This is a genomic window from Amycolatopsis roodepoortensis (assembly GCF_024628825.1).
Lineage (GTDB): Bacteria > Actinomycetota > Actinomycetes > Mycobacteriales > Pseudonocardiaceae > Amycolatopsis > Amycolatopsis roodepoortensis.
Genome location: NZ_CP102415.1, coordinates 1,590,412 through 1,648,082, shown reverse-complemented (window position 1 = coordinate 1,648,082; position 57,671 = coordinate 1,590,412). Strand labels below are relative to the sequence as shown.

15 protein-coding genes and 1 pseudogene (1 of these 16 running past the window's edge) are annotated in these 57,671 nt (G+C 72.5%); 13 read left to right on the top strand and 3 right to left on the bottom strand.

Features of this window, described 5'->3' with window-relative positions; all coding sequences use genetic code 11:
- The 12 genes and pseudogenes from NQK81_RS07610 to gntA all read left to right on the top strand — a co-directional run.
- Window positions 1–614: pseudogene (locus NQK81_RS07610) on the top strand (type I polyketide synthase) (its annotated part extends 3,721 nt beyond the left edge of the window); the annotation flags it as partial.
- 39 nt (window positions 615–653) lie between these two features.
- Window positions 654–22,370, top strand: coding sequence for a type I polyketide synthase (locus NQK81_RS07605; RefSeq protein ID WP_257487651.1), 21,717 nt, complete (start codon window positions 654–656; stop codon window positions 22,368–22,370).
- Between the two features lie 33 nt (window positions 22,371–22,403).
- A complete protein-coding gene (locus NQK81_RS07600) occupies window positions 22,404–33,392 on the top strand; it encodes a type I polyketide synthase (RefSeq protein WP_257487650.1) in 10,989 nt (3,662 codons plus the stop codon).
- A gap of 25 nt (window positions 33,393–33,417) precedes the next feature.
- Window positions 33,418–42,150, top strand: a complete 8,733-nt coding sequence (locus tag NQK81_RS07595; RefSeq protein WP_257487649.1) for a type I polyketide synthase — start codon at window positions 33,418–33,420, stop codon at window positions 42,148–42,150.
- An 8-nt stretch (window positions 42,151–42,158) separates the two neighbouring features.
- The gene (locus tag NQK81_RS07590) at window positions 42,159–45,089 is read left to right on the top strand and encodes a type I polyketide synthase (protein WP_257487648.1); all 2,931 of its coding nucleotides are present in this window, start codon (window positions 42,159–42,161) and stop codon (window positions 45,087–45,089) included.
- Complete coding sequence (locus tag NQK81_RS07585; protein WP_257487647.1) at window positions 45,086–45,931, top strand: 3-hydroxyacyl-CoA dehydrogenase family protein; 846 nt, start codon at window positions 45,086–45,088, stop codon at window positions 45,929–45,931. Before NQK81_RS07590 ends, NQK81_RS07585 begins: the two co-directional genes overlap by 4 nt.
- Window positions 45,932–46,156: 225 nt before the next feature.
- Window positions 46,157–46,408, top strand: a complete 252-nt coding sequence (locus NQK81_RS07580; RefSeq protein WP_007029786.1) for an acyl carrier protein — start codon at window positions 46,157–46,159, stop codon at window positions 46,406–46,408.
- A gap of 12 nt (window positions 46,409–46,420) precedes the next feature.
- Window positions 46,421–47,560, top strand: a complete 1,140-nt coding sequence (locus NQK81_RS07575; RefSeq protein WP_257487646.1) for an acyl-CoA dehydrogenase family protein — start codon at window positions 46,421–46,423, stop codon at window positions 47,558–47,560.
- On the top strand, window positions 47,557–48,606 hold the full coding sequence (locus NQK81_RS07570) for an HAD-IIIC family phosphatase (protein WP_126735803.1): 1,050 nt from the start codon (window positions 47,557–47,559) through the stop codon (window positions 48,604–48,606). The genes NQK81_RS07575 and NQK81_RS07570 overlap by 4 nt, the downstream gene beginning before the upstream one ends.
- The gene (locus tag NQK81_RS07565; protein WP_257487645.1) at window positions 48,603–49,349 is read left to right on the top strand and encodes a thioesterase II family protein; all 747 of its coding nucleotides are present in this window, start codon (window positions 48,603–48,605) and stop codon (window positions 49,347–49,349) included. Before NQK81_RS07570 ends, NQK81_RS07565 begins: the two co-directional genes overlap by 4 nt.
- A complete protein-coding gene (locus NQK81_RS07560; RefSeq protein WP_257487644.1) occupies window positions 49,346–50,104 on the top strand; it encodes a 4'-phosphopantetheinyl transferase family protein in 759 nt (252 codons plus the stop codon). Before NQK81_RS07565 ends, NQK81_RS07560 begins: the two co-directional genes overlap by 4 nt.
- Window positions 50,101–50,805 carry a guanitoxin biosynthesis heme-dependent pre-guanitoxin N-hydroxylase GntA gene (gene gntA, locus NQK81_RS07555; RefSeq protein ID WP_126735805.1) on the top strand — a complete coding sequence of 235 codons (705 nt, stop codon included), beginning with the start codon at window positions 50,101–50,103 and terminating at the stop codon, window positions 50,803–50,805. Before NQK81_RS07560 ends, gntA begins: the two co-directional genes overlap by 4 nt.
- Before the next feature lie 240 nt (window positions 50,806–51,045).
- Here gntA and NQK81_RS07550 read toward each other — a convergent pair whose 3' ends face one another.
- A complete protein-coding gene (locus NQK81_RS07550; protein WP_257487643.1) occupies window positions 51,046–53,415 on the bottom strand; it encodes an ATP-binding protein in 2,370 nt (789 codons plus the stop codon).
- Window positions 53,416–53,619: 204 nt separating this feature from the next.
- The gene (locus NQK81_RS07545; protein WP_257487642.1) at window positions 53,620–56,403 is read right to left on the bottom strand and encodes an ATP-binding protein; all 2,784 of its coding nucleotides are present in this window, start codon (window positions 56,401–56,403) and stop codon (window positions 53,620–53,622) included.
- Between the two features lie 173 nt (window positions 56,404–56,576).
- Here NQK81_RS07545 and NQK81_RS07540 point away from each other — a divergent pair, with 173 nt between their 5' ends.
- Window positions 56,577–57,194, top strand: a complete 618-nt coding sequence (locus tag NQK81_RS07540) for a TetR/AcrR family transcriptional regulator (protein WP_126735808.1) — start codon at window positions 56,577–56,579, stop codon at window positions 57,192–57,194.
- A 3-nt stretch (window positions 57,195–57,197) separates the two neighbouring features.
- Here NQK81_RS07540 and NQK81_RS07535 read toward each other — a convergent pair whose 3' ends face one another.
- Window positions 57,198–57,590, bottom strand: a complete 393-nt coding sequence (locus NQK81_RS07535; protein ID WP_257487641.1) for a DUF7715 family protein — start codon at window positions 57,588–57,590, stop codon at window positions 57,198–57,200.
- Window positions 57,591–57,671 lie beyond the last annotated feature (81 nt).

The window sequence follows — 57,671 nt, the reverse complement described above, 5'->3', positions numbered from 1 at the left end:
TCGTCCGGGCGATCGCCTCCGGCGACACCTGCGTCACCGTCGCCGACTTCGACTGGCCGTCGTTCTTCGAGGACTTCCGCGCCGCACCGATGCTCGCCGACCTGCCACGACCGGAAACCGCGGCAGCCGAAGCACCGGTGGCGGATCTGCGGTCCCGGCTGAGCGGCCTGATCGAACCCGAACAACGACGGCTGCTGCTGAAGGTCGCCCGCGAGACCGTGGCCAAGGTGCTCGGCCATCCGGACACCTCGGCGATCGGCCCGGACCGCGCGTTCACCGAACTCGGGTTCGACTCGCTCACCGCGGTCGAACTGCGCAACCGGCTCGACGCCGCGACCGGCCTCGCCGTGCCCGCGACGCTCGTCTTCGACCATCCGACCCCGCAGGCGCTGGCCGCCTACCTCTGGCAGGAACTCGCCGGGACGGACGACGACGTGGAGGGCCTGCTCGACGGCCTGGAAGCCGCGTTGAGCCGTCTCGACCCGGGCGGGGACGAGCACGCGAAAGCGGGCGCCCGGCTGCGGAAACTCGCCGAGAGCCTCGACGGGCCCGGCTTCACGCCGTCTTCGGACGACGAACTCTTCGCCTTCATTGACCAGCAACTCGGCGCTTGAGCCGGGTGCACGCGACCTCGACCGATGAGTGGGGACACCGTGGGTGAGAACGACAAGCTTCGCGACTACCTGACGCGAGTCACCGGCGAACTGCAGCGCACGCGCGGCAGGCTGGCCGCGCTGGAGGACCGCGCCGCCGAACCGATCGCGATCGTCGGCATGGGCTGCCGGTTCCCCGGCGGCGTCCGCACGCCGGAGCGGTTCTGGGAACTGCTGACCGCCGGGGAGCACGGGATCACCGGGTTCCCCGAAGACCGTGGCTGGGACGTCGGCGCGCTGATCGACCCGGACCCGGACCACCTGGGCACCAGCTACGTCGACCGAGGCGGATTCGTGGAGGGCGCCGGGGAATTCGACCCGGAGTTCTTCGGTATCTCGCCGCGCGAGGCCGTCTCGATGGATCCGCAGCAGCGGCTCCTGTTGGAGACGTCGTGGGAGGCGCTGGAACGCGCCGGGATCGACCCCACCTCGCTGTCCGGTGGCCGCGCGGGGGTCTTCGTCGGCACCAACGGCCAGGACTACGGCCGTGACCTGCCCAAGGGCGTCGAAGGCGTCGAGGGTTACCTCGGCACCGGCATCTCCGGCAGTGTCCTTTCCGGACGGATCTCCTACGTGCTCGGGCTCGAAGGCCCGTCGGTCACCGTCGACACGGCGTGCTCGGCGTCGCTGGTCACGCTGCACCTCGCGGTCCGGGCGTTGCGCGCGGGGGAGTGCGACCTCGCGTTGTCCGGCGGCGCCACCGTGATGGCGAGCCCGGACGCGTTCATCGAGTTCTCGCGTCAGCGCGGCCTGGCGCGCGACGGCCTGGTCAAGGCGTTCGCCGCCGGGGCCGACGGCACCGCGTGGGGCGAGGGCGCCGGCATGATCGTGCTGGAGCGGCTTTCCGACGCCCGGCGCAACGGGCATCCGGTGCTGGCCGTGGTGCGCGGCTCGGCGGTCAACCAGGACGGAGCGTCCAACGGTCTCACCGCGCCGAACGGGCCGTCGCAGCAGCGTGTCATCCGCCAGGCGCTGGCCGACGCTCGACTGTCCACAAAGGATGTGGATGTGGTCGAGGCGCACGGCACCGGCACGACGCTGGGCGATCCGATCGAGGTCCAGGCCCTCCAAGCCACCTACGGCCGCGACCGTGGGGAACGTGGTCCGCTGCTGCTCGGTTCGGTGAAGACGAACATCGGGCACACTCAGGCCGCGGCGGGGGTCGCCGGGATCATCAAGATGGTCCTGGCCCTGCGCAACGGAATCCTGCCCGCGAGCCTCCACATCGACGCCCCGAGCCCGCAGGTCGACTGGTCGCCGGGAACGATCGAGCTGCTGGCCTCCGCCCGACCCTGGCCGTCGGGGGAGATCCGCCGGGCGGGTGTCTCCTCGTTCGGCATCAGCGGCACCAACTCCCATGTACTGCTGGAGCAGGCGCCCGAAGCCGAAGAGTCCACAGTGGACGTCGTCGCTCCGCCGGTGGTGCCGTGGGTGCTCTCCGGCCGGACTCCGGCGGCGCTGCGCGCCCAGGCCCGCGCGCTGCTGGCCGTCGAGGGCGACCCGGCGGGCATCGGCTGGTCGCTGGCCGCGACGCGGTCCGTCTTCGAGTACCGGGCCGTCGTCACCGGCCGGGACGAGGAGACTCTGCGTGCCGGTCTGACGGAGATCGCCGAAGGAGAGCCAGCCCTTGGTGAAGCGACCGACGGCGGTCTCGCGGTCTGTTTCACCGGACAGGGTTCCCAGCGGCTCGGCATGGGCCGCGAGCTGTACGAGGCGTACCCGGTGTTCGCCGCCGCGTTCGACCAGATCTGCGAGCTGCTGCCGGGGGTGCGCGAGATCGTCTTCGGTGAGGACGCCGACGCCTTGAACGACACGGCGAACGCCCAGCCCGCGCTGTTCGCGCTGGAGGTCGCGCTCTACCGCCTGGTCGAATCCTGGGGTGTGGTCCCGGACTTCCTGATCGGGCATTCCGTCGGCGACTTCGCCGCCGCGCACGTCGCGGGCGTCTGGTCGCTGGAAGACGCGGCCGCCCTGATCGCCGCGCGTGGCTGCCTGATGAGCGCCTTGCCGCGCGGCGGCGCGATGTGCGCGATCGAAGCGACCGAGGACGAGGTCCGCGCCGCACTGGTCGGGGGAGCGGATGCCGCGGCCGTCAACGGTCCGCGCGCGATCGTCGTCTCCGGCACCGAGGACTCCGTGCGGACCGTCGCCGAGGTGTTCGCCGGGCAGGGGCGCCGGACCAAGCACCTCGCGGTGTCCCACGCGTTCCACTCGGCGCTGATGGACGGCATGCTCGACGACTTCGCCGCCGTCGCCCGCCGGGTCACCTACAGGACACCGAAGATCGCGCTGATCGCGGGCGTCACCGGCCGTATCGCCGACACCGCCGAAATCCTCGACCCGGCCTACTGGGTGCGGCACGTGCGCGAAGCCGTGCGGTTCGCGGACGGGATCGGCGCGCTGGCCGACGCGGGCGTCACCCGATTCCTCGAACTCGGCCCGGACGGCATCCTGTCGGCCGCGGGTCAGGAAAGCGCCGAGGGCCTGTTCGTGCCCGCGCTGCGCCGCGACCGGCCAGAACCCGAGAGTTTCGTCGCCGCGCTGGCCGCCGTGCACGTCCACGGCGGGAAGGTCCGCTGGGCCGCCGCCTTCGACGGCGCGCGCCCGGTCGAACTCCCCACCTACCCGTTCCAGCGCGAGTTCTACTGGCTTCCCGCGACGCAGGCCGCCGGCGACGCGGCCGGTCTCGGCCTCGGCTCGCTCGGCCACCCGCTGCTCGGTGCGGCCGTTTCGGTCGCCGACGCGGGCGGATTCCTGTTCACCGGCAGCCTTTCGCTCCGGACGCATCCGTGGCTGGCCGACCACCTGGTGCACGGCCAGGTCGTCGTGCCGGGCACCGCGCTGGTCGAACTCGCCGTACGCGCCGCCGACGAAACCGGCTTGGCGGTACTGGAAGAACTGACGCTGCAAACCCCGTTGGTGCTCCCGGAAAGCGGCGCGGTCCAGGTGCAGCTGTGGGCCGGCGCGCCGGAGGACTCCGGCCACCGGTCGCTCACCGTGCACTCGCGCCCGCACGGCACGGGGGAGTGGACACTGCACGCGACGGGTGCGCTCGCCCCGGCCGCTCCCACCCCGGATTGGGAGCTGACCGAGTGGCCGCCGCCCGGCGCCGAAGCCGTGTCCCTCGACGGCCGCTACGCCGAACTGGCCGCGGCGGGTCTCGAGTACGGCGAGAACTTCCAAGGCCTGCGTTCCCTGTGGCGCGACGGCGAACACACCTACGCCGAGGTGTCACTGCCCGAGGCCGCCCGCGACCAGGCGGGCCGGTTCGGCCTGCACCCGGCGCTGCTGGACGCGGCGCTGCACGCCCTCGCCGAAGGCGACGGCCCCGCTCGCCTGCCGTTCGCCTGGAGTGACGTCGTCCTGCACGCCTCCGGCGCGGCCGAGCTGCGTGTCCGGCTCACCCCATCCGGTGCCGACGCGGTCAGCCTGCGTGTGGCCGACGGGACCGGTGCGCCGGTCGCCACCGTCGGTTCCCTGGTCGTGCGCCCGGTTTCGGCCGGTCAGCTGCGGCCCGCCGCCACCCGTGACGGCTTGTACGAGCTGGCCTGGCGGCCGATCGCCGCGCCGGAAACCGAAGCGCCGAGCTGGGCGCACTTCGCCGACGTCACCGGTGAGGTCCCCGAGATCGTCGTGTACCGCGCCGATGGTGACGACGTGCACGCCGTCACCGGCGCCACGCTGGACGTCCTCCGGACCTTCCTCGCCGAAGACCGCTTCGCCGCGTCGAGACTGCTTGTCCACACTGGACCGTCCGATGTGGACCCGGTGGCCGCCGCGGTGTGGGGGCTGGTGCGCAGCGCGCAGTCCGAGCATCCGGACCGGTTCCTGCTCGCCGACGCCGACGAGCTGACCGACGCCGTACTGGCCTCCGGTGAGCCGCAGGTCGCCGTCCGCGACGGCGAACTCCGCGTGCCGCGTCTCGTCACGCCCGAATCCACGGGACGGCTGCTCCCGCCGCCCGGGAACTGGCGGCTCGGCCTGTCCGGCAAGGGCACCTTCGACCACCTCACCCTGGAGCCGCTGCCCGACGAGCCGCTGGGCCCGCAGGGGGTCCGGGTCTCCGTCCGCGCCGCCGGGCTCAACTTCCGCGACGTGCTCAACGCGCTCGGCATGTACCCCGGCGAGGCCGGGCTGCTCGGCAGCGAGTTCGCCGGGACCGTCCTCGAGGTCGGCGACGGCGTCACCGACCTGCGCCCCGGCGACGAGGTGATGGGTCTCGTCTCCGGCGGCGCCGGCCCGGTCGCGGTCGCCGAACGGCCGATGATCACCCGCAAACCCGCGGACTGGACCTACGAGCAGGCCGCTTCGACACCGCTGGTGTTCCTCACCGCCTACTACGCGCTGGTCGACCTGGCCGGGCTCAAGGCCGGCGAGTCGATCCTCATCCACGCCGCCGCCGGCGGGGTCGGAATGGCCGCCACCCAGCTCGCGCGCCATCTGGGCGCCGAGGTCTACGGCACGGCCAGCGAGAGCAAGCAGTACGTGCTGCGCGACGCCGGTCTCGACGACGCGCATATCGCCTCCAGCCGCACACTCGACTTCGAGCAGCGGTTCAGCGGTATCGACGTCGTCCTGAACGCGCTCGCCGGGGACTTCGTCGACGCCTCGATCCGCACGATGGCGCCGGGCGGCCGGTTCCTGGAGATGGGCAAGACCGACATCCGCGAGCCCGAAGGCGTCCACTACCGCGCCTTCGACCTGATCGACGCGGGACCGGAGCGGACCGCGCAGATGTGGGACGCGCTGACCGCGTTGTTCGACTCTGGCGCGCTCGCCCCGCTGCCGACCCGGACATGGGACGTCCGGGAGGCACGGGAAGCGTTCCGGTTCCTCAGCCAGGCCAAGCACATCGGCAAGGTCGCGCTCACCATGCCGCGGGCGCTCGACCCGGACCGGACGGTGCTGATCACCGGCGGCACGGGTGGTCTCGGCGCCCTGATCGCCCGCCATCTCGTGACCGCGCACGGCGTCCGGAAGCTCCTGCTCACCAGCCGCCGCGGCCTGGACGCGCCGGGTGCGCGGGAGTTGGTGGCCGATCTCCGCGAAACCGGTGCCGAAGTGAAGGTCGTCGCCTGCGACGTCTCCGATCGCGACGCCGTGGCGGCGCTGCTCGACGGCGTCGACCTGACCGGTGTCGTGCACGCCGCCGGGGTCCTGGACGACGGCACCATCGACGCGCTCACCCAGGAGCGGCTGGACTTCGTGCTCGGGCCGAAGGCCGACGCGGCCCGGTATCTGCACGAACTCTCCGGCGATCCGGAACTGTTCGTCACCTTCTCTTCGGCGGCCGGTGTGCTCGGCGCGCCGGGACAAGGCAACTACGCGGCGGCCAACGGCTACCTCGACGGTCTCGCCGCCCACCGCCGTTCGCTCGGTCTCGCCGGGCAGTCGCTGGCCTGGGGACCGTGGGCCGCGGGCATGGCGGAGACCCTCGGCGAGGCCCACCTCGCGCGCCTTCGCGCCGGGGGCACTCCCGCACTCGCCGTCGAGGACGGTCTCGCGCTGTTCGACGCCGCCATCGCGGCCGGGGCGCCGCTGGCCATCCCGGTCCAGCTTGATCTGCCGGTGCTCGCCGCGTCCGGACCGTTCCCGCCGCTGCTCGGCGCGCTGGTCAAACCCGGCCGCCGGACCGCGAAATCGGGCGGTGGGCAGGACTCCTCGCTGGCGCGGCGGCTCGCCGGGCTGACCGAGGCCGACCAGGACCGCGAGTTGCTCGATCTCGTCCGCACCCAGGTCGCCCTCGTGCTCGGGCACGTCAACGCGGCCACCGTCGAGCCCGGCCGCGGGTTCATGGACCTCGGTTTCGACTCGCTGACCGCGGTCGAACTGCGCAATCGGCTCGGCTCTGTGACCGGGCTACGGCTGCCGTCGACGGTGATCTTCGACCATCCGACCCCGGTCGCGCTCGCCGGCTACGTGCGTTCCGAGCTGCTCGGCGACCTGACCGCCGGGCCGCGTACCCGTGCCCGCGTCACCGACGACAGCGAGCCGATCGCGATCGTCGCGACCAGCTGCCGGTTCCCCGGTGGTGTGAACACGCCGGAAGACCTGTGGCGCCTCGTCTCCGAGGGCCGCGAAGGGCTCACGGAGTTCCCCACCGACCGTGGCTGGGACCTGGCGGCGCTGTTCGACCCGACGCCGGGCAAACAGGGCGTCTCGCACACCCGGACGGGCGGATTCCTGCCCGACGCGGGCGACTTCGACCCGGAGTTCTTCGGCATCTCGCCCCGCGAAGCGCTCGCCATGGACCCGCAGCAGCGGCTGCTGCTGGAGATCGCGTGGGAGGCGTTCGAACGCGCGGGGATCCCGCCGGGCACCTTGCGCGGTAGTGACACCGGTGTCTTCACCGGCGCGATCTACCACGAATACGCCTCCCGGCTGACGAAGATCCCGGAGGAGGTCGAAGGATTCCTCGGCACCGGCACGTCCGGCGCGATGATGTCCGGCCGCGTCTCCTACACCTTCGGGTTCGAGGGGCCCGCCGTCTCGGTGGACACGGCGTGCTCGTCGTCGCTGGTCGCGATGCATCTGGCGAGCCAGGCTCTGCGGTCGGGGGAGTGCTCGCTCGCGCTGGCGGGCGGCGTCACGGTGATGGCCAACCCCGACCCGTTCGTCGACTTCAGCAAGCAGAACGCGATGGCGGCCGACGGCCGCTGCAAGGCGTTCGCCAACGGGGCCGACGGCGTCAGCTGGGGTGAGGGCGCCGGGTTCGTCCTGCTGGAGAAGCTGTCCGACGCGCGCCGCAACGGGCACCCGGTCCTCGCGCTGCTCAAGGGTTCCGCGGTCAACCAGGACGGCGCGTCCAGTGGTCTCACCGCGCCGAACGGGCCTTCGCAGCAACGCGTGATCCGGCAGGCACTCGCCAACGCCGGACTGTCCACTTCGGACGTCGACGTCGTCGAAGCGCACGGCACCGGAACCAGGCTGGGCGACCCGATCGAGGCGCAGGCCCTGCTCGCCACCTACGGCCAGGACCGCGAAGAGCCGCTGCTGCTCGGCTCGGTGAAGTCGAACTTCGGGCACACGCAGGCCGCGGCGGGCGTGGCCGGGGTGATCAAGATGGTCGAGGCGATGCGGCACGGCGTCGTCCCCGCGACGCTGCACGTCGACGCGCCCTCCGCCCAGGTCGATTGGGAAACCGGCGCGATCCGCGTGGCCACCGAGTCCGCGGGCTGGCCGGAGACCGGCCGTCCGCGCCGGGCGGGGGTGTCCTCGTTCGGGTTCAGCGGGACCAACGCGCACGTCGTGCTCGAACACGTCCCCGCGTCGGAGACCGAGAAGCCGGCCAAACGGCCCGCGATGCTGCCCTGGGTCCTTTCCGGGCGTTCCGAGGAAGCGCTGCGGGCGCAGGCCGCGCGGCTCGCGGACCTGACGGCCGACCCGCTCGACGTCGCTTTCACGCTCGCCACCGCCCGGACCGCGCACGAACGCCGTGCGGTCGTCGTCGGGGCCGACCCGTCGGTGCTGCGCGCCGGGCTGGCCGCGTTCGCCGACACCGGCCGGGCCGCCAACGTCGTCTCGGGGCGGGCGGTCACCGGCAGGCTCGCGGTCCTGTTCACCGGCCAGGGTGCCCAGCGCATCGGTATGGGCCAAGGGCTTTACGAGACCTTCCCCGCATTCGCGGCGGCGTATGACGAGGTCGCCGCGTTGCTTCCGCTCGATGGCGACATCGACCGCACGGGTACGGCGCAGCCCGCGATCTTCGCGCTCGAAGTGGCGTTGTTCCGGCTCTTCGAGTCCTGGGGCGTCACCCCGGACCTGTTGGCCGGACACTCGATCGGCGAGATCGCGGCGGCGCACGTGGCCGGGGTGTTGTCGCTGGAGGACGCGGCGAAGCTGGTCGAGGCGCGTGGCCGGCTGATGGAGGCGTTGCCCGAGGGTGGCGCGATGGTCGCGGTGCAGGCGTCCGAGGACGAGGTGCGTGAGTACCTGTCCGAAGAGGTCTGTCTCGCCGCGGTGAACGGCCCGCAGGCGATCGTTCTGTCCGGTGTGGACGGTCCGGTCCGCGCGGTCGCCGCCCGGTTCGCCAAGGAAGGGCGTCGCACCAAGCAGCTCGTGGTGTCGCACGCGTTCCATTCGGCGCTGATGGAGCCGATGCTGGCGGAGTTCGCCGAAGTGGCGGAGTCTCTGGAGTACCACCAGCCGCGGATCCCGATCGTGTCCACAGTGACCGAAGGGCCGGATCTGACCGACCCGGCGTATTGGGTGCGCCACGTCCGCGAAACCGTGCGGTTCGCCGATGGTCTCGCGGCGCTGACCGCCGAGGGTGCCACGACGTTCCTCGAACTCGGGCCGGACGCCGTGCTCAGCGCGCTCGTCGACGGCGGGGTGCCCGCCCTGCGCAAGGACCAGGACGAGGCCCGGACCGTGATGTCCGCGCTGGGCGGCGTGCACGCCGCGGGCGCCCCCGTCGACTGGGACCGCTTCTTCGACGGCACCGGCGCGCGGCCGGTGACCCTGCCCACGTATCCGTTCCAGCGCCGTCGTTTCTGGCTGCTGGCCCCGCCTGGGTCCGGTGACGCCACCGCGCTCGGCCTCGGCGCGCTCGACCATCCGCTGCTCGGCGCCGCCGTCGCGCTGCCCGAACGCGGCGGGCTCGTGCTCACCGGCAGGCTGTCGCTCGACGAACAGCCGTGGCTGGCCGGGCACCGCGTCCGTGACGTCGTCCTGCTGCCCGGCACCGCGTTCGCCGAACTGGCCGTGCGGGCGGGTGACGAGGTCGGTTGCGGAACCGTCGAAGAACTGACGCTGCAAGCACCGCTTGTGCTCACCTCGGCCCCGGTGCAACTGCGAGTGTCCCTTTCGGACAGTGGTGCCCTGGCGGTGCACTCCCGTCCCGAGGACGGCGACTGGACACTGCACGCCACCGGCTCGGTGACCACGGCCACCGAGGAACCCGCCGCGCTCACCGAATGGCCGCCGTCCGGCGCGGAACCTGTTGACCTGGATGGCTTCTACTCCACGCTCGCCGACGCCGGACTCGGCTACGGCGACCCGTTCCGCGGGCTGCGCGCCGCTTGGCGCCAGGGTGACGAGGTCTTCGCCGAGGTCGCGCTGCCCGAGGGCACCGACGTGCGCGGATTCGGGCTGCACCCGGCCCTGCTCGACGCCGTGCTGCACGCCGTCGGCCTGACCGGCGGCCCGGCACGGCTGCCGTTCTCCTGGACCGGGCTGGCGTTGCACGCCACCGGCGCGAGCACCCTGCGGGCGAGGCTCACCCCGGCCGGTCAGGACGCGGTCTCCTTGCGGGTCACCGACGGCACGGGTGCTCCGGTGCTGTCGGTCGCGTCGCTGAGCCTGCGCCCGGTCGGTGACGGGCCGCTGCCCAGCGCCGCCTCCGACGCGCTGTTCGGCATCGACTGGATTCCCGTCGCGCTGCCTTCGGAAGCCGAAGACGTCGCCGTCTACGAAGCCACGTCGCCCGAAGCGACTCTGGAGGTGTTGCAGACCGCCGAAGACCGGCTCGTCGTGCACCTCACCGGTGACAGCCCGGCGCACGCCGCCGTCGCCGGACTGGTGCGCAGCGCACAGGCCGAGTACCCGGACAAGTTCATTCTGGTCCACGGCCCCGGTGACGCCCGGATCGCGGCCGCCGCAGGTGAGCCCGAGGTCGCGTTCACCGACGACGGCCCGCGCGTTCCGCGGCTGACGCGGTCCCGCGCGACCGCCGACCCCGACTGGACCCTCGACGGCACCGTGCTGGTCACCGGCGGTACCGGTGGACTCGGCGCGCACGTCGCCCGTCGGCTCGTCGAGCGGCACGGCGTCCGCCATCTGCTGCTGGCCGGACGCCGGGGTGCCGACGCCCCCGGTGCCGAAGAACTGCGGGACGAGCTCACCGCTCTCGGCGCGGAAGTGACGATCGCCGCCTGCGACGTCGCCGACCGCTCCCAGCTGGAGTCCGTGCTCGCGCTCGCCGAGCCGCCGCTCAGCGGGGTGGTGCACGCGGCGGGCGTCCTCGACGACGGTGTCCTCTCCGCGATGACGCCCGAGCGGCTCGCCGCCGTGGCCGGACCGAAGGCCGAGGCCGCGCGGCATCTGCACGAATTGACCACTGACCTGAAGCTGTTCGTCACGTTCTCCTCGATCGCCGGCGCCCTCGGCGCTCCCGGTCAGGCGAACTACGCGGCCGCCAACGGCTACCTCGACGGTCTCGCCGGCCTCCGGCGCGCGCAGGGCCTTCCCGGCACGTCGATCGCCTACGGCCTCTGGGAAACCGGAATGGGCGAGGGCCGCGGTGGCGCGGCGCTGCCCGTCGAGGCCGGGCTGGAGCTGTTCGATCTGCTGGCTCTCGGGGACGACCCGCGGCCCGTCGCGGCCAAGCTCGATCTGGCCGCGCTGCGGGCCGAGGCCGACGTACCGCATGTGCTGCGGAGCCTGGTCCGGCCACGACGTCGCCGTGCGGCGGAGGAAGCGGAAGCCGCGGGCCTGCGGCAACGTCTGGCGGGCGTACCCGCCGGGGAGCGCACGCGGCTGCTGACCGAACTGGTCCGCACCGAAGCCGCGCACGTCCTCAGCCACACCAGCCCCGACGCCGTCGAAGCCGACCGCGCCTTCGGTGACCTGGGTTTCGACTCGCTCACCGCGGTCGAATTCCGCAACCGGCTCGGCACGGTCACCGGACTTCGGCTCCCGGCAACACTCACTTTCGACCACCCGACCCCGGTGGCACTGGCCGAGTTCCTGCTCGCCGAACTGCTCGACGAACCCGCCGACGCGACCCCGGTCTTCACCGCCGCGCGCGCCGACGGCGACCCGATCGTCATCGTCGGCATGGCCTGCCGCTATCCGGGCGGCGTGACGTCTCCGGAAGAACTGTGGGACGTCGTGGCCGGCGGCCGCGACGGCGTGACCCGGTTCCCCGAGGACCGCGGCTGGGACGTCGACGGCATCTACGACCCCGACCCCGACCAGCCTGGCAAGACCTACACCCGCGAGGGCGGTTTCCTGCACGACGCGGGCGACTTCGATCCGGAATTCTTCGGGATCTCGCCCCGGGAAGCGCTCGCGATGGACCCGCAGCAACGTCTGCTGCTCGAAGTCGCGTGGGAGGCGCTCGAACGCTCCGGTACCGATCCGACGTCGCTCAAGGGCAGCCCGACCGGGGTGTTCGCCGGCGTCATGTACCACGACTACGGCACCCGGCTCGGCAACGACGTTCCCGACGACGTCGAGGGTTTCCTCGGCACCGGCACCTCGGGTTCGGTGCTGTCCGGCCGGGTCGCCTACACCCTCGGACTGGAAGGCCCGGCGGTTTCGGTCGACACCGCGTGCTCCTCGTCGCTGGTCGCCCTGCACTGGGCGACGCAGGCGCTCAAGGCGGGGGAGTGCTCGCTGGCGCTGGCCGGTGGTGTCACCGTGATGGCGACGCCCGAGACCTTCATCGGGTTCTCGCGTCAGCGCGGCCTCGCCGCCGACGGCCGCTGCAAGTCCTTCTCGGCCGACGCCGACGGCACCGGCTGGGCCGAAGGCGCCGGGATGCTCGTGCTGGAACGGCTTTCCGACGCGCGCCGCAACGGGCACCGCGTCCTAGCGGTCGTCAAGGGCTCGGCGGTCAACTCCGACGGCGCGTCCAACGGTCTCACCGCCCCGAACGGTCCTTCGCAGCAGCGCGTGATCCGGCAGGCGCTGGCCGCCGCCGGGGTCCCTTCGTCCACTGTGGACGCCGTCGAGGCGCACGGCACCGGTACGACGCTGGGCGACCCGATCGAGGCACAGGCACTTCTGGCCACGTACGGCCGCGAGCGTGACGGCGAACCGCTGTACCTCGGCTCGGTGAAGTCGAACTTCGGCCACACGCAGGCCGCGGCGGGCGTCGCCGGGATCATCAAGATGGTCCAGGCGATGCGCCACGGTGTCCTGCCGCCGACGCTGCACCTGGGCGAGGCGACCCCGCACGTCGACTGGGAAGCCGGCGACGTCGAGCTGCTCGCCGAAGGCCGGGAGTGGCCGCAGACCGGGCGGCCGCGGCGGTCCGCCGTGTCCTCCTTCGGGATCAGCGGCACCAACGCGCATGTCATCCTCGAACAGCCTCCGGCCGAAACACCCGCTTCGCGCGAGGTCGTGGCTCCCGCGCTGGTGCCGTGGGTGCTGTCCGGCCGCGCCGAGAACACCTTGCGCGAGCAGGCCGGGCGCCTGCTCGGCCGCGACGGTGAACCGGTCGATGTCGGTTTGGCGCTCGCCACGACCCGGACCGCGCACGAGCGGCGTGCCGTCGTACTCGGCGCCACCGGCGCGGATCTCCGCACCGGTCTCGAAGCGCTGGCCGAAGGCGCGACCACACCGTCGGTCGTCGCCGGACGGGTACTGCCCGGCCGGACGGCGTTCCTGTTCACCGGTCAGGGATCGCAGCGTCCCGGTATGGGCGAAGGGCTTTACGCCGCCTTCCCGGCGTTCGCCGCGGCGTACGACGAGGTCACCGCGCTGCTCCCGGCAGGCGGCGACCTGAGCCGCACCGGTGCCGCGCAGCCCGCGATCTTCGCGCTGGAGGTCGCGCTGTACCGGCTCGCCGAGTCGTGGGGTGTCGTGCCCGACTTCGTGGCCGGGCATTCGATCGGCGAGATCGCGGCCGCGCATGTGGCGGGCGTGCTTTCGCTGGAGGACGCGGCCAAGCTCGTCGAGGCGCGCGGTCGGCTGATGGAGGCGCTGCCCGAAGGCGGCGCGATGGTCGCGGTCCAGGCGAGTGAGGACGAGGTGCGTGAGCACCTGACGCCGAAGGTGTCGCTGGCCGCCGTCAACGGCCCCGACGCGGTCGTCCTTTCGGGAGCCGCGTCGCCGACGCTCAAGCTGGTCAAGAAGTTCGAGAAACTCGGCCGCCGCACGAAGCGGCTGGACGTCTCGCACGCGTTCCACTCGGCCCTGATGGAGCCGATGCTCGACGAGTTCGCCGCTGTGGTGCGGGAACTCGGCTTCTCGGCGCCGAAGATCCCGTTCGTGTCCACAGTGGACGGCGAACCGGTGGCACGGGTCGCCGAACCGGAGTACTGGGTCGAGCACGTCCGCGCCACCGTCCGGTTCTCGGCCGGGCTCGCGTGGCTGCGTGAGGCCGGGGTGACCAAGTTCCTGGAACTCGGCCCGGCCGCCGTGCTGACCGCGCTCGCGGACGACGGCCCGGACACCTTCGCGGCGTCGTTCCTGCGCGCCGACCGCGGCGAAGCGGAGACCGCGCTCACCACGCTGGCCGCCGCGTACACCCGCGGTGTTCCCGTCGACTGGGCCGCGGTGTTCCGCCCGACCGGCGCCCGCGTCGTCGACCTGCCGACGTCGGTGTTCGACCGCCGCCGCTTCTGGCTCGCCGCTGGGTCCGGCGCGGGCGACGTCACCACGGCCGGGGTCCAGGCCGCCGGACACCCGCTGCTGGGCGCCGCCGTGCCGTTCGCCGACGGCGACGGCTGGGTCCTCACCGGACGGCTTTCGATCGCCACGCACCCGTGGCTGGCCGGGCACGCCGCGTTCGGCGAAGTACTCGTCCCCGGCACCGGCCTGCTCGAACTCGCGGTCCGCGCCGGTGACGAAGCCGGCTGTGGAGGCGTGGAGGAACTGACCCTGGCCGCGCCGCTGGTTCTGCCGCCGCACGGCGCGCTGGACGTCCAGGTACTCGTCGGCACGGCGGGCACAGGCGGACGCCGCCCGGTTTCGGTGCACTCCCGTGCCCCGCAAGGGGAGTGGACCGAACACGCCACCGGCACCCTCGCTCCCGAGGCGGCCGCCGTGCCGTCCGGCCTCACCGAGTGGCCGCCCGCCGCCGAGCCGATCCCCCTCGACGGGCTGTACGCGGACATGGCGGCCGCGGGGCTCGACTACGGCCCGCCGTTCCGCGGGCTGACCGCCGCCTGGCGCGACGGGGACACGGTGTTCGCCGAGGTCGAGCTGCCCGAGGGCACCGAAGTCGACGGCTTCGGCCTGCATCCGGCACTGCTCGACGCCGCACTGCACACTCTGGGGCTCACGCCGGGGGAGGGCACCCGGCTGCCGTTCCTGTTCGGCGACGTCACCCTGCACGCCACCGGCGCCACCGCGCTGCGCGTCCGGGTCACGCCCGCCGGATCCGGATTCTCCTTGCTGGCCACCGACGCCACCGGTGCGCCGGTCGCCACGATCGGCACGGTCGCGGTCCGGACCGCGGAGGCACCGAGGCAGCGCGGCACCGACTCGCTGTACGAGCTGACCTGGGTCGAGGTGCCCGCCGACGGCGACATCGGCGAAGACGTCCAGGTCTTCACCGCGCCGGACGGCGAGCCGCGTGCCGCGCTCGCCGCGACCCTCGCCGCCGTCCAGGAATTCCTCGCCGACGGCGGGCCGCGCATGGTCGTGTGCACGGGCGACGACCCGGCGGGAGCCGCTGTCCGTGGTCTCGTCCGCACCGCCGCGTCGGAGCACCCGGACCGGTTCGTCGTCCTCGAAGGGGATGACGTGGCGAAGGCGCTGGCCACCGGTGAACCACAGGTCCGGATCCGCGACGGCGTCGCGGAAGTACCGCGGCTCGCCCGGGTCACGGCGGGAGAACCCGCGATCTGGGGCGAGGGCACGGTTCTCGTCACCGGCGGCACCGGCGGGGTCGGGGCGGCCATCGCCCGGCATCTGGCGCCGCGGGTCACCCGGCTGGTGCTCACCAGCCGCCGCGGCCTCGACGCGCCCGGCGCCGCGGCACTGGCGGAAGAGCTCGGCGCCGAGGTCGTCGCCTGCGACGTCACCGACCGCGACGCGCTCGCCGCGCTGCTCGACGGGATCGAAGACCTCACCGGCATCGTGCACGCGGCCGGGGTGCTCGACGACGGTGTCGTCACCGAGCTGACCCCGGAGCGCTTCGACACCGTGCTGCGGCCCAAGGCCGAAGCGGCGCTCGCGCTCCACGAACTCACCCTCGGCAGGCCGTTGACCCAGTTCGTGCTGGTGTCCTCGGTGTCCGGGATCCTCGGCGGTCCGGGGCAGGCCAGCTACGCCGCGGCCAACGCCCTGCTCGACGACCTCGCGCGCCGCCGTCACGCGGAGGGGCTGCCCGCTCGTTCGCTGGCGTACGGGCTGTGGGCCAACGGTATGGGCGGACAGTCCGATGTGGACCGTCTGGCCCGCGCCGGCTTCGGCGCGCTGACCGACGAAGAAGGCCTGGCACTGTTCGACGCCGCACTGGCCGCTCCGACTCCGGTCCCGGTTCCGGTCAAGCTCGACCTGGCGACGTTGCGCACGCTGGCCCGCACGAGCGAGCCCGCCCCCGCGCTGCGCGGCCTGGTCCGGGTGCCGAAGCGGCGGGGTGCGGCCAACGCCGCGGCCGCCGCCGGGCTGACCGCGACGCTCGCCCGGCTTTCGCCCGACGACCAGCTCTCGCATCTGGCCGGCCTCGTCCGCGGCCACGTGGCCGACGTGCTCGGACACGGCACCGCGACGTCGATCGAAGCCGGTCGCGCGTTCACCGAACTCGGCTTCGATTCGCTCACCGCCGTCGAACTGCGCAACCGGCTCGGCGAGGCGACCGGTCTGCGGCTACCCGCCACGCTGGTGTTCGACCACCCGAACCCGGCGGCGCTGGCGGCCCACATCCGCGGCGAACTGGCCGGTGACGAGGCAGGTGTGGACGCCGCGCCGGTCAGGGTGGCCGAGCCGGACGAGCCCATCGCCATCGTCGCGATGAGCTGCCGGTTCCCGGGCGGGGTGAGCTCGCCGGAGGACCTGTGGCGCCTGGTCGCCGAGGGGACCGACGCGATCACGCCGTTCCCCTCCGACCGCGGGTGGGATCTCGACCGGCTGTACCACCCGGACCCCGACCATCCCGGCACCAGCTACGCCCGCGAAGGCGGCTTCCTGCACGACGCCGCCGACTTCGACGCCGAGTTCTTCGGCATCTCGCCGAGGGAGGCGGTCACCGTCGACCCGCAGCAGCGCTTGCTGCTGGAGACCGCGCAGGAGGCGTTCGAGCGCGCCGGGATCGACCCGGTCTCGCTGCGCGGAAGCGCCACTGGTGTGTTCGCGGGCGTCATGTACGACGACTACGCGTCGCGGCTGGCCGCCACCCCGGACGGGATGGAAGGCCTGCTCGGGACCGGCAGCGCCAGCAGCGTGCTGACCGGCCGGGTCGCCTACACCTTCGGGCTCGAAGGCCCGGCGGTCTCGGTCGACACGGCGTGCTCGTCCTCGCTGGTCGCCCTGCACTGGGCGGCGCAGGCGCTGCGCTCGGGTGAATGCGGGCTGGCGCTGGTCGGCGGTGCGACCGTGATGGCCAGCCCGAACCCGTTCATCGAATTCTCGCGTCAGCGCGGCCTGGCCGCCGACGGCCGCTGCAAGCCGTTCGCGGCCGCGGCCGACGGCACCGCCTGGGCCGAGGGCGCCGGATTCCTGCTCCTGGAGCGGCTTTCCGACGCACGCCGCAACGGACGCCACGTGCTGGCGGTCGTGAAGGGCAGCGCGGTCAATCAGGACGGCGCGTCCAACGGCATGACCGCGCCCAACGGACCCTCGCAGCAGCGGGTGATCCGTCGCGCACTGGCCGCCGCGGGCGTCGAGTCGTCCACTGTGGACGCCGTCGAGGCGCACGGCACCGGGACCGCGCTTGGCGATCCGATCGAGGCACAGGCGCTGCTGGCCACCTACGGCCAGGACCGCGACGAGCCGCTGTGGCTGGGCTCGGTGAAGTCCAACATCGGCCACACGCAGGCCGCCGCCGGGCTCGCCGGGATCATCAAGATGGTCGAGGCGATGCGGCACGGTGTCCTGCCCGCGACCCTGCACGTCGACGAGCCGTCCCCGCACGTCGACTGGGAAGCGGGCGAGGTCCGGCTGCTCACCGAGGCACGGCCGTGGCCGGAGGCGGGCCGTCCCCGGCGGGCGGCGGTATCGGCGTTCGGGATCAGCGGCACCAACGCGCACGTGATCCTGGAGCAGGTCCCCGAACCTTCGGTGCCCGCGCGGACTCCGGCGCCGCCGTCGCTGCTGCCGTGGGTGCTCAGCGCCCGGACCGAGGAGGCGCTGCGAGCCCAGGCCGGACGGCTGCTCGGCACCGTCGGATTCGCCGACCCGGTCGACATCGGCTACGCGCTGGCGACCACCCGGACCGCGTTCGAGCGGCGGGCGGTGCTCACCGGTGACGCCGACGCGTTGCGCACCGGGCTGGCCGCGCTCGCCGGCGGCCGGAGCACCCCGGAGGTCGTCACCGGCCGTGCCACGGAAGGAAAACTGGCGCTGCTGTTCACCGGACAGGGTTCCCAGCGGCTCGGCATGGGCCGAGGGCTCTACGAGGCGTTCCCGGTGTTCGCGGCGGCTTACGACGAGGTAGCCGCGCTGCTCCCGCTCGATGGCGACATCGATCGCACCGGCACCGCGCAGCCCGCGATCTTCGCGCTGGAAGTCGCGCTCTTCCGGCTCGTGGAGTCGTGGGGGATCCGCCCCGATTTCCTGGCCGGGCATTCGATCGGGGAGATCGCCGCCGCCCACGTGGCCGGGGTGTTCTCCCTGGAGGACGCGGCGAAGCTCGTCGAAGCACGCGGCCGGTTGATGGAGGCGCTACCCGAGGGCGGCGCTATGGTCGCGGTCCAGGCGTCCGAGGACGAGGTGCGCGAGTACCTGTCCGAAGAGGTCTGTCTGGCCGCGGTGAACGGTCCGCAGGCGATCGTTCTGTCCGGTGTGGACGGTCCGGTCCGCGAGGTCGCCGACAGGTTCACGAAGGAAGGCCGCCGGACCAAGGCGTTGGTCGTCTCGCACGCGTTCCATTCCTCGCTGATGGAGCCGATGCTGGCGGAGTTCGCCGAAGTGGCGGAAAGCTTGAGCTACCACGAGCCGCGGATCCCGATCGTGTCCACAGTGGCCGAAGCGGCGGATCTGACCGACCCGGGCTACTGGGTGCGCCACGTGCGGGAGACCGTGCGCTTCGCCGACGGTGTCCGCGCGCTCGCCGAAGCGGGCGTCACCCGGTTCGCCGAATTGGGCCCGGACGGCGTGCTCTCCGCGATGGGTCTCGACAGTGCCCCCGACGCGATGTTCGTCCCGGTGCTGCGCAAGGACCGCGACGAACGGCAAACCGCCGCCCTCGCATTCAGCCGACTAATTGCGGCCGGGGCCGAGGCCGACTGGACGAAGTTCTTCGACGGCACCGGCGCCCGTGCCGTCCCGCTGCCCACGTACGCGTTCCAGCGCGAGCGGTTCTGGCTCGACCCGCCCGCCGTCGCAGGGGACGCCGCAGGGCTGGGCCTGGCCGCGGCCGGGCACCCGCTGCTCGGCGCGACCGTGCCGACGGCGGGTGAGGACGGCCTGGTCGGCTACGGCAGGCTCTCCCGCGCGGCACAGCCGTGGCTGGCCGATCACGCGGTGCTCGGCACCGTGCTGGTCCCCGGCGCGGCGCTGGTCGAACTCGCCGTCCGGGCTGGCGACGAACTCGGCTGCGCCCGCGTGGCCGAACTGACCATCGCGGCGCCGATGGTGCTGCCCGAGACCGGCGGTCTCGCCGTGCAGGTCGTGGTCGGGGCCGCGGACGACGACGGACGGCGTCCGGTGTCGATCCACTCCCGGCTCGACGAGGCTGCCTGGACCGAACACGCGACCGGTCTGCTCGCCCCCGGCGACGCGTATCCGGCGGCCAAGGACACCGCGTGGCCGCCCGCCGGAGCCGAGGCTCTCGACGTCACTGGGCTCTACCCGGGGCTCGCCGACGCGGGCCTGGAGTACGGGCCGGTGTTCCAGGGCCTCACCGCCGCCTGGCTCGTGGACGGCGAGGTCTGTGCCGACCTCGAACTGCCCGCGGTGGCGCATGCCGACGCCGGGAAGTTCGGCCTGCACCCGGCCCTGCTCGACGCCGCGCTGCACGCCATCGTCCTGCTGCCGGGCAACGCCGAGACCACCCGGTTGCCGTTCCTCTGGCGTGACGTCGTGCTGCACGCGGCCGGCGCCACCGCCGCCCGGGTCCGGGTCGCCGCCTCCGGGACCGACTCGGTGCGGCTGGAGCTCACCGACGGCGCCGGAGCGCCGGTGCTCACGGTGGGATCGTTGCTGCTGCGCGAGGTCACCGACCTCGGCCCGGCGTCTCCGTCCACTTCGGACTCGCTGTTCCGGCTCGGCTGGTCCGCGATCACGACCGGCTCCCCGGTTTCGGCGACGGAACTGCTCTCGGCGGTACCGGGAGCAGGCGAGACCCCGGCGGCCACCCACGCGCTTCTGCGGAGCACGCTGGCGAAGCTCCAGGAATGGCTGACCGAGGAGAAGGACGCCATCCTCGTGGTGCGCACCGAGAACGCGGTCGCCGTGTCCACTTCGGACACTGTCGACCCGGCTTCGGCCGCGGTGTGGGGCCTGGTCCGCAGCGCCCAGTCCGAGAATCCCGGCAGGCTGGTGCTGCTCGACGCGGCAGAGGCCGACGTCGACACCGCCTTGGCCGTGCTGGGCGACGAAACCCAGCTGGCCGTGCGGGACGGCGTCGTCCACGCCGCGCGGCTGCTGACCGCCGCGTCGTCGCCGGATCTCGCGCCGCCGTGGCACGAACCGGCCTGGCGCCTCGACAGCGTCGTCAAGGGCACCCTCGACCGGCTCTCCTTCGAGCCGTACCCCGATGTGCTCGAACCGTTGCTGCCGCGCGAGGTCCGGATCGCCACCCGCGCGGCCGGGACGAACTTCCGCGACGTGCTCAACGTGCTCGGCATGTACCCGGGTGACGCCGGCCGGATCGGCTACGAGGCCGCCGGTGTCGTCACCGACGTCGGCTCCGAGGTGACCGACCTCGTGCCGGGTGACCGGGTGATGGGCCTGGTGCACGGCGGGTTCGGCCCGCTCACCTTCGCCGACCGGGATCTGCTGGCCAAGATGCCCGAGGGCTGGACGTTCGAAGAGGCCGCGTCCGTACCGCTGGTGTTCCTCACCGCTTACTACGCGCTGACCGATCTCGGCGGGCTGAAGAAGGGCGAGTCGGTGCTCATCCACGCGGCCGCCGGTGGTGTCGGGATGGCCGCCACGCAGCTCGCGCGGCATCTCGGCGCCGAGGTGTTCGGCACCGCCAGCGAGGGCAAATGGGATGTCCTGCGCGCCGCCGGGCTGGCCGACGACCACATCGCGTCGTCGCGGACGCTCGACTTCGAGGAGCGGTTCCGCGAGACCACCGGCGGCAAGGGCGTGGACGTCGTCCTCAACGCGCTGACGGGCGACTTCATCGACGCGTCGATGCGCCTGTTACCGCGCGGTGGACGGTTCGTGGAAATGGGGAAGACCGACGTCCGTCCGGACGGCGGCGGCGCGGGGCACCATCCCGGTGTGACTTACCAGGCGTTCGACGTGATCGACGCGGGCAACCACCGGATCGCGCGGATATGGGAGGAGTTGATCGCCTTGTTCGACCAGGGCGCGCTCACCCCGTTGCCGATCCGCACCTGGGATCTGCGCCGGGCTCCGGAGGCGCTGCGCTTCCTGTCCCAGGCCAAGCACGTCGGCAAGGTCGTGCTGACCGTGCCGCGCCGCCCGATCGGCGGCACCGTGCTCGTCACCGGCGGCACCGGCGGGCTCGGCGCGGTCCTGGCCAGGCATCTGGTCACCCGGCACGACGTCAAGGACCTGGTGCTCACCAGCCGCCGCGGCCCGGACGCGCCCGGCGCGGCCGAACTGGCGGCGGAACTGACCGGGCTGGGCGCGACCGTGCGGATCGAGGCGTGCGACGCCGCCGACCGCGCCGCGCTCGCCGCGGTCCTGGACCGCACCCCGGAACTGACCGGTGTGGTGCACGCGGCCGGTGTCCTCGACGACGGCCTGCTCACCGCGCTCACCCCCGAACGGCTGGAGAAGGTGCTGCGGCCCAAGGTGGACGCGGCGTGGAACCTGCACGAGCTGACCCGCGGCCACGACCTGACGATGTTCGTCCTGTTCTCCTCGGCCGCCGGGGTGCTCGGCGCGCCGGGGCAGGCGAACTACGCCGCGGCGAACACCTTCCTCGACGGGCTCGCGCACCACCGGCGCGGTCTCGGCCTGCCCGCGACCTCGCTCGCCTTCGGTCTCTGGGCCGACGGCATGGGCGATTCCGCCGACGCGGACCGCATGGGCCGCGACGGGGTGGGCAGTTTCGACCCCGCCGAGGGACTGGAGCTGTTCGACCTGGCCACCGGCCTGGCCGAGCCGGTCTCGGTGCCGGTGAAGCTGGACGTCGCCGGGCTCCGGGCGATGACCGGACCGGTGCCGCCGCTGCTGCGCGGTCTCGTCCGCGGTTCGGTGCGGCGTGCCGCACCGGTGGACGCCGCGGCGCAGGCCGACGGGCTCAAACGACGGCTCGCCGGGCTGTCGCAGGCGGACGCCGAACTGGTGCTGCTCGGGGTGGTGCGCGGCCAGGCCGCGGCCGCGCTCGGGCACGACGGCGCGGACTCGATCGAGCCGGGCCGGGCGTTCACCGAACTGGGCTTCGACTCGCTGACCGCGGTCGAGCTGCGCAACGGGCTCGACGCGGCCACCGGGCTGCGCCTTCCCGCGACGCTGATCTTCGACTACCCGACCCCCGACGACCTCGCCAAGTTCCTGCAGTCCGAGATGGACGCCGCGGGACCGGCCGCGGACACCGGCTTGGCCTCCGGGATCGACAAGCTCGCCGCCGAGCTGTCCACAGTGGACCTGGGGAGCGCGGACGGTGCCGAGGTCGAGGCGAAGCTGCGGAACCTGGTGTCCCTGTGGCAGGACCGGACGCGCCCGTCGTCCGGCGGCGACGCGGATCTGGAAGTGGACACCATCGACGACATGTTCGCCCTGCTGGACAACGAACTCTGACCCCGGCCCGCCGCCGCGAGGAGGACCACCGTCATGACCACCGACGAGCGGACGCTCGACTACCTCAAGCGACTGACCGCCGAACTGCGCGAGACGCGGCGCCGGCTGCGCGAGGCCGAGGAGAGCGGCTCGGAACCACTGGCCGTGATCGGTATGGCCTGCCGGTTCCCGGGCGGGGTCACCTCGCCGGAAGGACTGTGGGACCTCGTCGACGGCGGCGGGGACGGGATGACGGGATTCCCGGCGAACCGGGGCTGGGACACCGACGGGCTCTACCACCCGGACCCGGAACACCGGGGCACCAGCTACAGCGACCAGGGCGGATTCCTGCATGACGCCGGGGAGTTCGACGCCGGCTTCTTCGGGATCTCGCCGCGGGAAGCGCTCGCGATGGACCCGCAGCAGCGGTTGCTGCTGGAGGTCACGTGGGAGACCTTCGAACGGGCCGGGCTGGACACCGCGGCGCTGAAGGGCAGCGCCACCGGGGTGTTCGCCGGTGCCATGCGCACCGAGTACGTCTCCGGGTTCGACGGCGGATCCGAAGAGGTCGAAGGGTTTCTCGGCACCGGCTCGTCCAACAGCGTGCTGTCGGGGCGGCTCTCCTACACCCTCGGGCTGGAAGGCCCGGCGGTCACGATCGACACGGCGTGCTCGTCGTCGCTGGTGGCGGTCCACCTCGCGGCGCACGCGCTGCGGTCGGGGGAGTGCTCGCTCGCGCTGGCGGGCGGCGTCACGGTGATGGCCACGCCGGAGACGTTCGTCGAGTTCTCGCGTCAGCGCGGGATGGCGCCGGACGGGCGCTGCAAGGCGTTCGCCGCCGGCGCGGACGGCACCGGCTGGGGTGAGGGCGCGGGCATGCTCCTGCTGGAGCGGCTGTCCGACGCGCGCCGCAACGGGCGCCGGATCCTGGCCGTGCTCAGGGGAACGGCGGTCAACCAGGACGGCGCGTCCAACGGCCTGACCGCGCCCAACGGCCCGGCCCAGCAACGCGTGATCCGTGCCGCGCTGAAGAACGCGAAACTGACCGCCGCCGACGTCGACGCCGTGGAGGCGCACGGCACCGGCACGACCCTCGGCGACCCGATCGAGGCGCAGGCGCTGCTGGCCACCTACGGCCGCGAGCGGGAGAACCCGCTGTGGCTCGGTTCGGTCAAGTCGAACATCGGGCACACCCAGGCCGCCGCCGGGGTCGCCGGGATCATCAAGATGGTCGAGGCGATGCGGCACGGCGTGCTGCCCCGCACCCTGCACGTCGACGAGCCCTCGCCGCACGTCGACTGGACGGCCGGAGCCGTCGAACTGCTCACCGAACCCCGGCCGTGGGAGACCGGCGACCGCCCGCGCCGCGCGGGGGTGTCGTCCTTCGGCATGAGCGGCACCAACGCGCACGTCATCCTGGAGCAGGCCCCCGCGGACGAGGGCGAACCGGAACGGACTCCGCCCGCCGTCCAGACGTGGTCTCTTTCGGCTCGTGGCCCGGCCGCGCTGAAGGCGGCCGCCGCGCAACTTCTGTCCATAGTGGACACTGTCGACCCGCTCGATCTCGGCTGGTCGCTGGCCACCACCCGGACCGCGCTGGAGTCGCGTGCCGCGATCGTCGGGAGCACCCGGGAAGACCTCACCGCCGGGCTGACCGCGCTCGCCGGGGGAGAGCCCGCTCCGGGGGTCGTCACCGGCGAACCGCTGCTCGGGCGCACCGCGTTCCTGTTCTCCGGTATGGGTTCCCAGCGCTGCGGCATGGGCCGGGAGCTGTACGACACCTTCCCCGCCTACCGCGCCGCCTTCGACGAGGCGTGCGCCGCGCTCGACCCGCACCTCGACCGTCCGCTGGCAGGCGTCGTCTTCGGCGACGACCAGAAGCTGCTCGACCGGATGACCTTCGCGCAGCCCGCGATGTTCGCCGTGCAGGTCGCGCTCTTCCGGCTGCTGGAGTCGTGGGGCGTCCACCCGGACTACGTCGTCGGACACTCCGCCGGTGAAGTGGCCGCCGCCCATGTCGCCGGAGTCTGGGATCTGACCGGTGCCGCGCGGATGATCACCGCGCGCGGACGTCTGATGGAGGCCCAGCCGCCGGGCGGCGCGATGATCGGCATCCAGGCCACCGAGGAGGAGGTCGCCGCCGAACTGACCGACGGCCTGGAGATCGGCGCGCTCAACGCCCCCGACTCGGTCGTCGTCTCCGGCGAGGAAGCCGCCGCCGAGGCCCTCGCGGCGAAATTCGCCGAACGTGGCCGGAAGATCAAGCGGCTCAACATCTCCCACGCGTCTCATTCCGCGCGGATGGACGGCATGCTCGCCGAATTCGGTGCCATCGCCGAGGAGATCCCGCACGGGACGCCGTCGATCCCGGTGGTGTCCAACGTGACCGGCCGCCTCGCCGGTCCCGACGAGGTCACCGTGCCCGGTTACTGGCCTCGGCACGTCCGGCAGCCGGTGCGGTTCGCCGACGGCGTCGGGTTCCTGCGCGGAGAAGGGGTTTCCCGGTTCGTCGAGATCGGCCCGGACGCGGTGCTGGCCGGGATGGCCGCGCGGACGTTGCCGCCCGAAGGCACCCTCGTCGTCCCGGTGCTGCGCAAGGACCGCCCCGAAGCCCGGACGGCGATGACCGCGCTCGCCGAACTGCACGTCCGCGGAGCCCGCGTCGACTGGATCGCGTTCTACGACGGCACCGGGGCCCGCACGGTCGATCTGCCCACGTATCCGTTCCAGCGCGAGAACTACTGGCTCCGTGGCGGCCGCGGCGCGGGCGACCCGGGCGGGCTCGGCCTGGCCGACGCCGCCCACCCGCTGCTGGGCGCGGCGGTTCCGCTCGCCGACGGCGCCGGGGTCGTGCTGACCGGCCGGATCTCGCCGTCCACCCATCCCTGGCTTTCCGACCACGCGGTCGCGGGGACCGTCATCGTGCCCGGTACGGCCCTGGTCGAGCTCGCGCTGCGGGCCGGTGACGAAGCCGGCTGCGCGCACCTGGAAGAGCTCACCCTGCGCGAGCCGATGGTGCTGGCGGGTCCGCTGGACGTCCAGGTGGTCCTGGCCGGGCCGGACGAGAGCGGCCGTCGTGCCGTCGCCGTGTACTCCCGCTCGGGTGAGGGTTCCTGGACGCTGCACGGTTCGGGAACCCTGGCGCCACAGGCTCCGCCCGCCGCTTTCGACCTCGCCGAGTGGCCGCCCCGCGACGCCGTCTCGATCGACGTCGCCGACGTCTACCCGGTGTTCGCCGCCGCCGGACTGGAATACGGCCCGGTCTTCCGAGGACTCAAGGCCGCCTGGCGGCTGGGCGAGGAGATCTTCGCCGAGACCGCGCTGCCGGAAGACACCGCGAAGGCCGACGTCGAGCGCTTCGGCCTCCATCCCGCGCTCCTGGACGCCGGTCTGCACGCCATCGGCCTGCTGGCCGGGGAAGCGAGCGGCGCCAAGCTGCCGTTCCATTGGCAGGACGTCACGCTGCACGCCACCGGCGCGTCCGCGCTGCGGCTGAAGCTCACGCCGGGACCGTCCGGCGCCGTCACCCTGCGCGCCGCCGACGGCACGGGCGCACCGGTCGTCACCATCGGCTCCCTGACCCTGCGCGAACTCGCCCCCGTCACCGCCACGGCCCCCGGTCTCGACTCGCTGTTCCGCCTCGACTGGACGCCGGTGCCCACCCCGGCCGAGCCGTCACCGGTCGAGTGGGCCTATCACGGGCGGGTCGGCGGTGGAGCCGTGCCGCCGGTGGTCGTGCTCCCGGTGTTCACCGACCCGGCGGGCGCCCGCATCGCCACCCGTGAGGTCCTCGCCGTCCTGCAGCAGTTCTCCACCGAAGACCGGTTCGCCGCCGCGAAACTCGTCCTCGTCACCTGCGCCGCCATCGGCCCGGGCCGCGTCGACCCGGCCGCCGCCGCGGTCTGGGGCCTCGGCCGCTCGGCGCAGAGCGAACTCCCCGGCCGGGTCGTCCTCGTCGACACCGAGACCGGCGACCTGACCGAAACGGAACTCGCCGCCGCGCTGGCGACCGGTGAACCCCAGCTGACCTTGCGCGACGGCGGGTTCGCCGCGCTCCGGCTCGGCCCCGTGCCCGGTGCCGACGAGCTCAGCCCGCCCGCCGAACCCGCGTGGCGCCTCGGCATGGCCGCCCGCGGAACGCTGGAGGAACTGCGGCTCGAACCCTGCCCCCAAGCCCTGGAACCGTTGGCGCCCGGGCACATCCGGGTCGCCGTCGCCGCCGCGGGCCTCAACTTCCGCGACGCGCTCAACGTCCTCGGCATGTTCGAGGGCGAACCCGGACCGCTGGGCAACGAGATCGCCGGTGTGGTCCTGGAAACCGGGTCCGAAGTGGACGATCTCGCCCCCGGCGACCGCGTGATGGGCGTCGCGATCGGCGGCATCGGCTCCATCACCACCGCGCAGCGCTCGATGTGCGCCCGCATCCCCGAGAACTGGACCGACGAGGAAGCCGCGTCCGTGCCGCTGGTGTTCCTCACCGCCTACTTCGGCCTCAAGGAACTCGCCGGGTTGCAGGCGGGGGAGTCCGTCCTGATCCACGCGGGCGCCGGCGGCGTCGGCATGGCGGCGATCCAGATCGCCCGGCATCTCGGCGCCGAGGTCTACAGCACCGCCAGCCCCGCCAAACAGCACGTGCTGCGCGAAGCCGGGCTGGACGACGGCCACGTCGCCAACTCCCGCACCCTCGACTTCGAACAGCACTTCCTCACCACCAGCGAAGGCCGCGGCGTCGACGTCGTCCTCGACGCGCTCACCGGTGACTTCGTCGACGCCTCCCTGCGGCTGCTGCCGCGCGGCGGCCGGTTCCTGGAGATGGGCAAGGCCGGACTGCGCGACCCCGGCGAGGTCGCCGCGCGGCACCCCGGTGTGCTCTACCGGCCCTACGACCTCATCGAAGCCGGTCCCGGGCAGTTCTTCCGTATGTGGGCCGAAGTGCTCGAGCTGTTCGCGAGCGGTGTGCTGAAGCCGTTGCCGCGTCACGTCTGGGACGTCCGCCGGGCGCCGGAGGCGTTCCGGCTGCTCAGCCAGGCCAAGCACATCGGCAAGGTCGTGCTCACCATCCCGCGCGGGCCGGAGCTCGGCGGCACCGTCCTGATCACCGGCGGCACCGGTGGCCTCGGCGCGATGCTCGCCAAGCACCTCATCGCCGGGTACGGCGTCCGGCATCTGCTCCTGACCAGCCGCCGCGGCCCGGACGCTCCCGGCGCGACCGAGCTGTCCGAAGAGCTGACCGCGCTGGGCGCGACCGTCACCATCGCCGCGTGCGACAGCGCGGACCGCGAAGCCGTCGCCGCGCTGCTCGCTTCGATCCCGGCCGAGCATCCGCTCACCGCCGTGGTCCACGCGGCCGGCGTCCTCGACGACGCCCCGATCGACGCGCTGAACCCCGAACGTCTCGACCGCGTCCTCGCCCCGAAGGCCGACGCCGCCTGGCATCTGCACGAGCTGACCGCGGATCTCCCACTGCGCTGGTTCGTCCAGTTCTCCTCCGCCGCCGGCGTGCTCGGCAACCCCGGTCAGGGCAACTACGCCGCCGCCAACGCCTTCCTCGACGGCCTCGCCACCCGGCGTCGCGCCGAAGGACTGGCCGCGCAGTCGGTCGCGTGGGGCCTGTGGTCCGGCGGAATGAAGGGCGAGCTCGGCGACGCGGGCGAAGAACGTATGCGCCGTAGCGGTTTCCCGCCGATCGACCCCGAAGAGGGCCTGGCGATGTTCGACCGCGCGGTCGGCCTCGACCACGCCGTCCTGCTCGGCCTCAAGTTCGACCGTGCGACCGTGCGCGGCAGCGACGCCCCGATCTCCCCGCTGATCCGTGCGCTCGTCGGCGGTTCCGGCCGGGCCAAGGCCAAGACCGCCACCGCCGAGCAGGCGGGCGAACTGCGGCGCGAACTCGCCGGGCTGCCCGCGCCGGACCGGGACGAGCTGCTGCTGGACCTGGTGCGCCGCGAGGTCGCGCTGGTCCTCGGGCACGCCGACGCCGCCGGGATCGCCGCGACCCGCGCGTTCAACGAAATCGGCTTCGACTCGCTCACCGCGGTCGAACTGCGCAACCGTCTCGGCGCCGCGACCGGTCTCCGGCTGCCCGCGACGCTCGTCTTCGACCACCCGACGCCCGACGCGCTGAAGGTATTCCTGCGCGGCGAACTCGTCGGGGACGAGACGCCGGCCCCGGTCGCGGTCACCCCCACCACGACCGGGGCCGGTACCCACGACGACCCGGTCGTCATCGTCGGCATGGGCTGCCGGTATCCGGGCGAGGTCACCTCACCGGCGGAGCTGTGGCAGCTGGTCGCCGAAGGCCGCGACGGCGTCGGGGACTTCCCGGCCGACCGCGACTGGCCGCTGGACTCGCTGTTCCATCCGGACCCCGATCACCGCGGCACCACCTACGCGTCCGAAGGCGCCTTCCTCTACGACGCGGGCGACTTCGATGCCGAGTTCTTCGGGATCTCGCCGCGCGAGGCGCTGGCCATCGACCCGCAGCAGCGCCAGGTGCTCGAGACCGCGTGGGAGGCGCTGGAGCGGGCGGGGATCGATCCGGCGTCCCTGCGCGGCACCAGCACCGGGGTCTTCGCGGGCGCCCTGTCCAACGACTACATCTCGCGGCTGAGCGCGATTCCCGAGCAGGTGGAGGGTTTCCTCGGCACCGCGTCCTTCAGCAGCGTCGTCTCCGGCCGCGTCGCCTACTCGCTGGGACTGGAAGGCCCGGCCGTCTCCGTCGACACCGCTTGCTCGTCTTCGCTGGTCGCCGTGCACCTGGCCGCGCAGTCGCTGCGGTCGGGGGAGTGCACGCTGGCGCTGGCGGGCGGCGTCAACGTGATGGCCTCGCCCGACATGTTCGTCGAGTTCTCGCGGCAGCGCGGGCTGGCCCCCGACGGCCGCTGCAAACCGTTCGCCGGGGCCGCCGACGGCACCAACTGGGCCGAAGGCGTCGGGATCCTGGTGCTGGAACGACTTTCCGACGCCCGCCGCAACGGGCACCGTGTCCTCGCGGTCGTCAAGGGCTCCGCGGTCAACCAGGACGGCGCGTCCAACGGGCTCACCGCCCCGAACGGACCTTCGCAGCAGCGCGTGATCCGCTCGGCGCTGGCGAACGCCGGGGTCGAAGCGTCCACTGTGGACGTCGTCGAGGCGCACGGCACCGGCACGCCGCTCGGCGACCCGATCGAGGCACAGGCCCTGCTCGCGACCTACGGCCAGGGCCGTGAGCGGCCGCTGCTGCTCGGTTCGGTCAAGTCGAACATCGGCCACACGCAGGCCGCCGCCGGGGTCGCTGGGATCATCAAGATGGTCGAAGCGATGAACCACGGGATCGTCCCGGCGAGCCTGCACGTGGACGAGCCGACGCCCCACGTCGACTGGACGGCGGGTGACATCTCGCTGCTCACCGAGCGGACGCCGTGGCCCGAGACCGGCGGCCCGCGCCGCGCCGGGGTGTCGTCGTTCGGTATCAGCGGCACCAACGCCCACGTCGTCCTCGAACAGGCCCCGGCCGAACCCGAGCCAGAGCCTTCGGGAACGCTGCCCGTGGTACCGCTGGTGGTCTCCGGACGCACGCCGGAGGCACTGGCCGCGCAGACTTCCCGAGTGTCCACAGTGGACTTGACCGTCGACGCCGGTTACTCGCTCGCCACCACTCGCACCCACCACCAGCACCGCGCGGTCGTCGTCGGCGAGCCCGGCGCGGGCCTGCGGACCCTGGCTTCGGGCGAACCCGCGTCCGGCCGCCTCGCCTTCCTGTTCACCGGACAGGGTTCTCAACGCGAAGGCATGGGTCAGGGGCTCTACGAAGCCTTCCCCGCCTTCGCCGAGGCCTACGACGAGATCGCCGCGCTGCTCCGGCTCGACGGTGACCTGAGCCGGACCGGGACCGCCCAGCCCGCGATCTTCGCCCTGGAGGTCGCGCTCCACCGGCTCTTCGAGTCGTGGGGCGTGCGCCCGGCCTTCCTCGCCGGGCATTCGATCGGCGAGATCGCCGCCGCGCACGTCGCGGGCGTGTTCTCGCTGGAAGACGCGGCGAAGCTGATCGAAGCGCGAGGCAGGCTGATGGAGGCGCTGCCCGAAGGCGGCGCGATGGTCGCCGTGCAGGCCACCGAGGCCGAGGTCGCCGAATTCGGCGTGGCCGTCGCGGCGGTCAACGGCCCGGACGCCGTCGTGCTCTCGGGCGCGGAGGAACCGGTGCGCGCGGCCGCGTCGGCGCTGGAAGCCCGTGGCCGAAAGGTGAAGCGGCTCGACGTCTCCCACGCGTTCCACTCGCCGCTCATGGACCCGATGCTCGACGACTTCGCGGAAGTCGCGCGGAGCCTGACCTACGCCGACCCGTCGATCCCGGTCGTCTCGGCCGTCACCGGCGCCGTCGCCACCGAGCTGACCGACCCCGCGTACTGGGTGCGGCACGTGCGGGAACCGGTCCGGTTCGCCGACACGCTGGCCGCGCTCTCGGCCGAAAACGTGACCACGTACCTCGAAATCGGCCCGGCGGCGGTGCTTTCGGCGCTGGCCGCGGGATCCGGCGAGGCGATCCCCGCCCTGCGCGACGACAAGGACGAGCCGGCGACAGCGGTCACCGCGCTGGCCCGCCTGCACGTCCGAGGGATCGACATCGACTGGGCCGCGTTCTTCGCCCCCGCGAAACCGCGTGTCGTCGACCTGCCGACCTACGCCTTCCAGCACGAGCGGTACTGGCTGCGCGAACCCGCCGTGGCGCGGGTCGCCGGCGGCCTGCGCCATCCGGTACTGGCCAACGCCGTTACGTCGGCGGACGACGGTTCGGTCCTGTGCACCGGCGTCCTGCCCGCTGACCCGTCGGACACGCTGCTGGTGGAGCTGGCGATCCGCGCCGGCGACGAGGCAGGCGCGGGCACGCTGGCCGAATTCGCGGTCGAGGCACCGCTGACCGGGGACCGCGAGGTCCAGGTCGCCGTCGGTGCCGAGAGCGACGACCGCCGCCCGGTCTCGATCCACACCCGCGCCGGACAGGGCTGGCAGCGGCACGGAACCGGATTCCTGGTCACCACCCCGGCCCAGGCGCCGCCGGTCCCGGACGGGCCGCTGACCGAGCTGACCCTGCCGGACGACTCCGCGCAGCTGTACGGCCTGCATCCGAGCCTGCTCGACCCGGTCCTGGCCGGACACGGCTGGCCGGTCGCCTGGCGGAACGTGACCCTGCACGCCACCGGCGCCACCACCGTCCGGGCGCATCTGAGCCCGGCGGGGGAGCTGGCGATCTTCGATCTCGCGGGCGCTCCGGTGCTGTCGGCCGAGGTGACCTTCGGGGAGCGCCCGGCCGCGGTGACCGCACCGAGCGAGTCGCTGCACCGGATCGTCTGGTCGCCGGTCCGGGCGGGTGACGGCGAAGTGTCCTGGGCTCGTCTCGAAGACGTCGGCGCCGAGCTGCCCGACGCGGTGGTACTGGAACTCGCCGAACCGGCCGGTGACGTGGCCGACGCGGCACGATCGGCCACGGCGACCGTGCTCGCCGCGCTCCAGAACCCGGCGTACACCGGCACCCGGCTGGTCGTCCTGACCGCCGGCGCCGTCGCACTGTCCGAAGAGGACGGTGCGGATCCGGCAGCCGCCGCGGTCTGGGGGCTGGTGCGCGCGGCGCAGTCGGAGCATCCGGGCCGGTTCGTCCTCGTCGACGGCGACGGTGACACCACGCTCCTCGGCAAGGCGCTGGCCACCGGCGAAGACCAACTGTTGGTGCGAGAAGGCAGGTTCTACGCGCCGAAGCTCACACTGGTGCGGGCTCGCACCACGGAGACCCCGGCGTTGGCCGGGGGAGCGGTGCTCGTCACCGGCGGCACCGGCGGGCTCGGCGCCCACCTCGCGCGGCACCTGGTGCGGGCGCACGGCGTCACGGAACTGGTGCTCACCAGCCGCCGCGGTCCCGATGCCCCGGGCGCGGCCGAGCTGGCCGCCGAACTCCAGGCTCTCGGCGCGAACGTCCGCGTCGAAGCCTGCGACGTCGCCGATCGTGCCGCCGTCGAACGCCTCCTGGCCGGGATCCCGCGGCTGACCGGCGTCGTGCACGCGGCGGGTGTCCTCGACGACGGTCTCGTCGGTGCGCTCACCCCGGATCGGCTCGCCACCGTGTTCGGTCCCAAGGCCGCCGCCTGGCACCTCCACGAGCTGACCAAGGGGCACGAACTCGCGGCGTTCGTCCTGTTCTCCTCGGCAGCCGGGGTCTTCGGCAACGCGGGCCAGGGCAACTACGCAGCCGCCAACGCCTTCCTCGACGGTCTCGCCGTGCACCGCCGGGCACTCGGCCTGCCCGCCCGCTCGCTGGCCTGGGGCCGCTGGGCGGACGGCATGGGCGGCGCGCTCGGCACTCAGGCCGGGCAACGCCTGAGCCGCAACGGTTTCCCCGCGCTCGGTGTCGACGAAGGGCTGGCCCTGTTCGACGCGGCACTGGCCGCGGACGTGGCCGTGTCGGTCCCGGTGAAGCTCGACAAGGCCGGTCTCGCCGACGCCGCCGCGGCCGGGCAACTCCCGCCGGTCCTGCGCGACCTGGTTCCCGCGGTCCGTCGCACCGCCGCGGCCGCCGACGCCGGAGCGCTGCGCGTCAAACTCGCCGGACTGGCCGAAGCGGAGCAGGAACGCGCGTTGCTCGACCTGGTGCGCGGGCAGGCCGCGGCCGTCCTCGGGCACGCCGGGGCCGCCGCGATCGCCCCCGGCCGTGGCTTCCTCGACCTCGGATTCGACTCGCTCACCGCCGTCGAGTTCCGGACCGCGCTGGCCGCCGCGACCGGCCTCACCCTGCCTGCGACGGTCGTCTTCGACTATCCGGCGCCCGACGCGCTGGCGAAGTACCTCCAGACCGAACTCGCCCCCGAGACCGGCGCGGCCGACGCGGTGACCGAGCAGATCACCCGGCTCGAAGCCCTGCTCGACGGGGCCGACCCCGGCGACCCGGAGATCGACGGACGGCTGAAGCGGCTGCTGTCGGCCTGGGCGGCGAAGAAACCCGCGCACGCCGATCTCGACGCCGCTTCGCCGGACGACCTCCTCGCGCTGATCGACGACGAATTCGGCCCGCGCTGACCCTCATCCATTCAGGAGCCGTGACATGCCTTCGGAAGAGCAGTACGTCGACTACCTCAAGCGGATGGCGGCCGACCTGCGGGAGAGCCGCCGCGAGCTGGCGGACGCGCGGGAGAAGGAGACCGAGCCCATCGCCATCGTCGCGATGAGCTGCCGGTTCCCCGGCGGTGTCCGCACCCCGGAGCAGCTGTGGGAGCTGGTGGACGGCGGTGGCGACGCGATTTCGCCGTTCCCGGCCGACCGCGGCTGGGACACCGACGCGATCCACGACCTCGACCCGTCCGTGCCCGGCACCAGCTACGTCCGCGAGGGCGGATTCCTGCACGACGCCGCGGAGTTCGACAACGAGCTGTTCGGCATCTCGCCGCGCGAGGCCGAGGCGACCGACCCGCAGCAGCGCTTGCTGCTGGAGACGGCGTGGGAGGCCGTCGAGCGGGCCGGGATCGATCCGCTGTCGCTCAAGGGCAGCGCCACCGGGGTGTTCGCCGGGGTCGGGTTCACCGACTACGCGTCGCGACTGACCGCGCTACCGGAAGAACACGAGGGCTACCTCGGCATCGGCACCTCCGGCAGCGTCGTGTCGGGCCGCGTCTCCTACGCGCTCGGCCTCGAAGGGCCGTCGGTGTCGATCGACACGGCGTGCTCGTCTTCGCTGGTCGCGGTCCACCTCGCGGCCCGCGCGCTGCGGTCGGGGGAGTGCACGCTGGCGCTGGCCGGTGGGGTCACGGTGATGGCGACGCCGGGCGCGTTCGTCGAGTTCTCGCGGCAGCGGGGGCTCGCGCCGGACGGCCGCTGCAAGCCGTTCGCGGCCGCCGCCGACGGCACCAACTGGGCCGAGGGCGCCGGGATGCTGGTGCTGGAGCGGCTCTCCGACGCGCGCCGCAACGGCCATCCGGTCCTCGCGCTCGTCCGCGGCAGCGCGGTCAACTCCGACGGCGCCTCCAGCGGCCTGACCGCCCCGAACGGCCCGTCGCAGCAACGCGTGATCCGCGCCGCGCTGGCGAACGCCGGGATCGAAGCGTCCACCGTGGACGTCGTCGAGGCACACGGCACCGGGACCGCGCTGGGCGACCCGATCGAGGCACAGGCGCTGCTGGCCACCTATGGTCGCGACCGCGAAACCCCGCTGTGGCTGGGCTCGGTGAAGTCCAACATCGGCCACACCCAGGCCGCCGCCGGTCTCGCCGGGATCGTCAAGCTGGTCGAGGCGATGCGCCACGCCACGCTGCCCGCGACCCTGCACGTCGACGCGCCCTCACCGCACGTGGACTGGTCCGCCGGCTCGGTGGAACTGCTCGCCGAGGCCCGCCCGTGGACCGCGACGGACCGGCCGCGCCGCGCCGGGGTGTCGTCGTTCGGGATCAGCGGAACCAACGCGCACGTCATCCTGGAGCAGCCCGCCGAAGAATCCCTCGGGGAGCGCGAGATCGCGGCGCCGCCGGTGGTCCCGTACGTGCTGTCCGGCGCCTCGCCCGCCGCCGTCCGCGCGCAGGCCGCGGCCCTCCTGTCCACTGTGGACGAATCCGGTGCCGAACCGGTCGACGTCGCGCTCTCGCTGGCCACCACCCGCGCCGCCATGGAGCACCGCGCGGTCGTCACCGGGGCCGACCGCACCGAACTGGCCGCCGGTCTCCGCGCCCTCGCGGGCGGCGAAGCGGGCACGGTCACCGGCAGCGACACCGCCGGACGGCTGGCCGTGCTGTTCACCGGCCAAGGCGCACAGCGGCTCGGCATGGGCCGCCGCCTCCACGAATGCTTCCCGGTGTTCGCCGAGGCCTTCGACGAAGCCTGCGCACACCTGCCCGGCGTCCGGGACGTCGTTTTCGGTACCGACGCCGCGCGTCTGGACCGCACCGAGTTCGCCCAGCCCGCCCTGTTCGCGTTCGAGGTCGCGCTCTTCCGGCTCGTCGCCTCCTGGGGGGTCACCCCCGACTTCGTCGCCGGGCACTCGGTCGGCGAGATCGCGGCCGCCCACGTCGCCGGGGTGCTCTCGCTGGAGGACGCCGCCCGTCTGGTCGCCGCTCGCGGCCGTCTCATGCAGGCACTGCCCGAGGGCGGCGCGATGATCGCGCTGGAGGCGGCCGAAGACGAGGTCCGCCCGTACCTCTCGGCCGAGGTCGCCCTCGCGGCGGTCAACGGCCCCCGTGCCGTCGTCCTGTCCGGCGCCGAGGCGGCGACCACCGCTGTCGCGCAACGCTTCCCGGGCCGCCGTACGACCCGGCTTCCGGTGTCCCACGCCTTCCACTCGGCGCTGATGGAGCCGATGCTCGCCGGCTTCACGGACGTCGCGCGGACCCTGACCTTCCACCAGCCCACGATTCCCGTCGTCTCGACCCTGACCGGGGAGATCGCCGACCGGCTCACGGATCCGGCGTACTGGGCCGAGCACGTCCGCGGCACCGTCCGGTTCGCCGACGCGGTGGAAACCCTGCACGGCCAAGGCGTCACGACCTTCCTCGAACTCGGCCCGGACGCCGCGCTCACGCCGATGGGTCGCTCGGTCCTGCCGGAAGGGGCGGTTTTCGCCGCGGCTCAGCGCAAGGACCGCGACCAGGCCGCCACGCTCGTCACCGCGCTGGGGCAGCTCCACGCCCACGGCGCCCGCGTCGACTGGGCCGCCTACCTCGGCGGCAGCGGCGCGCGGATCGTCACCCTGCCGACCTATCCCTTCCAGCGCAAGCGTTTCTGGCTGGAAGACCCTGGCGTGGGCGTGGTCTCCACCGAAGACAGCCGGTTCTGGTCGGTCGTCGAAGCCGGTGACGTCGGCGAGTTCGCCGCCGAGCTGAAGCTGTCCGACGTCGAAGCGCCACTCGGCACCGTCCTGCCCGCGCTCTCGCGCTACCGCCGCGCCCGATCGCTGTCGGCCGAAGCGGCTTCGCTGGCCTACCACGTTCGCTGGCAGCCCTTCATCCCCGCGACGACCACGGCCACCGGACGCTGGCTGCTCGTCACCTCGGCACAGCAACACCCGTGGATCGAGACGGCCGCCGAAGTCCTGTCCGGTGCCGAGGTGCGGCGGCTCGTCGTCGAGCAGCCCGATCGGGTGGAACTGCCCGACGAGAACTTCGACGGCATCCTATCCCTGCTGGCCCTCGACGAGACCGAGAGGGACGGGCTCTCGTTCGGCGCCGAAGCCACGATGACCCTGGTGCGGGAGCTGGCCGCCCGCGATCCGCAAGGTCCACTGTGGACGCTCACCCGCGGCGCGGTCTCGACCGGCGCCCACGACGCGCCGGATTCGCCGGCCCAGGCCCAGCTGTGGGGTTTCGGCCGGGCCGCCGCGCTGGAGAACCCGCAGGCGTGGGGCGGCCTCGTCGACGTCCCGGCCGAACCGGGGGAGCGGACCGTCGCCCTGCTGCGAGGCGTCCTCACCGGTCCTCGCGGTGAGGACCAGGTAGCCGTCCGGGCCACCGGCGCGTTCGGCAGGCGGCTCGCCCACGCCGATCTCGCTGAGCCCAAACGGCCCTGGCAGCCGCGCGGCACCGTGCTCGTCACCGGCGGGACCGGCGGACTCGGCGGGATCGTCACCCGGTGGCTGGTCGAGCACGGCGCTGAACACGTCGTTCTCGTTTCCCGTCAAGGAGAAGACGCTCCCGGCGCGGCCGGACTGGCCGGGGAGCGTGTCACCATCGCCGCGTGCGACGTCGCCGACCGCGACGCCCTCGCCGCCGTCATCGACCCGGTCCGCGACGACCTCCGAGCGGTCTTCCACCTCGCCGGCGTGCTCGAACTCGGCCTCATCGAGTCGATGGACCGCGCCCGCTACGCCGACGTCCTCCGCCCGAAGGTCGCCGGGACCCGCAACCTCGAAGAGCTGACCGAGGGTCTCGACCTCGACGCCTTCGTCCTGTTCTCCTCGATCGCCGCCTCCATCGGCAACGCGGTCCAAAGTGCGTACGGCGCCGCGAACGCCCATCTCGAAGCGGTCGCGCAACGCCGCCGGGCGAACGGGCTGCCCGCGACGTCGATCGCGTGGGGTCGCTGGGGCGAGGTCGGCATGGGCGTCGGCGCGGACCTCGACGAACTGCTCAGCGGTCTCGGCGTTCCGGCCATGGCCCCGGAGACCGGCCTGGTCGCGCTCGGCCAGGCACTCGATCGGGACGAGACCGCGCTGACCGTCGCCGAACTGACCTGGGAGAAGTTCGCGCCGCCGTTCGCCGCGCTGCGGCCGAGCCCGCTGCTGGCCGGCCTGCCCGAGGTCGTCGCCATCGCCGAGGCCGAAGCCGCCCGCGCCGAGGAAGGCGCCGAAGCCGCCGACGCGTGGCGAGACCGGCTCGCCGGACTGCCCGAGGCCGAACGCGAACGCGTGCTCACCGAACTGGTCCTGACCCACACCGCCGCCGTCCTCGGGCACACCGACGGTGCCCCGGTGGGACAGCAGTTCACGAAACTGGGCATCGATTCGCTCACCGCCATCGAATTGCGCGGCCGCATCAACACCGAGACCGGGCTGGCGCTGCCGCCGACGATGGTCTTCGACCACGCGACCCCGGCCGCGCTCGCCGCGCATCTGCTGGCCGCGCTCACCCCCGTGGCCCAGGAGACGCGGACCGTCGTCACCGGACCGGCCGCCGCCGGACAGGACGTCGCCGTCGTCGGTCTGTCCTGCCGCTTCGCCGGTGGCAGCGACAGCCCGGAGAAGTTCTGGGAAAACCTGGTCCAGGGCAAGGATCTGATCCGCGAGGTGCCGCCGGACCGCTGGACCGCGGCTGACTACTACGACCCCGACCGCACCGCGCCGGGCAAGGCGTACACGCAGCAGGGCGCGTTCGTCGACGACATCGCGGGCTGGGACGCGGCGTTCTTCGGCCTGTCACCGCAGGAGGCGCGGCGGCTCGACCCGACCTTCCGCCTGCTCATGGAGCTGGTGTGGGAAGGCATCGAGGACGCCGGGCTCACCGCCGACGAACTGCGCGGCAGCCGCACGGGCGTGTTCGCCGGGCTGATCGACACCATGCAGTACAGCATGCGGCAGCTCGAAGCCGACGGCATGGACGCGGCCGACGATCCCTACTTCGGCCTCGGCAGCTCGCTTTCCGCGGCCGCCGGCCGGATCGCGCATCTGCTCGATTTGCGTGGGCCCTGCCTGACCGTCGACACCGCGTGCTCGTCGGCGCTGAGCGCGGCGCACCTCGCCGTGCAGAGCCTCCGCCGCGGCGAATGCGACATCGCGATCGTCGGCGCGGCCTCGGCGATGATCAACCCGGACGTGTTCATCCAGTCCTGCAAGATGAGCATGCTGGCCGCCGACGGCCGCACCAAGACCTTCGACGAGAGCGCCGACGGCTACGTCATCGGCGAGGGCGGCGGCGTCGTGGTGCTCCGCCGGGCGGGCGAGGTCGGCCGGGGCGGACGGACACGCGCGGTCATCCGCGGCACCGCGACCAACCAGGACGGCCGCAGCAACGGGCTCACCGCACCCAACCGCGCGGCGCAGAACGCGGTCATCCGCGCGGCGCTCGCCGACGCCGGGGTCATGCCCGACGAGGTGGGCTACGTCGAGGCGCACGGCTCCGGCACGCAACTGGGCGACGCGATCGAGTTCACCGCGCTCGGCGAGATCTTCGGCGAACGGAACGCGCCCGAGCCGCTCTACGTCGGCGCCGTCAAGACGAACGTCGGCCACACGCTCGCCGCGTCGGGGATGGCCGGGCTGATCAAGACCGTGCTGTCGCTGGAACACGGCACTCTGCCGGGCAACCTGCACCTGAGTACCCCGAACTCGGTCGTCACCGTGGACGGCACGGTCCGCCCGGTCCCCGAAGCGCGTCCCTTCCCGGCCAACGCCGACGGGGTGCTGCGCGCGGGGGTCAGCTCGTTCGGCTGGTCCGGCTCCAACGTCCACTTCGTCCTCGACCAGGCGGCGCCCGCTCCGATGCCCGCGCCGGGCCCGGAATGGCAGCTGCTCACGGTGTCCGGGCAGAGCGAAGCCGGGCTGCGCGCGAACGCCGGGGCCCTGGCCGACCACCTGACCGGCGACCTCGAACTCGCCGACGTCGCCTTCACCACCCAAGCCGGACGCAGCGCGCTCTCGGTGCGCAAGGCGGTGCTGGTGTGTGACCACGCCGACGCGGTCACAGCCCTGCGCGCGGTCACCGGCGGTTCGGCCGTCACCGACAAGCGGCGCTTCGGTCTCCTGCTTCCTGGCACGCGCCGCGCGTGGCAGGGCGCGACCGATGAGCTGTACCGCACGGAGCTCGCTTTCCGTGCCGCGATCGACGAATGCGCGGCCCTGCTGGACGGCCGGGCCGACCTCCTCGGTGCGCTCTACGGCACGGCCGAGGCCGACGAACGAGCTGTGGTCTTCGCCGTCGAGTACGCGTTCTGCCGGCTGCTGACCGCATGGGGACTCGAACCGGCCGTGGTACTCGGACGCGGGACGGGCGAATGCGCGGCCGCCGTCGCGGGTGGATTGTTCGGCCTCGCCGAAGGCCTCGAACTCGCGCTCGGCGGACCGGTGCCGCGGGCGGGGACGCCCACGGTGCCGGTGATCTCGCCCCGGACCGGCGCGGTGCTCACCGCCGCCGAGGCCGCGGACCCGGCGCACTGGCGGATCTCCGACGACCGTTTCGAAGACGGCCTGCTGGCCTTGGCGAAGTACGCCGGAGTCCTCGTCGAGGCGGGTCTCGGTGACGCCGGTGCCGAGGCGGCCGGACGTTACCTGCCGCAGACACCGGTGGTCTCGCTGCTGCCGGAGCCGGTGGCCGGTGCCGGACGGCGTGCCTGGCTGACCGCGCTCGGCGCGCTGTGGGAGCACGGCGTCGAGATCGGCTGGGCGGACGGCGCCGGACCGGACCGCCGGTTCGTCTCGCTGCCCGCCTACCGCTTCCAGCGCACGCGCTACTGGCCCGAGGTCGCTTCGCGCGGTTCGGGTTGGTCGCTGAACCAGATGTCCGCCTCCGAACCGGAGACGCCGACCCGTGCGGGGCTGGCCGCGCACACCCCGACGTGGCACCGTGACACCACTCGCCGTGTCTCCGCGACGCCGGGCGACCTTGTCCTGTTCGCCGAGCCGGGTGCCTTCGCCGACGACTTCGCGGCCGCCGCGGAAGCCGCCGGGCACCGCGTCACGGTCGCCTCCGGGATGGATCGCCAGGTGCTCGCCGGGGACGGCCCGCTGCGGATCGTGCACGCTTTCGGGCTGACCGCCAGTGGCCTCGAATCCGGCTTCTACAGCCTCTTGGAGCTCGGCAAGGCCATCGGTGCCGAATGCGCCGGCCGCCGTGTCGATCTGCTCGCGTTGGGACGCAACGGTTTCGACGTCCTCGGCGGCGACGCCACCGACACCTTCGCCCCGACCATCGCCGCCACGGCCGACGCGATCGCCGCCGAGTATCCGCTGGTCCACGCGCAGTACGTGGACTTCGACCGCGCCGGGGACAAGGTCGCCCAGGCACTCCACGAGCTCGACCTCCTGGCGGCGTCCACAGTGGACACAGTCGACGGAGTCGCCGTCGCCGCCTGGCGCGGCGGACGCCGCTGGCTGCGCGGTTTCGACGTCGTCGAGCTGCCCGAGGTCGACGACTCGCAGGCCTGGAAGCCCGGCGGGACCTACCTGATCACCGGCGGGCTCGGCGTCCTCGGCCTCGCGCTGGCCCGGCGGCTCGCGCCGCTGGGCGTGAACCTCGCGCTGGCCGGCCGGTCCGAGCTGCCACCGGAGGAGACCTGGGACGACTGGATCCGAGACCACGGCGTCGACGACCGCACGAGCGAAGTGCTGCTGGCGATCCGGGATCTGCGCGCCCTCGGCGCCGACGTCCTGACCCTGCGCGCCGACGTCAGTGCTCCCGGCGAGGCCGCGGCGCTGCTGGCGGAGGTCCGCGGTTACTTCGGCTATCTCGACGGTGTGGTCCACGCGGCCGGGATCGCCGGTGGTGGCCTGCTGCAGAACAAGACGCGTGAACAGGCGGCCGCGGTGCTGGCACCGAAGGTCGACGGCACCCTCGCGCTGACCGAGGCGTTGCGCGTCGAACCGGTCGACCTGCTGGTCCTGTACTCCTCGACGGTGACGCTCACCGTCGGCGTCGGCGAGATCGACTACTCCGCCGCCAACGCCTTCCTCGACGGGGTCGCCTCGGCCTCGGCGGGCGGGCGCGGTCCCGCGAAGCAGGTCGTGTCGGTCGCGTGGGGGCCCTGGCAGCTCGATGCCTGGACGGCGTCCGGGCTCTCGGGTTCCGCCGAAGCGCAGGAAGGCTCTCGCAAGTTCCGCGAGGAGTTCGGGATCGGCGCCGAAGAAGGCACCGAACTGCTCTCGCGGATCATCGTCTCCGGCGAGCCGCTGGTGACCGTGCTGCCGCTGCCGCTCGCCGACGTGCTGGCCGCGCTCGCCCGCATGGGTTCGGTTGACGCGCTGGTCGGCGCGGACGCCGCGATCCCCACCGGCGAGCGGTACCCGCGGCCCGATCTGCGCACCGCGTACGTCGCTCCGCGCACCCCGGCCGAAGAACGCGTCGCCGCCGCCTGGTGCGACTGCCTCGGCCTGGAGCAGGTCGGCGTGCACGACCCGTTCTTCGACCTCGGCGGTACTTCGCTGATCGGCCTGGTGCTGATCGGCCGTGTCGCCAAGGAGTTCGGCGTCGAACTGGCCCCGGCGAGCCTGTTCGAGAAACCGACCATCGCCGAGTTCGTCACGCTCCTCGGTGAACCCGGCGCGCCCCAAGTGGCCGCCGAGCCAGCCGAAGACGTCTCCGCGCGCGGTGAACGCCGCCGCGCCCGCACCGCGAAGCTCCGCAAGCGCCCGAGCCGGACCGGAAGGTGAACCACCCCATGACCACGCGAGAACGGGACACCGGCGACGACATCGCGATCGTCGGTATGGCCGGGAACTTCCCCGGCGCGCCCGACATCGGCAAGTTCTGGGCCGATCTGTGCGCCGGCCGCGACGGCATCACCCGGATGACCCGCGCCGAACTGCTGGCCGCGGGAGTGCCCGCCGAAGTGGCCGACGATCCCGCCTTCGTCCCGGCGGCCGGGTTGCTGCCCGGTATCGACCGCTTCGACGCCGACTTCTTCGGCTACAGCCGCGCCGACGCCGAACTCCTCGACCCGCAGCACCGGCTGTTCCTCGAATGCGCGTGGCACGCGCTGGAGGACGCTGGCGTCGACCCGGACCGGATCGAAGGGCTCGCCGGGGTGTTCGCCGGCGGCGCCCCGAGCACGTACTTGCTGTCGAACCTGCTGTCGAACGACGTCACCGCGCTGACCGTCGGACCGGACCAGCTGATCCTGCAGAACGAGAAGGATCTGCTCGCGTCCCGGCTGTCGTACGCGCTCGACCTGACCGGCCCGTCGGTCAGTGTGCAGAGCTGCAGTTCGACCGCGCTCGCCGCCGTCGCGCAGGGCTGCTCCAGCCTGCTCACCGGAGAGTCCGACCTGGTCGTTTCCGGTTCGGTTTCCGTTGTAGTGCCTCAGGAACCGGGTTACCTCTACCGCGAGGGCAGCCGGTTCGCGCCCGACGGGATCAACCGGATTCTCGACGCGGGCGCCAACGGCAAGGTTCCCGGCAACGGTCTCGGCGTCGTCGTGCTGCGGCGGCTGGAGGACGCGCTGGCCGACGGCGACCGCGTCTACGCGGTGATCCGGGGCTGGGCCATCCACCACGAGGGCAACCGCGCGCGGCAGGGGTTCAACCTGCCGGGCGTGCCCGGCCAGGCCGCCGTCGTCGCCGAGGCGATGGCCGCCGCCGATGTCGAGCCGGACGAGATCGACCACATCGAAGTGTCCACTTTGGGCACTCCGTTCGGTGACGTCGCCGAGATCTCCGCGCTGCAGAAGATCTTCGACGTCGACGGCGTCGAGCGGGTCACGCTCGGTTCGATCGACGCGAACCTCGGGCACATCAACCAGGCGGGCGGTGTCGCCCGGCTGATCAAGGCCGCGCTGGCGCTGCACCACGAGAAGCTGCCGCCCGCCGTCAACTTCGAGAAGCCCAATCCGCAGCTCGCTCACAGCGGCGACAAACTCGTCGTGCAGACGGAACTGGGTGACTGGCCACGCGGCGAACGGCCCCGGCTGGCGGGTGTCAGCGCCTACGGCTTCGGCGGCACCGACGCCCACGTCGTCCTGGAGGAAGCGCCGGAGGACTGCCCGGAGCGTCCGTCCGCCCGTCCGCACCAGCTGCTCGTGTGGTCCGCGCGGACCTCCGAGGCGGCGGACGCGATGACCGGCAGGCTGGCCGCGGTCAGTCCTGAGTGGACGGACCTGGCGGACGTCGCGTACACGTTGCACAACGGGCGGAAGGCGTTCGAGCACCGGCGGATGACGGTCGTGTCCTCCGAGAACGACATCTCCGACGCGTTCGCGTCCGTGACGGCCGAAGCGGACTCGAAACCGCGGAAGGCCGGCTTCCTGCTCGCCGGGGTCGGCGAACAGTACCGAGGCATGGCAGGCGGGCTCTACGACAGCGAGCCGGAGTTCAAGGCCGCCGTCGACGAATGCGCCGCATTGTTCCGCGAGCATCTCGGCACCGACCCGACGGCGAGCCTGCACGGCTCTCGCGGTTCCGGCGGCGGTGATCTGGCCCGCCTGCTGGGCCGCGCGACCGACACCGAGGACGCGGCTCCGTCGGTCACCCAGCCCGCCGTGTTCACCCTCGGCTACGCCCTCGGGCGTCTGCTGCGCGCGTGGGGAGTCCAGCCGTCCGTGCTCGCCGGGTACAGCGTCGGCGAGTTCGCCGCCGCCACCCTCGCGGGCGCCCTGACGCTGGAAGAGGCCACGGCGCTGGTCGCCACCCGGGCGAAGCTGATCGAGAAGCTGCCGGAAGGCGCGATGGCCGCGGTCCCGCTGGGAGCCGCCGAACTCACCGCGCTGGTGGGCGACGTGACCGCGTTCGGCGTCGACGTCGCCGCGGTGAACGGGCCGCGGATGATCGTCGTGTCCGGCGCGGGCGACGGCGTCGAAAAGCTGGCCGCCGCACTCGCCGGACACGGCATCCCGGCCAGGCCGCTGCGCACCACGCATGCCTTCCACTCGCGGGCCCTGCGCCCGGCCGCGGCCGAACTGACCGCGTGGGCGCGGAAGAACCTCACGCCGCGCGAGCCGGAAGTGCCCTACCTGTCGAACGTCACCGGCGCGCCGATCGCGCTCAAGCAGCTGAAGGATCCCGGCTACTGGGCCGAGCACATGTGCCGCCCCGTCCGGTTCGCCGCGATGATCGAGCATCTTGCCAGTGCTTCCCCGGATACCGTGTTGCTGGAACTGGGAGCCGGGCAGTCGCTCGGCTCGATGTTCCGCGGTCACCCCGATTTCCCGCAGACCTCGTGGCCGCTGCTGGTTCCGACCCTGCCCGGCGAGGCCGACCCCCGCCAGGACACTGCCGTGCTCACCGAAGCGCTCGGCCGCGCCTGGCTCTCCGGGGCGGACATCGACTGGCGGGCCTATCACGACGGCCGCGACCCGCGGAAGACCACGTTGCCGGGTTATCCGTTCCAGCGCGACCGCTACTGGATCGAGCCGACCCGGGCCGTCGCCGACGTCGCGCTCGGCGCCCGGTCCGTCGACACCCCGGTCTACCTGATCGAAGGCGAACTGGACGTCACCGCCCGCGACCTGGCCACCCGGCTGGGTGCCGAACTGGGCGCGACCGTTGTGTTCGCCGAAGAGCACCCCGGCGGCGCCGACGCCGTGCGGGCCGCCCACGGCCGGCTCGACGGCGTGCTGGACCTGACCACGAGCAACGCAGCCAAGGAGGAACGATGACCCTCGTCGGAGTCGTCGGCGCCGGTGTGATGGGCACCGGGGTCGCGCAGAATCTCGCCACCAGCGGGCACGAGGCCGTGCTCATCGACGTCGACCCGGGCAAACTGGCCGACGCCCGCGACCGGATCGAACTCGAATGCCGGATGAGCCGCATGCTCGGCGGCCCCGAGATCGACGCGGCCGAGGTGCTGGGCCGCATCACCTTCGGCACCGAGCTCGCGCTGCTCGCCGAGGCCGAGGTGGTGATCGAGAACATCACCGAGAACTGGGACCTCAAGTCCCACCTGTACCCGAAACTCGACGAGGCCTGCAAGGCCGACACCGTGTTCGTCGTCAACACCTCCGCCATCCCGATCACCAAGGTCGCCGCGCTCACCCGGCGCCAGGACAAGGTGATGGGCGTGCACTTCATGAATCCGGTGCCGATGAAGCCGTCGTGCGAGTTCATCCCCGGCTACCACACCAGCGAGTCCACAAAGGACACCGTGCGCGAGCTGCTGCTCTCGATGGGGAAGAAGCCGATCCCGGTCAACGACGCCTCCGGGTTCGTCTCGAACCGCGTCCTGATGCTCACCGTCAACGAGGCGGCTTTCCTCGTGCACGAAGGGGTCGCGGACGCGGAGACGGTCGACGAGGTGTTCCGCGGCTGCTTCGGGCACCCGATGGGCCCGCTGGAGACCGCCGACCTGATCGGCGTCGACACGATCCTCTACAGCGTCGAGGTGCTCTACGACGAGTTCAACGACAGCAAGTACCGGCCCTGCCCGCTGCTCAAGCAGATGACCGCGGCCGGGCTGCACGGACGCAAGAGCGGCAAGGGTTTCTACAACTACAGCGGCTGAAGGCGGGGACGTGTCGCGAAAGCCACTTTCGGGACATCAGATGTCGCGAAAGTGGCTTTCGCGACATGGTCGCCCGATCGAACGGGGATAGCCGGACGACGGAGTTGTGAAAGCCACTTCGGCAACGTCGAAGGTTGCGAAAGTGGCTTTCGCAACCCCTTCTTCGGCGCGACCACCACTCGGCCCTCAGGAAGACCATTTCCTTCAAGGAGAAAGGCATCCACCATGTCGCAGGACGTCCGCGGTGAGATCCGCGGCTTCATCGGCGCGAAGTTCCCCAGCCTGTCGTTCACCGACGAGCAGGACATCTTCGCGCTGGGCTTCGTGAACTCCCTGTTCGCGATGGAGCTGGTCATGTTCATCGAGAAGGCGTTCGCCACGCGGATCCCCAACGAGGAACTGAAGCTGGACAACTTCCGCACCGTCACGCGGATGACCGAGCTGGTCGAGCGGCGCACCGCCGCGGCCGCGCACTGAACGGAGAACGACGTGAGGGCGAGGACACGGCCCGAAACGCCGGCGGTCGAGGTGGTCGGGCGTTTCGTCGACGAGGAGGTCGGCCCGCACGCGGACGCGTGGGACCGGGCCGAGCGCATCCCCCCGGAGGTGCTGCGGCGGGTGGGGGAGCTGGGACTGTGGGCCCCGTTCCTCCCCGTCGAAGCCGGCGGCGCCGGGCTGGACATGGTCACCCTCGGGCGGCTGCACGAGGAGGCGGGCCGCGGCTGTTCTTCGCTGCGGAGCCTGCTCACCGTGCACACGATGGTGACCGCGACGGTCCACCGCTGGGGTGACGACGAACAGCGCGAGCGCTGGCTGCCCGCGCTGTCCGACGGCGCGACGCTGGGCTCGTTCTGCCTGACCGAACCGGACTTCAGCGGCAGCGACTCGACGGCCGCGGGCACCGTGGCCGTCGCCGAGAACGGCGTCTGGACCCTGCGGGGACGCAAGACCTGGATCACCGGCGGCCAGGTCGCCGGGCTGCTGCTGGTGTTCGCCGGCACGGCCACCGGGATGAGTGCGTTCCTGGTGCCCGCAGAGCATCCGGGGGTCCGGGTGACGCCGGTCCGGCACATGCTCGGCACCACGGCGAGCATGCTGGCGACCATCGAGTTCGACGACGTCCGGCTCGACCCGTCCGCGCTGGTCGGCCCGCCGGGCTGGGCGGCGGGCACGGTGATGACCGGCGCGCTCGACCTCGGGCGCTACAGCGTGGCGTGCGGTTCGGTCGGGATCGTGCGGGCGGCGCTCTCGGCGTCGGCCGCCTACACGTCGGCGCGTTCGGCGGGCGGCGGGCTGCTGCGGGATCTGCCGCAGATCCGCGCCAAGATCAGCGAGATGGTCACCGCGCGCGACGCCGCGCGCCTGCTGTGCGAGAAGGCCGGACGGCTCAAGGACGCGGGCGATCCGGCGACCATCATGGCGACCTGGGTGGCCAAGTACTTCGCGTCCACGGCCGCGGCGAAGGCGGCTTCGGACGCGGTCCAGATCCACGGCGCGAACGGCTGCGGCCCGGACTATCCGGTGGCACGGCTGTACCGCGACGCGAAAGTCATGGAAATCATCGAGGGCAGCACCCAGATCCAGGAGCTGACCATCGCGGACGAGGCGTACCGGGAGGTGCCGGGATGACCGGGGTACTGGAGAAACCGAAGCGCGGCCGCATCAAATGCGTCGTGTGGGATCTGGACAACACGCTGTGGGACGGCACCCTGCTGGAGGACGGCGAGGTCACCGTACGCCCGGAGGTCGTGGCGGAGATCAAGCGGCTGGACGAGCTGGGCATCCTGCATTCGGTGGCCAGCCGCAACGACCACGAAGCGGCGATGGCGCGGCTGAAGGCGGCCGGACTCGACGAGTACTTCCTGTACCCGCAGATCAGCTGGAACCCCAAATCCGGTTCCGTGGAACGGATCGCGAAGGCGCTCAACATCGGTCTCGACGCGATCGCGTTCGTCGACGACCAGCCGTTCGAGCTGGCCGAGGTCGCGCACGCGCTGCCTTCGGTCAAGACCGTCGACGTGGCGAAGCTGGGGGAGGCACTGGCGTCGGAGGAGTTCCGGCCGAAGTTCGTCACCGACGAGTCGCGGGTGCGCCGCGAGCTCTACCGCGCGGCCGCCGTGCGGGAGCAGGTCGAACAGGACCACGAGGGCACCAGCGAGGAGTTCCTGTCCACTTTGGACATGAAGTTCACGATCGCCCGTGCCCAGCGGGAGGATCTGCAGCGGGCCGAGGAACTGACCGTCCGCACGAACCAGCTCAACTCGACCGGCCGGACCTACTCCTACGACGAGCTGGACGAGCTGCGCACCTCGCCGGACCACGTGCTGCTCGTCGCGTCCCTTTCCGACAAGTACGGCGGTTACGGCAAGATCGGCCTGGCGCTGGCCGAACGCGGCGCGCCCGCCTGGCATCTGCGGATGATGCTGATGTCGTGCCGCGTGATGTCGCGCGGGGTCGGCACGGTCCTGCTCAACCACATCATGGGGCTGGCGAAGGAGGACGGCGCGAAACTGCGCGCGGACTTCGTCGAGACCGGCCGCAACCGGGTCATGTACGTGACCTACGCGTTCGCGGGCTTCACCGAGATCTCGCGGGACGGCGACCGGCTCGTCCTGGAATCCGACCTGAGCACGATCCAGCCGCCGCCGCCCTACCTGACGATGGAGCTGCGATGACCGCTCCGAGCACGGCACGTCCCTGGCTGCCCGGCGGGCTCCCGCCGGCCGGGGTGACCAGGCTGTTCTGCTTCCCGCACGCCGGAGCGAGCGCGGCGGTCTACCGGGACTGGGTCCTCGCGGCGGGGGACGAGCTGGTCGTCCTGCCGGTCCAGCTGCCCGGCCGCGCCGAACGCGGTCGCGAGACACCGCACGAAGACGTCGAAAGCCTGGTCGAGGCGGCGATCGAGGGCCTCGGCGACGCGCTCACCGGTGACTTCGCGTTCTTCGGGCACAGCGTCGGCGCCCTGACCGCGTACCTCCTCACCCGCAGGCTCGCCGAGCGTGGGGCCACGCTGCCGAAGCACCTGTTCGTATCCGGGCGGGCGGCCCCGCAGCTGCCCGACACCCGGCTCCAGCTGCGGGCGCTGCCCGACGAGCGGCTCGCCGCCGAACTGCACGCCCTCGGCGGCCTGCCGGACGTCCTGCGCCGCGAGCGCGAGCTGCTGGCGATGTTCCTGCCGCTGATGCGGGCCGATCTGGCGGTCAACGAGACCTACCGGCATGTTGCGGGGGAGCCGTTGCCGGTGCCGCTGACCGTGTTCGGCGGCGACCGCGACCCGCGGGCCGATCTGGACGAGCTGGCGGCGTGGCTCGAACTCGCCACCGACTCGACGATGGTGACCTACCCGGGCGGACACTTCTATCTCGAGCAGCACAGGACGGCGCTGCTGGACGTGATCCACCGGAAACTGGGCCGATGACCACGCAGTGGTTCTCGGCGTGGAAGCAGCCCTCGGGCGCGCTGGGGGAACGGCTCCGCCCCGGCCGGGACGTGCACGTCTGGCGGGTCGCGCTCGCGCGGGTGCTCGCCCCGGGCTCGGCCGAGACCTACGGTCTGCTCGGCGCCCTCTCCGAAGACGAGCTGCGCCGGGCCGCCGCCATCACGGTGGACGAGGAACGGGCCCGTTTCCTGGCCGCGCACGTCGCGCTGCGCGACATCCTCGCGTCCTACACGGGCACTCCACCGTCCGAGCTGCGGTTCACCCGCGACGGTGACCGGCCTGCCCTGGACGGCACGACCGGGATCGAGTTCAGCCTGTCCCGGTCCGGCACGCTGGCGCTGGTCGCCGTCGCGGACGGCGTCCGGGTCGGCGTGGACGTCGAGGAGGTGCGGGAGGTCGACCACGACGGCCTCGCCGCGCGGGCACTGCGTCCGGAAGAGGCCGCCGCGGTCCGCGAGCCGCTGACCTTCTTCCGGTACTGGACCTGCAAGGAGGCCTACCTAAAGGTCGACGGCACCGGGCTGGCCGGACTGCCGGGGCCCTCCTTCACCCTCACCGGCGGCGACGTCGTACTCGACGGCCGTCCTGAATGGACGATCACAGAACTGGACGCCGGCGCCGGCAACGCGGCCGCGCTGGCCGTCCCGGCGCGCCCGGTCACCGTGCGCGCCTTCGACTGGCTTCCCGGCAGGCGGCGAACGGCCGGGGAGCACCGGAAAGGCGGAGTGAAATGAGCGACCCGAAAGCGGAGCTCGAAGCGTTCATCCAGACCACGGAGTTCAGCTGTCTCGGGGCTCGCGCGGCGTTGAAGAAGGGCTCGATCGTCCACGGTCACTACCCGGCGCTGGGCGATCCGGAGTCGGCGCGTGCCCACTACCGCGACATGCTCGGCTACGCCCGCGACATCCGGCCCACGTTGTCGGACAAGAGTTTCCGCACGTTCGTGTCCACCTTCGAGGAGCCCGGCGGGGTTCTCGGCGAGGAGGAGTACGAACGCCTGCTGTGGCGCCATCTCCAGCTCATCCACGACATCGACAGCCGCACCTACGGCCTCGACGAGGGCGCCACGTCGGATCCCAACGAACCGAACTTCGGGTTCCACGTCGCCGGTCACTCGTTCTTCGTCGTCGGCATGCACCCCGGTTCCTCACGGGCGAGCCGCCGGTTCTCCCGGCCGGCGATCGCGTTCAACTCGCTGATGCAGTTCATGTTGCTGGGCGACAAGTTCTTCTCGATGCAGGACGCGATCCGCAAACGCGAGACGACCAACAACGGCTCGGTCAACCCGAGCTTCACCACCTACGAGTACCAGATGCCGTCCCGGCACTTCTCCGGGCGGATGACCGAAGAGGACTGGAAGTGCCCGTTCACCTCGCGGCACGAGCCCTCTTCGGTCAAGTACACCTCGGACGTCATGCAGCGCCCCACCGGCTGATCCCGTCACGACAAAGCCCCCGTCCGCTTCGGCGGCCGGGGGCTTTTCGTCTTGCGGCGACCCGTAACTCACGTGTCCAGAGGCGTAACTCACGTGATCAGAGCCGTAACTCGCGTGATCAGAGCCGTAACTCGCGTGCTTGGAGGCGTAACTCACGTGATCACGCGAGTTACGCCTCCAAGCACGCGAGTTACGTGTTCAAGCACGCGAGTTACGTCTTCTGGCCCGGTGGCGTTCCGGTCAGGCGAGGGCTTCGACGCGGCGCGGGGCCGGGCGCCGGAGCAGCGCGGTGCGGGTCGCGCGCGGGATCCGCTGGTAGACCAGCTCCCGCAAGGTCGCGCGGCGGAACGTGTAGCCGTCGTCGTCACGGCGCAGCACCGCGAGGCTCGCGAGCCGGGACAGCGTCCCCTCGATCTCGGCGGTGTCGCGGCCGCAGACCGCGGCGACGTCCTCGGCGGTGAAGGCGTCCCCGGTGAGGCTGGCCGCCTTCAGCAGCGACTTCTCGGCGGCGGGCAGGTTGTCGAGCTGCGCGGCGAGCGCCCGGCGGACCAGCGGCGGCGTCATCGCCTGGCCGAGCCCCGGAAACGGGGTGGTGCGGCCGTGTACCTCCTCGGCGTACGCGTGCGCGAACCTGGGGTTACCGCCGATCCTGGTGATCAGTTCCTGCCTGCCGCGGATGAGCCGGGCGGTGCCGGGCAGCAGCTTGTCGAGCAACTTGCCGACGGCGTCGTCGGCGAGCGGGGCCAGCGTCACCGTCGTGCCGCATCGCTCGCCGTGTTCGGCTTCCAACAGCCCGGGCCGCGCGGACGCGACGATCAGCACCGGCAGCCCGGCGCAGGCTTCACCGAGCCTGTCGACGGAGTCGCGGGTCTCGGAGTCGGCGCGGTGCAGGTCATCGGCCAGCACGACCAGCGGCCCGTAGGCGGTCAGTTCGGTGGCAGCGGCCCGAAGCGCCGCGTCACCGCCCTCGGTACGCAGCCGGGACGCGGTCTGGGGGAGGAGCCCGGGAACGACGGCGAACGCCTCGGTGACGTCGGCCCCGGCGTCCAGTACCCGGATCCGCGGCTGCTCGGACAGGGTCTCGGCGAACTCGGCGAGGAGTCGTGTCTTGCCGATCCCGGGCTCGCCGAACACCGTCACCCGATGCGGGCGCCGGCCGCGCTCGACGAAACCGAGCAGGTGGGTCAGCAGGTCGCGGTCATGGTCCCGGCCGACGAAGCCGCCGGGTTCGGCGGGTTCGGCGATCGGATGCTGACGGGCCGAGACGGCGTGCCACCAGCCAGGCGAGTCTTCGGATGCTTCGTGCACCACAGCGGGCTCGGAGGCTTCGCGGACCGCGTCCGACACGCGGATCCGGCCTTCGGGCGCGCGGAGGGCCGAGCGGACACAGCGGTCCAGCACGGGGCCCGCCACCTGCCCGGGGCCGTCGGCGGTGAACTCGACGAGGACGTCGCCGCTGTCGACCCCGATCTGGGTCGCGATCCCGGCCGTGGCCAGCCGATCGAGGATCCGCAACGCCGTCCGGGTCGCGTGGACGGCGTCGTCGTCACCGGTCCGGGGAAGACCGAACAGGGCCAGCACGACCGGCCCCGACTCGCCGGGCAGATACGCGCCCGCGGCGATGGCCTCCTCCTCGACGACGGTTCGCAACCGCGCCTGCGCCTCGACGGCTTCTTCCGGGTCGTCGTCCGGCGTGGCGAGGGCGACCCCGACCGCGACGACCGGCTTCCGTTCGCTCTCGACGGGTTCCGTACGAGGCAAGGCGATCACCGGCGCGGGTGTGAAGGGCAGCGGCTCGACCACCGGGGCGGGCTCGGGTTCGGGACGCGGCGCCGGATCAGGCCGCCGGGTGAGCAGGGTTTCGTCGTGCTGGAGGATCGCGCGTTCCAGCTCGCGCAGCTCCTTGCCCGGCTCCAGGCCCAGCCCCTCGGCGAGGCTGGCCCGCGTGGCGCGGTAGACCTCGAGCGCGTCCACGTGACGGCCGCAGCGGTAGAGCGCGGTCATCAGCTGGGCGTTGAGCCGCTCGCGGTTCGGGTTGGCCTCCGCCAGCCCGCGCAGATCGGTGAGCACCTCGTGGTGGTGTCCGCGGTCCAGCTCCAGCCCGAAAAGATCCTCGTGGACGGCGATCCGCTGGTCCTCCAGCGCGACCAGCTCGGGCCACACCACACCGGTCTCGGTGAGGTCGGCGAGCACCGGGCCACGCCACAGCGAGAGCGCGTCGCGATAAGCCGACACGGCCTGCTCGACCTCACCCGCCGCCTGCGCCGTCCGCCCTTCGGCGGCGAGCCGCCGGAACCGGGCGGCGTCGACCTGCTCGCTGTCGACGCGCAGCAGGTAACCGGGCGCGTGCGTGAGCAGCATCGCCTGCTCGGTGGCGCCGGTCCGCTGGGCCAGCGTCGAGCGCAGCCCCGAAACGGCGTTCTGCACCATCTTGCGCGCGGTGGCCGGGATCTCGTCCGCCCAGATCGCCTGCAGCAGCGTGCTGGTGGCGATGACCTCGTTGTGCCGCAACAGCAGATAGGCGAGCACGGCCCGCTGGGTCGCTCCGCGCAACACGACCGGACGTCCGTCGTGCACGACGTTGAAGGGGCCGAGGAGGTCGAAACGCACGGGGTCACCACCTTGTTCGGGACTTGCGAAGACGATCTCCACCGTGGCCCCGCACCCCGCCCCCGGACAACGCCGCGGCGCGGATACTGGCTCGGTGCCAGTGGCACCCGAGAACGATGCCAGTTACCGCCCGATGTGTTGACTGTGGACGTTCGCACCTGCTAGACGCGTGCGCCCCACCCCGCATTTAGTCCTCTGAATGCGTCAGGTCAGGTATTCGCCGGTCAGGATCGCCGCCGCGAGTTCCACCCTGGACGTGTAACCGGTCCGCGAGAAAAGCCTGCTGAGCCTGCCCTCCACGCTCTTCTCGCTCGTTTCGAGGACGACCGCCAGCTGACGGTTGGTGAGGCCCTCGGCCACGAGGATCGCCAGCAGACGCTCGTTCTCGGCGGTCGTCTCCGTCCGGCCGGGCCCGGCGAAGCCGTTGTCGCGCAACAGTTTCCGCACCCGACCACGCCAGTACCAGGCGTCGACCTCGCCGAACAGTTCGTACGCCTCGGTCCACGACTGCTCCGGCCGGTGCCCGGCGAGGCCCGCCCGAAGGAGCGTCATCGCCGACTCGTAGGGAACGTCCAGGCGTTCGCGCGCGATGGCCGCGGCGCGCCGGGCCGAGGCGGGTTCGCGATGCACCGCCGCGCGGGCGAGGTAGTGATTCTGGTGCGCGCGGGCGGTGTCGAGCTGGGTCGCCGTGCGCGCGGAGCGCCGCACCCAATGTTCACCTTCGCGTTGTTTGTTCCGTGCCAGCGCGGAGCGCGCCAGGTCGGCCCAGAGGTCTTCGGTGCCCAGGAGATAGCCGCCCGCGTCGGCGCTGCGCGCCGCGGAGTACAGCAACGCGTCCGCGCCTTCGGTGTCACCGAGTTTGCCGAGCACGCTGGATTCGGCGAGATCGATCGTGTGCCGGATCCCGGCCGGGCGGCTGTCGGCGGCCAGCGCCCTGGCCCTGGAGAGCCTGCCCTGCGCGCCGAGGATCCGGATCGCGCATTGCGTCAGCAGGCAGTGCAGCGGCCGGGCCGGATCGGTGCCGCCCAGTATCGTCCGCCGGGCCAGTTCCATCGCCTCCGGCCAGTCCCCGCCGAGGTAGTTCAGCGCGAACAGATTGGGCCCCGGCAACTGGTCCATGCTCATCCCGGCCTCGGTGATCAGCCGCCGCGCCTGCCGGAGTTCTCCCAGTTGCAGCAGCATCTCCACCTCGAACCGGCGCTGTTCGATGCGGTACTGCGGAAGATGCGCCGCCCGCCACAGTTCCGGATGCGCGATGAGCGCCTGCAGCTGGGACGTGTCGCCTAGCACGACCCCACAGGCCGCGAGGAAGATCATGCCGAAGTCCGCGGTGATGTCGTTGCTGCCGGTCCACACCGCGCGCGCTCGCTCCAGCAGGTCGCGCGCCTCGATCCACCGATGGCTCAGCACGAGGGCATAGGCCCGGTTGATGACCATCAGCGCCGGGTCGTCCGGGAGCACCGGCGACGCGCCAGCGGCGATCTCGGCGAGCTCACCGAGGTCGCCACGGGCGGCGAGCCCGGAGATGAACACGACCGAAAGTTCCTGTGCCTCCGCGGGTTCGAGGTGGCCGAGATGTTTGCAGAGCACCTGCCGCGCGCAGTCCCCGGCCTCGGCCGCCCGGTAGTGCAACGCCTTCGCCGCGCTCAACAGCATCAGCACGACCGTCCGCGCCGGCGGTTCGGTCACCCAGGACAGCGTCGCGTGGAGCCAGCGTTCCGCCTTCGCGCCGTCGGTGAACAGGACACGCTTGCCGTTTTCGAGGAGTTCGCGCGACGCGCGGCTCGTGTCGACGAGCGACCCGGCCTGGGTGATCCAGTCGAGCACCACGTCCGGATCCGACGCGGACCCGGAGCCGGACCACACCGCCTGGACCGCTTGCGCGGCCAGGCTGCGCGAGGCGTACGGCCCGATCTTCGTCAGCAGGGCGTCTCGCACGGCGGGGACCCGGAATCGGTGCCCGCCGTCATGCTCCCGCACCAGGACACGTTCGGCGACGAGCCTGTCGAGCACCGCCCGGAGATCGTCCTCGCGCCAGCCGAGCGCGGTCGCGGCCAGGCCGGGGGCGGCGGTGCCGAGCGGGCAGAGCACCGCCATCGTCTCGGCCACTTCCCTGACGCCGCCACCGGCCTCGGTCACCGCCAGCAGGAGTGGATGCTCCTCGGTGGCCACCGGCTGGTCGACCCGCTCGACGCGATACGCCGTGCGGTCGACGATCCGCAGGGCCCCGGCCGCCCGGTAGCCGCGCACGAGCGCGGTCAGAGCGGCGGGATTGCCCCGGGCGGCGGTGTGCAGCTCGCTCACCAGGCCGTCGTTCGGCAAGGCCGAGACCAGTCCCGTCAGCAGTGACCGCGATTGCGCGCGCGAAAGCGGCCGGAGGAACCGCAATTTCGCGCGCCCGCTCGCCACGAGCCGGGCGAAGGCACCCTTCAACGCCGGACTCACGGACAGGTCGTCGCCCGCGCCGATCCGCACCGTCGCGACCACGCTGATCGGTGTCTCCGCCGTGCAACGGTGCAGCAGCGCGCTCACCAGCCGGGCGGTGTGCTCGTCGAGCCACTGTGCGTCGTCGACCAGGACCACCAGCGGCGTCTGGACACGGAGGAGCGCGAACACGGCGGTCGCGATCTTCGCGACGGTCTCCGGGGTCGGCGTGGTCTCACCCGCCCTGGCGAGCATGGCCAGCACGGAACGCCGTGCGGGCTCCTCCTCGGCCCGGTCGCCGCCGAGCAGGACGAGCAGCCGGAAGATCACCCCGTACGGGAGCGTCCGGTCGAGCTCGGCCAGCCGCACCACCAGCACCTTGGCCGACGGGGTGAGCTCCTCGGCGAGCTTGTCCAGCACCGTGCCGCGGCCGCAGCCCGGCTCCCCGGCGAGCACCGTCAGCGGGGTCGTGCCCAGCACCGCTTCGTCCCGCAGGATCCCGACCTCCCCGACGCGGACGTCCGCCCATGGTCCGGTCCCGGCGCCCGGGTGCCTGGTGCTCATGCGCCCAGTTCACCAGGACGGGACCGGGCCGGCCGTCACCCAACCGTATGAATCGGGCGATCGAGGCCCTCCCGTGCGCCCAGTGGCCGGTGATCACTCCCGGGAACCGGCGGTTACCCGGCCGTCGACAAACCGGCCGGTATGCTGAGTGTCCGCACGAGAAGGGGCCGGCCATGACACGAGCGACCACCAGGAAGGCCGAGGCCGTCGGCGAGGACCAGGCCGCCGTCCCGCGCCGTCTGCTGTCGCACGCCACGAAGCTCTTCGCGAAGAAGGGTTTCGACCGCACCTCCGTGCAGGAGATCGTCGAGGCCGCCGGGGTCACCAAGGGCGCGATGTACCACTACTTCGGCTCCAAGGACGACCTCCTTTACGAGATCTACGCCCGGGTGCTGCGCGCGCAGACCGAGCAACTGGAAAAAGTGGTTTCGAGCGAGGCACCGCTGCGGGAACGGTTGCGTTCCGCCGCCTCCGACGTCGTCGTCAGCACGATCGACAACCTCGACGACAACACGATCTTCATGCAGTCCATGCACCAGCTCAGCGTGGAGAAGCAGAAGGCCGTCCGCGCGGAACGCCGCAAGTACCACGAGCGCTTCCGCACGCTGATCGAGGAAGGCCAGGAGTCCGGCGAGTTCCGCGCGGACAAACCGGCCGACGTGATCGTCGACTTCTTCTTCGGGTCGGTGCACCACCTCGGTTCGTGGTACCGGCGTGGCGGCGCGCTCTCGGCCCGCCAGATCGGCGACCATTTCGCCGATCTGCTGCTGGCCGCGCTGCGACCCGAGTAGCGCTCAGCCCGGCGGCGCGGACACGAGCCGCTCGGCGAGCCAGTCTTCGCGGCGTTCGAGCACCGTCCCCAACTCCCACTCGGACGCGAGGGCGAGCAGATCCGTCGCCACGTCTTCGGCGGCTTCGGGCGGCCAGCCCTGAGCGGCCAGACTCGACCGCAACGCGTCGGCGTAGTCGGAAAAGGTGAAGCCGGGCAGGTCCGCGACGAGCGCCGTCGTCGTTCCGCGGTGCGAGCTCAGCCCACCGAACGCCCGGCCGCAGCCGCAGCGGGAATCGGGCGAACTCTCGCCGTCGCCGCAGGGCGGGGCGACCCAGAGCAGCTCGCCTTCCACGCAGTGATCGAAGTCGTTCTCCCGCGCGCCCTGGGTTTTCGCGGTGGCCACGAGCAGTTTCATACTGACTCCCTGTTCGATCGAATGTTCGAACAGTTGTACCGGCGGGGTCCGACAGTTTCCGGGACGGACCCCACCGGGTGG

Bases quoted from the DNA above. Each gene is read 5' to 3' on its own strand.
- NQK81_RS07600 (WP_257487650.1), top strand. From the start codon at position 22,404: ATGACCACCGACGAGCGGACGCTCGACTACCTCAAGCGACTGACCGCC.
- NQK81_RS07595 (WP_257487649.1), top strand. From the start codon at position 33,418: ATGCCTTCGGAAGAGCAGTACGTCGACTACCTCAAGCGGATGGCGGCC.
- NQK81_RS07590 (WP_257487648.1), top strand. From the start codon at position 42,159: ATGACCACGCGAGAACGGGACACCGGCGACGACATCGCGATCGTCGGT.
- NQK81_RS07585 (WP_257487647.1), top strand. From the start codon at position 45,086: ATGACCCTCGTCGGAGTCGTCGGCGCCGGTGTGATGGGCACCGGGGTC.
- NQK81_RS07580 (WP_007029786.1), top strand. From the start codon at position 46,157: ATGTCGCAGGACGTCCGCGGTGAGATCCGCGGCTTCATCGGCGCGAAG.
- NQK81_RS07570 (WP_126735803.1), top strand. From the start codon at position 47,557: ATGACCGGGGTACTGGAGAAACCGAAGCGCGGCCGCATCAAATGCGTC.
- NQK81_RS07565 (WP_257487645.1), top strand. From the start codon at position 48,603: ATGACCGCTCCGAGCACGGCACGTCCCTGGCTGCCCGGCGGGCTCCCG.
- NQK81_RS07560 (WP_257487644.1), top strand. From the start codon at position 49,346: ATGACCACGCAGTGGTTCTCGGCGTGGAAGCAGCCCTCGGGCGCGCTG.
- gntA (WP_126735805.1), top strand. From the start codon at position 50,101: ATGAGCGACCCGAAAGCGGAGCTCGAAGCGTTCATCCAGACCACGGAG.
- NQK81_RS07545 (WP_257487642.1), bottom strand. From the start codon at position 56,403: ATGAGCACCAGGCACCCGGGCGCCGGGACCGGACCATGGGCGGACGTC.
- NQK81_RS07540 (WP_126735808.1), top strand. From the start codon at position 56,577: ATGACACGAGCGACCACCAGGAAGGCCGAGGCCGTCGGCGAGGACCAG.
- NQK81_RS07535 (WP_257487641.1), bottom strand. From the start codon at position 57,590: ATGAAACTGCTCGTGGCCACCGCGAAAACCCAGGGCGCGCGGGAGAAC.